This is a genomic window from Agriterribacter sp. (assembly GCF_035445465.1).
GTDB lineage: Bacteria > Bacteroidota > Bacteroidia > Chitinophagales > Chitinophagaceae > Agriterribacter.
Genome location: NZ_DAOMQT010000022.1, coordinates 1 through 47,898 on the forward strand (window position 1 = coordinate 1; position 47,898 = coordinate 47,898).

Sequence of the window (47,898 nt, forward strand, 5' to 3'; positions counted from 1 at the left end):
AAATAAAAAATTATAAATCAAAATTATATAAATTTTATCCATAATTGTATAACAGCCCTGGCCAATAGATGAACTAATTTTGCAGTAAACAATAAAACAAATAGTATGAAAACAATACAATTAAAGACGAATATCAATTGCGGCGGATGTGTGGCAAAAGTTACCCCATCATTGAATGAAACGGTAGGTGCCGCCGGCTGGGAAGTGGATACGCAGAACCCAAAGAAAATACTAACTGTTACCACGGATAATCTGGATGAAAAGGAAGTAATTAAAGCGGTGGAAAAGGCCGGATTCAAGGCAGAAGCGCTTTCTTAAAAAACAAGGATGAACCGGGCAAGGTTTTTGCCCGGTTTATTATACAAATAGAAATAGGGAATTGTTTTAAATAGACTAATTTCATCATGTGTTTATAAAGAAATTTTCCATACAGCTAAAAGCCGCATTTCTTTTAATGATATTCGCATTGAATACCATTGTAGGTTTTGCTTGTGCTATTGGAGCAGATATGGGTTTTAATTCAAAACATCACAACGATGAAGAAGCCACAGTGTCAGTAGTTCACATTCATGGAGATGGTAAAAAACATATTCACAAGGAGAAAACCAACAGTCATAATCACGGTAATTCCCATCACCACGATAAAGCAGACAAGCATAAAACCGATAACAACGAAAAGGAGAACTGCTGCAACGACGAGGTGATCAAATTTGAACAACTTGATAAATCGCTTACCCCTTCGGTAAATGCAGTCTTCAATCCAGTATTTTTTACTGCGTTCCTTGCTTCATTTTATAATACTAATATTTTATTTTCCTCTCAGGATGTTCCCAATACCAGGTATTTTGTCCGTGGCCATCATCCCCCTATACCGGACATTCGCATAGCTATTCAGTCGTTCCAGATATGATTTGATGTAATGTTATTTCAGTGGGCATGATATTGTCATGTCCTGTAATTATTTCTATTACATTAAATCAAATTCAAAATGAAAAAGCTAATTTTCATAGTTGCGATTTTTGCAATTGCCCTTACACAAATAAGTTTTGCCCAGGATAGCACAAATCAAACACAAACTAAACTTTCCCAACTACTCAATTCCTATTATAATATCAAAGATGCTTTGGTAGCAGGCGATGCCAGCATGGCTTCAGCCAGTGCTGAAGTCTTTGTAAAAACAGCTAATGGCATTGATTACAAAGTGATTTCTGAAGGTAATATCCATGCATTACTAAAAGATGCGGGTTCTGTTTCAGAAACAAAAGACCTCAAAAAGCAACGGGAAAAATTTGCTACGCTTTCTGCCAACATGATTACACTGGCGAAGTCTATAAAGCTGGGAACAAAACCTGCTTACGAAACTTATTGCCCCATGAAAAAAAGCTCCTGGCTCAGTGATAGTAAAACAATCAAAAATCCCTACTACGGCAATGCTATGCTGAGTTGCGGTAATGTGGTGGAAACCATTAATCAATAATCCTTTCTTACAGCTAATTGGGATGCACTGGGTGTCCTGTCTTTAGCTATTCCTTAAAAATAAAAATTAATAAAGATGAAAACGCTAATTATGATCGCAGTTGCGGCCATTTCCTTTTCAGCCTGTAACAACAACGATAATCAACCGAACGAAACAACAGCTACATCAGGTGATACCGCCAAAACGGGGATGCAGTCCGCTACTACAGTAACAAATAGCAACATGGCAATAAACAATATGGTTAAAGCTTATTTGGAACTCAAAAACGCATTAGCAAACGATAACAGTAAAGATGCTGCTACAGCAGGAAGTGAGATGCAAAAAGCTGTTGAAAATGCAGACCCGGCTACCTTTTCTGCAGATCAAAAAAAGATATTTGCCGATGTAAAAGATGATGCAATAGAACATGCAGAACATATAGCAGCGAACGCAAGTAATATAGCGCATCAACGGGAACATTTTGAAACGCTTAGTAAGGACCTGTATGATATGGTAAAGGTTTTTGGAACGGGTCAAACCCTGTATCAAACTCATTGCCCGATGTATAATAATAACAAAGGCGCCAATTGGTTGAGCGAAACCAAAGACATTAAAAATCCCTATCTCGGAGCTAAAATGTCCACCTGCGGCGAAGTGAAAGAAGAACTTAAACAAAGACCATGAGCCGGATGAAAAAAATAGGGTTGGGTGTTTTGATTGTTTTAACAGGCATTCAGTTTATAAAACCTGCCAGTAATGAAAACGGGCAGGCATTGCCATCAGACATTTCCACGACAATTTCCATTCCCTCAAATGTCCAGTTGATTTTGCAAACAGCCTGTTACGATTGCCATAGTAACAATACCAACTATCCCTGGTATGCCAGCATTCAACCGATGGGTTGGCTGTTAAACAATCACATAAAGGATGGCAAAAAGGAACTCAACTTTAGTGAATTTGGCTCTTATTCGCTCAGGCGGCAATTGAGCAAACTAAAATCCATTGCAAGCCAGGTGAAAGATGATGAAATGCCCCTGGCTTCTTATACGATGCTGCACAGAAAGGCAAGACTTACTAAAGAGCAAAAAGCATTGATCACAGATTGGGCGCAGAATACAAAAGACAACCTTGAGCAAATTAAACCATAATGAAAAAAGTAAAGAAACTGATAGGTATAATTTTTAAAGCAATCTTCCTACGCAAGAAAAAATGTTGTCAATAGACATAAACTAAAATGAAATGAAAAAGATACTATTCCTCACCATGCAATTGATTTTGCTTGTTTTTTTTGCACCCGGTATTCAGGCACAAAAAAAACAAACACAAGTTATCTATACTTGTCCGATGCATCCTGAAGTGAAGATGGACAAGCCAGGTAACTGCCCCAAATGCGGAATGACATTGGTCAAAAAGACAATAAAAACAGCACAACCGAAAACGGTTCCAAATAACGAGCAGCCTGCAAAGCCAAAAGATACTGTGCCCGTTAAAAAAGAAATGAAAGACATGCAAGAAATGCGTGACATGAAGGAGATGGATATGAAGGCAGATACGAACATGCACATGCATGATAAACTGAACATGGATCATTCGGACACGGATGCAGCTAACCAGATTGGCGGAAAGGTGATCATTAATGGCGGCAAAACCGTTCGTTACGATTTATATGTTACCGATACCATGGTAAACTATACCGGCAAACACAGACATGGACTTGCGGTGAATGGTTCCATTCCGGCACCGCCACTCATTTTTACAGAAGGCGACACGGCTGAAATCTATTTGCACAATATGCTGAAAACGGAAACCTCATTCCATTGGCATGGCATCATACTTCCCAACGAGCAGGATGGTGTTCCTTTTTTAACCACTTCTGTAATTCCCGGTGGCACTACGCATTTGTACAAGTTTAAAATTGTACAAAATGGAACCTATTGGTATCATTCGCACACGGGCTTGCAGCAGCAGGTGGGCACTTACGGCGCTTTGATTTTTAAAAGCAGGGAAGACAGTGCAATGAATGGAAATGGAATGATGAAGATGAACAAACCCTACACGGCTGAACTGCCATTGGTGTTAAGCGACTGGACGGATGAACATCCTCACCAGGTTCAACGAAGATTAAGGTCCGCCAACGACTGGTATGCTATTAAAAAAGGAAGTGTGCAAAGCTATGCCGAAGCCATAGGTAAAGGATATTTTTCAACCAAAGTAACGAATGAGTGGAAACGGATGAACGCCATGGATGTGAGTGATGTTTATTATGAAAAATTTTTATCTAACGGCAAACCGGAAGCCGAAGCGCCGCAGTTTAAAGCTGGCGATAAAGTTCGGTTGAGGGTAGTGAATGGCGGCTCTTCTTCTTATTTCTGGTTGCAATATGCCGGCGGGAAAATAACAGTAATTGCTAATGATGGCAATGATGTTGTGCCGGTAGAAGTAGACCGGTTAATTATTGGCGTTGCAGAAACATATGATGTAATTGTTACCATCCCAGATAACATGAGTTATGAATTCCGCTCCACACCCGAAGACCGGAGTAGCTATACATCACTATGGCTGGGAAGCGGCATGAAAATGCCCGCACCAACCCTGCCTAAGCTGAAATATTTTGAGGGCATGAAGATGATGAATGGCATGATGAAAATGAATGGTGATATGAAGCCGATGCCAGGCATGCAAATGAGCCTGCAATCAATGGATATGAACACGGTGATGTATCCGGAAATTACCGGCAGTGAAGAAGAAAAAAGCAGTAATGGAATGCATGATATGCCAGGCATGAACATGGATGGTATGAAGGATAAGAAAGCTGATACCGCTAAAGCCGGAGAGATGCATGACATGAAGGCTATGGACAATGCAAAAATGGATACTTCGAACAGCATGAAAGGGCATGATATGCAAGGGATGGATATGGGCAGCAGTACGGACATCGTAACCCTTAATTACGCCATGCTTCGCTCCCCGGTTAAAACAACACTGCCGGATGTACCAACCAAAGTACTGCACTTTACACTGGAAGGAAACATGAACCGTTATGTATGGTCCATCAATAATAAAACCCTGGGTGAATGGGATAAAATTTTAATTAAACAGGGAGAAAAGGTGCGCATTATTCTTACCAATAATTCTATGATGCGCCACCCGATGCACCTGCATGGGCACGACTTTCGGGTGTTGGGTGCACAAGGCGAATATGCACCTTTTAAAAATACGATAGACATCATGCCGATGGAAACGGATACCCTCGAATTTGCGGCTAACAAAGATGGCGACTGGTTTTTCCATTGCCATATTTTGTACCACATGATGGCAGGTATGGGCAATGTGTTAAGCTATCAAAACTCGCCACCCAATCCGCAACTGCCCGATAAAGCAAAAGCATGGAAGCAGTTTAAGCGTAGCGAACAAATGATACATCCTTCGGCTACTATAGGACTGGAAAGCAATGGCAGTGATGCAACCTTTATGCTATCGGGCAACCGGTACGAATTACAGGGTTTATGGCACCTGGGTTTAACACCCGAACACGGACGGGAAGTAGAAGTAAATTTTGGACGCTACCTGGGAAAGATGCAGTGGTTGTTTCCGTATGTTGGCTTCGACTATCATTATGCAAAAGTGGGTGATGAAATAGAAAAAAATGCATTCGGCCAGGTGAGCAATAAAAGCGACCGCAAAACATTTGTGGTTGGTTTACAATATACCTTACCCATGCTGGTAGTGGCGGATGCCAGAGTGGATGGTGATGGTAAATTCCGTTTCCAGTTAGGCAGGGAAGATATACCACTTACCAATCGTTTAAGGTTAAACATGATGTGGAATACCGACAAAGAATATGCCGCAGGCTTGCGATATATAGTAAAAAAATGGTTTGCGCTTTCTACACACTATGATAGTGATATGGGCTTAGGTGCAGGTGTTACATTGATATATTAAGCATTACAAGTATTATATTGATAAAGTATAAATGAATAATGGCAATGAAATTTATAATTTTAGTTGCCTTACGCTAGCCAGTAATAAAATTAGCCAAACCAAAACTTAATGTAAATCAAATAATATTATGGACCATACACACCACCACACAGATCCACAACAATCATACACCTGTCCCATGCATCCTGAAGTGATCAAACCTGGGCCGGGTAAATGTCCTATATGCGGAATGGATCTTGTTCCTGTTGAACCACCTAACAATAAAGATCAGTCAGACCATCAGCATGAACATCAGCACCATCAAGCTGCAGTAAAGAATGCACACCCGGGGCATGAAGAGCATATAGCCCACGATAAACATGCCGGACACCATACCCATGATTTTTTGAAACGGTTTTGGATTTGCCTGGTGATTACTGTTCCGATATTATTATTGTCGCACATGATTCAGCAATGGCTGGGTTTTGAAATAAGATTTCCCGGCGACAAGTATGTGTTGTTAGTCCTGAGTACTTTCATTTATATCTATGGTGGTATGCCTTTCCTGAAAGGGATGGTTAGTGAAATTAAAGACAAAGCTATTGGGATGATGACCCTGGTGGCCATTGCTATCAGCGTGGCATTTATCTACAGTGTAGCTGTTGTGTTCGGTTTGAAAGGAATGGATTTTTTCTGGGAGTTGGCAACGCTGATAGATATTATGTTGCTCGGTCATTGGCTTGAAATGCGTTCGCAAATGGCTGCTTCCAAGGCATTGGAAAGCTTGGTGGCTTTATTGCCTTCAACAGTTCATGTAGAAAGAAACGGGGAAGTAGTTGACATCAATTTGAAAGACCTGCGAAGTGGAGATAAAGTATTAGTGAAGCCAGGAGAAAAAATTCCCGCTGATGGATTGGTGATGGATGGAAATTCTTACGTTAATGAAAGTATGCTTACCGGTGAAAGTGTACCGGTGAAAAAAGAAAAAGATCAGAAAGTTATCGGTGGCTCTATCAACGGAGACGGTGCGTTGAAACTGCAAATTACAGCAACAGGTAATGATAGTTATCTTAACAAGGTAATTACTTTGGTTTCATCTGCACAGGCTTCCAAATCTAAGACACAAAACCTTGCTGATAAAGTAGCCAAATGGTTAACGATTATATCTATTACAGTAGGCGTTATCACTTTTATTTTTTGGTTCAACAAAGAAAATGATCTCGCCTTTGCATTGGAAAGAATGGTGACGGTGATGGTTACGGCTTGTCCTCATGCGCTGGGTGTTGCTATTCCGTTAGTGGTTGCCATATCTACCAGTTTATCCGCCACACATGGCTTATTGATCCGCAACCGCACTGCTTTTGAGTCAGCCAGGAATATTACTACTCTCATCTTCGATAAAACCGGAACGCTTACCAAAGGCTCCCACGAGGTAGAAAAAATAATTTCGTTGGATAACAACATTCCCGAAGATCAGCTTTTACAATATGCCGCTTCGGTGCAGCAAAACTCTGAACATCATATCGCTCATGGGTTGACCCGGAAAGCCAAAGAAAAATCTTTACAACTATGGCCGGTGGAAAACTTCAGCTATATACAGGGTGTTGGTGTAAAAGGTACGGTTAATGGAAAGTTGGTTATTTCCGCCGGACCTAATTATTTCAAACAAAACAATCAACCTGTTCCTGCTACGCCTTCTTCTGTTGACCTGAGTGTTGAAACGATTAATTACCTGCTTATTGATAATAAACCTACGGGAATATTTACGCTGGCCGATTCTATACGGGAATCTTCAGCAGAAGCGATTGCTGATTTAAAGCAAATGAATATCAAATCGTATTTGTTGACCGGCGATAATGAAGACATTGCTAAGTCTGTAGCAGGTAAGTTGAAGATGGATGGTTATTTCGCCAATGTATTGCCACACGAAAAGCAGGAAAAGCTAAAAGAGTTTCAAGCCAAAGGAGAGTTGGTAGCCATGACCGGCGATGGTGTAAATGATGCACCTGCCCTGGCTCAGGCTGATGTGGGCATTGCTGTTGGTTCAGGCACCGATGTAGCTGCGGAAACCGCCGATGTTATTTTAGTAAACAGCGATCCCAAAGATGTGGTAGGAATGATCGCTTTTGCCAAAGCTACTTACAGCAAGATGATCCAGAATCTTATCTGGGCCGTAGGATACAATCTTATTGCTATCCCGCTGGCGGCTGGTATTCTTTATCCCAAATTTATACTCAGTCCGGCGATGGGTGCAGTGCTGATGAGTTTAAGTACCATCATCGTTGCTTTGAATGCTCAATTATTACGCAAACAGTTCAAATGAATTAAATAAAATTAATATCTTCCAAAATGGTGGAAACAAAGCCAGACTTTATAGCTGTTTCTATTAAATAGGCTTCTTCATCAAACTCATCGGAAATTTCATTTGCCAAAGCTTCATCAATTAACTCAAGTTCATCAAGCTCTTTAACGACTTTCATTAACCCATCCCAAACCAGTTGATTTCTCGGTCTTTTGTATGAAATTTCCAAGTCAAATCTTGCACTATAAATCTTTCTTATCTCCTCTTCTGATACAGAATTGCACCAGCTTGGAAAATCCAAATCCTTTCCTAATGCCATAACCCTATATGCAATATTAATTACGTCAATACCTGTTTCTTCAGACAGCATTTTAATTTGAGTCAGATATAGTTTTACAAAAATCAAAGGATCATCAGTTTCCTTTAGAAACCCTTTTTTGTTGATATGCTCTAAATCTAAATCCTTCATACTAAGTATGGAAGGCTTATACTCAAATTCCATATTGTAAACAAGAGGGACTTCTGTGATTTCTGTGATAGGTACGTCTTTGGGATCAACATCTAACTCAATTAATAATCGAGATGAAATTCTAAAGATGTCATAGCGCCTATGGCTAAGTAGTTTAATTATGTTTTCCTTGTGTTCAACCAGAGTGTCCTTATACTTTGCACTGATAATTGCCAACAATTTAACATACTTCAAAGAATATCCTTCCGAGTATAACCTTTGAAGAATTTGATCAACAATTGATTTGCTTCGTGGATATCCTTCAAGAAATATTTCATACAAAGAATAATTGAAATCACTTGGCATTGTAAGTATAAAGAATATGGCCTCAGCTAATAATGTCTCGTCACCTGTGCTTCCATTTACTTTTGGAGCATTATTATCTACAGGATGTGTTTTTAGCAATTCATTTCTAAACACAATAATTTCTTCATACAATATCTTTGAATCAACATTGTCTGAAAACAATTTCCAAATCTTCGGAGCATCTTTTACGAGAACTTCAAGTGCTTGGACATCGAGAGAAGTTATACTGTTGCTAAAATCATTTAATATCTTATTTTGGAATATAGCTTTTTCTTCAATTGTACTTAATAACTCAAAAGGTGCAATCTTACTACCCCCGTCGTAGAATGTAACCCATCCATATTTTTCTCCATTATTAATGGTTTTATACAAAATTTCTTTGACAATTTCTATTCTGCCCTTTTCTATTAGTCCCTTTGCTATTGAGACTACCTCTCTGGGATCATGCCTGCCATTTGCAAGTATCTCAAGAATCTCGATGTCAGAAAATTCCTTTAGTATTTGGGTATATAATCCTGCCCAATTAAAATTACGATCACCTTCTGCCTTTTTTTCTATTTTATTTAATTGTTTCCTTGTCTTTATTTCACTGGCTAAGGCTTGCATGGACAAAATTGTGCCATCATCCAGTTGCAATTCATCCGTTTTTGTTTCAGTATATCTGTCTTTTGTCTTAATCTTTCTATCAAGGCCTATGTCGCTTAAATTAATATTCCTCTTGATAGTATAATCTTGAATTTCAAGTAAGTAATCATTTCTATGCTCAGTTATTGAATAAATATTGACTTCGCTAATTAATTCATTCAATTCATCAATTGAAAGTGTCTCAGGATTATTAAATAGATTATACAAAAAGCTATTTCGTGCATAATGAACATTATCATATGCAAGAACAATCCTTGTAAAAAGTTTGACCACTATTTTCTTATACTGAGGAAGTGAGTTGGTAAGATAGCTTAAAAGAGTTTCCATGCAGTCTCCGAAATCAACCAAGCCTTCAAATAGAAAATATTGTAAAATATCAAAGCCGTTCCCGTATTTTAAAGATAGCGTGAGAATTTCTTTCGCAGGTGTATGTGATCGTGAGTTTACTTTTTCTCTGAGATGGTTGACTTTATTTAAGTAAAAGTCAATTTCTTTTGACATATCACTGTTAAACTGGTTTATCCATTCGGCAATGTAATCTAACTGATTATCATTCTCACCCCTTACATCAAGAGAAATATTCATAATGTGATTTAAAATGGCTTCCCCTTTGTCTTTCAAACCTAAATTGCACCATAATCGAATCTGTGCTATGCCTCTGTCTATCCTCTCATCAAGGTAGCCTTTCTCAAAAGCGTATGAATCAATTCTTTCCAACTGGGTTACACACCACGTTTTATTTAATCCTGATTTAGCGACCCAATCAATTATCTCTTGTATGTGTTTGGTATTCCAATATGTTTTGTTCTTTTCCCATTCGGTGCTCAGTGTATTTAGTATTTCGCTGAAAATAAGAGCTGATATTTTAGAAGTAATCTTTAAGATTAAATTAATTAATAATGACTTATTCTCGGAAACCGAATAGTCATAGCCATAATCAGAATGCCCATAGTGAAATAGTTTAAGAAAATTCTCAAAACTTGAATAATAGCCTACCGCAGCATCTCTATAACTATGATATATGTAAGCATAGGATTTTCCTAATTCTGCAAAGGCATAATAAAATGCAGTTTTTGTATGCTTTCCTGTGTTAGGCAAAAAAAGCGTGGGAGAAGTTGCAAATTCTCTTGTCGTTATATAAAAAAATCTTGAGTAATCAAATATATAGTTCAATAAGTCAGCTTCATCCAACGAATAATCAGATTTTTCGACCTTATTTGGTGCCAAAAGATTTGTGAAAATTTGCTTCGCTACATCTATATTTCGGCTACTAATAAGATTGACAATAAGCAGTCTTCTATTAATCGGATTATTCTCACCTATCTCCCAGTTTTGTAAGGAGTGAAGACAATGGCCGTAAAAGTCATTTTCGTTTGTAAGTTTACTTACTATATCAAAGTAGAAATAAAATAAGTCATACTTATCTTTTTCGTTAAGAATAATTTTTTCAAGAAGTCTTAAGTTTTCCCAGTTTCTTTTCCGAATACTAATACTCAGTATTGCTGACAAACACTCAGAGTATAAATCTCTTTTTTCTTCAGGCTGTACGTTTTCAATAGAGATTTCTTTTATTGTCAGAAGAATTTTATCAATAGGAGTAAACAGGCAAGCCGCCTTAGTCCATTTCTTAATCAAATCAATTTCATCTATTTCTCGAAAAGTATCACTATCATACCTTCTTGAATTTACAGACTTGGATTGATTCAAAATATAAGAGGGAGTGGCTCTTAGAAAAATATCATGTGCCAACTCTTCAAGTCCCTGGTCATGCAGAGTTACACAATAACTTAGAGCTTCCTTTTGTGAAACCAAAAGCTCTACATTATCGTAAACAAAAGAATTTGCCAAAGAAATTTTACCAAGTTGATGAAATGTTTCAAAGTATCCGCTTGGATTAAAATTTATATATCGTTGCTTTAGCTCAAATATTGAAATAAAACATCGAAACAAACAATAAATATCTTTGGCTTTGGAAGATGCATTAATTGAAAGTTGTATATCCTCTTTGATTAATTTATAGCTTCGATATTCAAACCATTGTTGTCGAAAATAGTCCTGAGATACATCCTGGCAGATTAGGGGAAATTCTTCAGCTTTAAAAAAATGATATATAACATTCCATTTGTATTCACTGTCAATTTGTTTAATTGATTCAGCTATTTTTAAATGAAAGGCTTTGTCAATCGATTTATCAAACAAACCTGTTAAAATATTCTTGGCTGTCTCATTTGTGAGAAATTCTTTGAAACTATTGTGAAAGAACTGCCATGTAGTACCAATCTTGTAAAAATAGTTTTCCGATAGCCTATTAATTTTATATTGACTTTCCCTTGTAAGCTTCGGGAATGAATTTAGTATATCAATATTAAAGAAAGAATGTCTAAGTCGAGAAAGTATTCCAAGTATTTCAATAAAATCTTCGTTTGTTTTATATGTATCCCAAAAGACCTTATACTCTTTGTAAATATCTCCGCTGAATATTCTCTGAGTTACAATTTCTTTCAGTGAGCCTTGACCTTTACTTCTTATTTCCTCAATAGTATAGCGAAGAAAAAGTGGATGTCCTTTTGTGTTTACATATAATTTTTCAAATAAGTCTTCTGATAAAGTTATATTATAAGAATGGAGAAGGGACTGAGTTTGAAGTTTAGATAAGGCCTTTATATTGATAATACGACTTTCTTTCTCAAGGCTATCCTTGATTCTAACATTGAGTTTTTCCAAGTTTTCAATTGTTCGTGAACCTAAGAGGAAATACACATTCTCTGGCACACTATCAGGTAAAGGAAGTATTCCGATCAAACTTTTTGAAACATCTTGTTCTCTTTCAATATGATCCAGACCATCAACTATAATTATGACCTTTTCTTCTTCCCTTGATAGCTTATTAAGTTCATTATTGAAATGTTTCTGTAAATCTTCAAAATCATCAGTAGGAAGCCTATCTTGAATAGAATATTTGGCCTGCCTAATTTGAATCAAGATGTCATGTAAAAAAGTCTTGGCCTCACCTCTAAAACCAAACTCATAGCTCATGTCTGTATTCACATAAGCATAATATTTAAATATTCGATAGTTGCAATTTTGTAGCCATTTTGTCAATAAAGTGGATTTTCCTGAGCCTGCATTGCCTATCAATGAAATATATCCCTTTGAATAGCTTTTAAGGAGTGCCTCTAATCGATTAACTGTTTCATTAATGGACTGATAGTGATTTTCATCTACAAAAAATGAATGGGTATAGTAACTCTCATACCTATTTGAAAGCCCAAAATGATTTAAAAAATCTTTTTTGCTAAACTTAACATTTCCCTTCTGTGCTATTGTTTGGAAAATTTTTTTAGTGATATCTTGAATGTCAATTCTTCGTTGTCTTTCAATATAAGAGTCAAACAGTTTGGGGACCTGATAATTAAAGACAAATGTCGTGCATTTAATAAACTCAATAAACTCGGAAGATGAGGATTTTGTTACCTCAATCATTTCTTGAAATACCGGCTTCCATTTGGCAGGCAGATTCTCGAAACTATATTTCCCATTTTTTATAGGAATCCAAAGGTTGTTCACAAATTCCTTAAATGAAGGCTTAGGTGTGCCAGCACAAGATTTAATTTTATCATTTTCTGAAGGGCTTTGCGTTGTGATAAACCTAATATCAATAAGCTTATTAACATTTGATGTTTTAATCCTTTTCCATCCAATAAACATACCTTCCAGTATGCTTTGTGTTTCAGAGGTAGTTAAAGTGTTATAGCTAAAAGAAGCCGAGTCAATGTTCTTAGTCTGAAATGCAAGAACAGATTTTTCTAAACCTATCAGGACATCATCAACTTTTCCAGCATTGTTACTTGCAAATTCAATCCACTCAATTTGGTTGCTATCATTTAATAGCGAATTATATATTTCTGTAGCAAATATGGAATACTGGAATTCATATCCCATTATTGCAGCAACTTCACCTGAACTCTTATTTAAATGAATCACAGCTACGTTTTAATTCTTTTCGTTAAGGGATTAATTTATACTTTTTAGTGAAACATCGCTTTCATCTAAACCGAACATCTTCCATATACCACCAAAGGGACATAAAGGTGTTTCTTTAGCTTTTAACCAAGGGGAATCAATACACTTTTCGTCTATTGGCATTTTTCTTTGAGAAACCTTACAATTGTCAATCATACCACAAGCCTTTTTCCCTGAAAGTAATACTTCCTTCAAATGAAAAAATATTTCCAAAAAAGCTGGTTGTAAATTTTCCTCATCCTCCTTCATTATTCTTGGTGCAGAGAACCATCTTTTTTTATCGAGATTATACAAATTAGGAGTACCTAATTTATCCTTTATTAGTCCATATTCCATAGATAAAGCCCTATCTGCCCTGTATATTTCAAGAGGGAAGCATATATTTTGGCTTCTCAAATCATACCCCTGCTCTATTGTAGTAATGAGCCATTTTCTCTCATTTTTAAAGACTTCATGGCCAAAGAGAATTGAAATTATTTTTATCAAATTGTCTTTTGCTTCGGCATAATTTTTTACAATGTCATAATTCACACCTTGTAGAAATTTCATTCCAAATTCATATATATCTTCTGCTCTCAAGGGCCTAAAAGATTCTTCTTTCATTTGTACAAGAAGGTCATAAAAAAGATGACCCGGATAGTGATACATTAATGAGAAGTCACACAAAGCATACACATATTCTTCGTTGCTACCAATCTCATCATAGATAAACTTTGAAACTTCCACCGCAATCATATAAGGGAAGATGTCATTGGGCTGCTCTTTATAATGCTTCTTCTGTGCAAGAAAAGCCATTGTTTCAACAATTCCCGCTGCACCAAATGTATATTCCGCATTTAATCCTTTCGGTGTTGTTAAGTCGAGAAAAATAAAAAGTAGTTTACTTCCGGGAAAAATTTTCTCTATCTGCTGTGAAACTTCTCTTCGTATTCCCTTAATAGTAAGATAACTTTGCTTTACAGCTTCTTTACTTCTTGGCATAAAATCTCCAAAAAGATAATTATACAAAATACCATTATCTAAAATAAATTGAGCACCTGATCCTTCTATTGGTAGACTGATTACTCCTTTTTTTAATTGCAGATTAGATATTGCTTGCCTTATTTGATCAAACTGATTCCAGGCTGAATTAATACCAAAAACAGTAGTTATATCTTGAATAAAATGCAAGTATTCGTGAAAAAATAGCTTCTGCTTGTTTTCCGGGAGCTTTTGAATGGAATCAAGATCATCAAGTATGTGCAGGGTAATGCTAAAAAAAGAAATTTCGTATTGGCCTCTCACATAATTGTATCTCATAGTAGGTTAAATATAATCTCCGCAGAAAATAATTTATCTGCTAAAATACTTAGTTTTTCTCAATAATAGATAATTTCAAAGCTATCCATGTATCTAAAAGTCAACCGATTAAGCTATTTTACGCTTTTATTCTCATTCTCTCATTCACCGAATAATCCTTTGAAACTCTTTTTTGGTGCTCCACAATTCCCTCAAATCCGGGAAAAAGTTTCATTTCATTTATTCCTAAATTATCTAAAGCATTCAATGTTAGGTAGCAGTCGGTGTGTGGTATTAGAAGCTTGAGTATTAAATTCCCAGCCGGAAAACTCTTAGAATTGTTTTGCAAGTACTCGTCTAACGGTATTTGGTCATCTTCAGGTGAAACGAGTTTCCTCACTGAAAATAAACCCTCTTGAGCTCTCAGGTTTTCATTCCCAGAATAAATAGGCCTTATTAATTCAAGATTCTTGTCAAGATACCCTTGCCCAGCAGAAACACAAGTATGATTTAAAAAGTAGACTGTAAAGTGATCCTTTTCAGAATAATTGTTTAATGCTCCTATAGCAGCAAAAAAAAGTGCTGTGTATATATTATAGCTCCAGTCTAATAATCTGGTTGGTAATCCATAGTGTTGTGCTAATGCTGCTACTTCATATAGCTCTGGAATCATCCAAGGTTTATCGTTATATTCAATCTCCCAATGAACAGGGTCTGAATGTCTGCTGACAATTCCATCTCTCCAAATTGCTATATCAGGAATTTTCAACCCTTGAATGTCCGAATTAATATAAAATTCTCTCAATACCCTGAGTTCCCTTGTATAAGTTACGTGCCTATCTATTTTATAGTTTGGATTTACAATCCTATAACCTGAAATATCTTCAAGAACCTTTCTGTTATTTTCTCTACAACCAGATGGTATTAGTTTATATTTAAGACTTCCTTCACCTCTAAAAATATAATCATTCAAGTCAATACCCTTCTGAGCCAACTTAATAGGATTTGTAAGTCAAATAGTTCTTCGACAGAGGCTAAAGGAACTTCTTTATACGCATCAAACATATCAACAGTTTTGGGCAAAAATATTGGTATAGTTTGCCGATATCAATATTTTCTTGTCAGAAGCGTATAATCTGGGTTAGTCCAAAAAGCTAAAATGAGTAAATTATAGTTTACACTATCGGTGGAATGCGAAATGCTATAAAGTTCAACCGCAAAGAATTTCATTCTAAGCTTTAATATTGTTCAATAACCTTTTGTTAATTAAACAGTTGTATATCAAAACATTGAACTTCCATTTTCTGATATCAACCTCCTCAAATCCTTCAGAAAATAGTTCGAAAATTGTCCCGACAGGACGACCTTTTCGAGGTCAAATCAAATCAATCCCTGTAAGTCTTAATTGATTTACAGGGATTTGTATTTTTTCACCTGTCAAATCATTTCAAAAAAAGCAATACCTGGATGAGTAAACAGGTGAGTGTTTTTCAGGCACAAACTTTGTACTCACCAAACCTCTCGCAATTCATTGTGATCCATTCTGTTATGTCAATTTTTATGACATTTTTTGACTGGATTTGAGATGGATTCGAACCTGCGTCCTCAGAGGATTCGAAGCTGCGGACACCATGGTTCCGAAGTGCGGACTGACAAAAGTGAAGAGTGAAAAATCATTTCAAAACCATTCAAAACAGATTGCATGAAAACACAATCATTCGGTGTTTGCTTCCTTATCAGAAAATGTAAGGCCGACAAAAAAAAAGCAGACATTTATGTACGCATTACAGTAGACGGAGAAGAAAAAGAATGCTCAACCAAAGAACAAATTGATGCATCCAGTTGGAACAGTCAAAAAGGGATTGAAAAAGGCAATAGCATCGCTGTTAAGTCCATCAACGATCACCTGGAAAACATCAGGCTCACCATTAAAGACAAGTACCGCAAACTGCAGGATGCCGCTGAACTTGTCAGCGCACAATCCGTCAAAGATGCTTACCTGGGGATACAGAGCAGTCTAAAGGGCCATAAGTTGAAAGAACTCATGACATACTACAAGAAAATCTGGGAACACAAATTGAAAAACGGCGGGTTCAAAAATTACAAAACCACCATTAAATATGTTGAATTATTTCTCTACAGTAAATATCCTTCAGGTGATGTTTATCTCTCGCAGGTAAACGGCCGGTTCGCCACCGACTTCGAACATTTCATACGCACTACGCCTATCAAAGAGTATAATCCCTGCAAGGGCAATGGAGTGGGAAAACACATCTAGCGATTTAAGCGGATATTGAACTGGGCAACCGATGTTTTGAAATGGATGAAGGAAAACCAGTGTGAAAAATATAGCTGTCCGCTGAAAAAAAGCAAACGAAAGAAACTCGATATCCAGGAACTCGTCGCACTGGAAACCAAACATCTTACCAGTGTATCCCTGAATACTATAAGGGAGATATTTCTTTATAGCTGCTATACGGGGCTTGCATTTGTAGATGCGATGGTCCTGGCAGAAGGCGATTTTGAATGGGACATTAATGGGACGGTATGGTGCAAAATATACCGTACTAAGTCCGACGAACTGTGTGCTGTTCCCATTCTGAAATCCGCCGCTGCGATCCTACAAAAATATCGAAACGATGCAAAAGAAAAAGGACGCACCACTATTTTTCCTAAGTTCACCAATCAATACGTCAACGAATCACTGAAAATAATTCAGCAGGCATGTGAAATTAATACCTACCTCACATTTCACGTTGCCCGGCATACCTTCGGTAAAACGGTACCTTTGAAAAACGGTATTCCATTGGAAACCGTTCAAATGATGATGGGGCATACAAAGATTTCGACAACACAAATTTATGCGGACGTGGATGAAGAAAAGATTATGGAGGATCTGATCCATAAAACATGGATTTTAAAACTTGATCCGTTTTATCATATAGAGTAGCTACGTACATTCAGATTGTATTACTCCCGGTGTTATGCTCAACTTCGATGCTCCCTGGGTCGAAGATCAGGAAATTTGGGAAGGTTAAAACCGAAATCGCATCAATATTCGTTTTATGGGGATTAAAAACGAGGGTTTTCATCTAATTCATCCAGGTGGTCTTCAAGACGTTTCTTTAGCTGATCTATAAAATTGGTTCTGCTCTTTTTGCGTATTCGTATTTCCTGGATAGCCCTGTACATATTTCCTGCATCCACATTCAGCCAGTTTGCAAAAAAACGAGCTATTCCCTTTAGTTGTGTACGAAAATCGGGGTACCCTCTTGTTATTTTTTCTAAAAATGAATAATTTTGGTGCTTTCATAAACTTCTTCTTTTATTGAGATGCAATGGAAAGAAACAATGATGATTTTGCGGCGTTTATCTCCATATTCAGACATGCTCTAAAAAGGGTATTCCACGAACAAAACGACATCAATGAATTAAGCCTTGAACGAGGACTTCCCCCGCACATCTGGTCAGGTATTATGGACGCTGCGCCGCTTTCAGTGGCCATCCCCAGGGAATATGGAGGAAGAGGCTGCATTGTAAAGGAATGTCTCAGTCTTCTGTCTGCGGCATCTTATGAATCATTGCCTTTGTCGCTCACTTTCGGCATCAACATTGCCTTATTCCTGGAACCTCTGGCAAAGTATGGGCATACATCGCTAAAGCAGGGGATTTTACCCCAATTCGTCAGGGAACAGCGTATGGGCGGGCTGATGATCACCGAACCTGAATTCGGGAGTGATGCATTAAACATGAAAACATTCTACAGAATTACCGGCGATGGCTATGCGATAAAAGGACACAAACATTGGCAGGGATTGACCGGGCAGGCTGATTATTGGCTGGTGACAGCAAGGAAAGACCTCGGCAATGGTGAGTTGGCCAGGGATGTGGACTTTTTCTTAACCGACAATGCGGTGGCGCAACAGCATATCAGGGTAGAAGCATTATACAACAATCTTGGCCTTTACATGATTCCCTACGGCCTTAACAATATTGATATTAGCGTACCGGAAAACCACAGGCTCCGGCCCGAAAGTACCGGTATCAAGATGATGCTCGACATTCTCCACCGAAGCAGGATGCAATTTCCGGGAATGGGAATGGGGTTTATACAACGTATGCTTGATGAGGCGTTGTGGCACTGCACAAACCGGGTAGTAGGTGCGGGAAATTTGTTGACGCTGGATTCTGTACAGTTCCAGCTATCGAGGATACAAACAGCCTTTACACTCTGTTCGGGAATGTGTGCAAGAAGCAGTGAGATCAGCGGTATTGAACATAACCTTGCCCAGGAAGGGTTGGAGGCCAACAGTATGAAAGCGCTTGTAACCGATTTGATGCAGGAATCGGCCCAGCTCTGCCTCCAGGTATCCGGCGCCAACGGATATCGTATCAGCCATATAGCGGGCAGGGGAATCGTGGACAGTAGGCCATTCCAGATATTTGAAGGTTCTAATGAAATGCTCTACACACAGATAGCAGAAATGTTACTGAAGAGAATGAAAAAACAAAAAGAAGCAAACCTTTATACTTTCCTTTCCGGATTTGAGCTGACAAGCCGCTCCGCTCTCCATTTCAGCCACCATCTGCGGTTAGAACTCAACGCGAATATTTCGCAAAGGAGATTAGTGGATCTGGGTAAAATCATTGCACGGCTTATCTGCGTACAATATGTGCTGGCGCTTCAGGAAAAAGGATTTCGGAAAGAACTTGCCGAAGGCTGCCTCTTGAATATCCGGATGGATATTGCTCATTTAGCCTCGAACTTTTCAATTAACGACCATGCCGTTTTGATCACGGAGTACGAGGCTGATAGTAACTGGGTGGATTTTACAGAGACACACAATACGAATACCAGGTGAAGTAGCTACTTTCGTTTCTGTTCATTCATTATGCGTGTAATGCCTTCCTGGTAAATTGTACATTTAAAATCAGGAAATCTCTTTTTAAATTTTTCGGAGATAAAGATGTTGTCATATTTATAGCGTGGCAGCAGTTCCTGCAATTCCTTAGCCTGCCTGCTGAATAAACTCCCAAGTTTAAACATCCATATCTTTAAAACAGTGTAATCGAACTGTTGCTGATAAACTTCTGAAGCGAGGTTTATCAGTGCTTTGTAAGTTAGCCTGTTGTCATCGCAGGGCAAATGCCAGGTTTGATTATACGCATCCGGGGTATTGCCGATCAATGCCATGGCACGACTTGCATCGGGTGTCCAGATCAGCGTTCGTAAAGTATTATCTTTTAAAGGAACTTTCAGCTTTTTGTGCTGCCTGATGTTATCAAAAATTAAAGAATTGGTAATACTTTTCGTTTTACCCGGCCCATAAAATTCCGGCGCTCTGCAAATAACAGCTTCAATGGTTTTGTTATTCATCTCGGCTAACAACATTGCTGTCATTTCAGCTCTTACTGTTGATTTTTGTCCAACAGGAACAAACGGGCTTTCCTCGGTTTGCGGCTCATCTGTTTTGGCATACATATACGTGTTATCGAAAAATACCAGCTTACATTGATGTTTTTTACAGGCATCTATTACATGCCGCATGATAACAGGAAACTGTTCTGCCCACATTTGGGCGTTCATAGGCAACCCTACGGTCAAATAAGCAATATCGCTTCCTGCTACAGCTTTGCATGCTGCACCGGCATCTAAGAGGTTTGCAGCAAACAGTTCATCTGTGGCATTTACTTTTTTAGGGGTTCTGCTTACCAATCTGATGTCAGTGGTATAATTGCTGTGTAATTCTCTTGCCAATTCCTCAGCTATCTGGCCGTTTGCTCCCAGTATTGTTTGCATATCGTTTATTTACTCAAAGCAAATTATCCAATAATTATATCCGCATTTTCCGTGTCCAACAAATTGAATTCTTCCGTTGGTGGCAGTATTTTGTGTAATTAAGCTGTCTTATTGATTTTGCAACAGGTTCTTATACAGCTTCCCGCTTTTTATAATCACCAGGAATTTTTTTTCCGGGTCTGCAACTATTGACAGATCCCGCAGGGGATCACCGTCCACCAGTAACAGATCAGCAAGCGCTCCTTTTTCAATTACGCCTAATTTACCCCGATAAGGACTTCTCAAACCGGAGAGTTGCAAAAGTTGCGCATTGTCGTGGGTGACCATTTTAAGAATTTCAGCATTGGTAAACCATTTCTGCAAACGGAGAATATAAGCGTTTTGCTGATCATTTAAATCCGGCTCAAAAAGAAAATCGGTACCCCAGGCTAATTTCACTTTATAGCGTTTCGCCAAAGACCATACCTTTTCCTGCCCTTCCAGTACAATTTTACGTTTTTGCTTCCTGAGCTCCGCCATATCCGGTGTACTATCCCTCAGGTACTGAAGACTTAACCATATCTTTTTTTGAACCATTAACTGCAAAGTTTTTTCATCCAGGAGCTGACCATGTTCTATGCATTTTACTCCTGCTTCAATGGCACGTTGAACGGCTCTGGGCGTGTAGGCATGTACGGCTACATAAGTACCCCAATCTTCCGCAGCTTCTACTGCCGCTTTCATCTCATCTAATGTATATTGTGTAACGTCTACAGGATCAAATGCAGATGATGTGCCGCCACCGGCCATCAGCTTTATCTGGCTTGCCCCGAACCGCAGGTTTTCCCGAACAGCCGTTAACACTTCATCGCGGCCATCAGCTATAAAAGTGGCATTAAGCTTCTCAGCCCTGGAAGGTTCTCCGAAAAATCGCCGCGACCGCTCATCAGGCGTCCTGAAATCTCCGTGCCCGGAGGTCTGGCTAATAGTGGCCCCGGAAGGCCATATCCTGGGGCCTTTTATCTTTTCAGCGTCAATAGCCGCCTTTAGCGGAAAGACCGGCCCTCCTGCATCTCTCACACTGGTGAAGCCCCTCATCAGCATTTTTTCTGCTGAAACACTCACCTTTTCCATTAATGTTTTTTCTGAAAAACCGGGAGACATCATCTCCTGCATGGTAAGCGCACCGAAAGTCATATGTACATGCACATCAATCAGCCCGGGCATAAGGGTCTTTCCTTCACCATTTATTTTTAGCACATGCTGCTCCACAGCAATAGGAGCAGCGCTGATTTTTTGGATGGTATCTTTTGAAATCAATACATTAACACGCGGTGTAAGTACCTGTGATTTCCCATCAAATACTCTGACGTCCTCCAGCAATATCTGCCCCTGGTTAACTTGCTGGGCCCGTGCCGGGAGCACAGCCCCCGTAAAAAGTAGCAGCGTTAAAAAAATCGATGCCTGCATTGGAATAAAATTTATTTATATAAATGATAAAACGCTTTAACTACTTTGCTCAGTTTATCAGGGTAAAGAATTAATCATAGCCTTACATACAGATGATAATAGTTTTTGAGAAATGAAGCTAAGATCTACTGGCCATAAGTTAGCAATTTTAGCTGACAACAGGCAACTTACAAATGAATAATATGCCAAAAGTAAAAGCAATGGGGAGCTGGATTTTTTAATTATCTTGGTCTCAATCATAAAAAAAGATAGCAGCAATAGTTTGTTATGTCGTTAATTCGAACAATTTTTAAGTAAAGAGCCCTCTGATGGAAAAAGATCCGCTTTTTAAATTCAGGCAGCCACTGGTAACAGCCGCAGGCATTATATTGGGATTCGTTTTAAATTTCGCCACTGAATTAGTTAAACGCGACAGCAAAAATGACAGAATGGTGCTGCTGATCATATTTTCTACCCTGGTAGGTATCGTATTGCTGATTACCGCCCTATACCGGATATTAAACAACAGGTACAATAATGATAAGGCAGACACCTATTATAGAAAGACCCTGAATATTTTTCTTACCGGGGTAATTTTCTCTTTTTTGGGCGGATTACTAAAAATGGTTCACACGCTATTTCTTGCACAATAGCAAATTTACTAGTTTCAATCGTGTATCGAAAAAGTAAAGGGATAACAGCAGCCGTCCCATCACACCACATCAAAGAGATGCGTAGCGTAATGCAGGCTGTATAAATATCCCTGCTTTTTTACTTTGATCAGAAAATCTCCCTTTTCCTCATGGGTAACGAGCTCTTTTGGCCCGTGGATATCCCTTTCGCAGTAAGGCGCATGTTCGAGCAACTGCCCGTAGAGACTCAGGTAACGTTTGGGAAAACGGATGGGACTGAAAGACTCCATGATCAGCAAACGGTTACGGATATCCGAAAATTCAACCTGGTATATCACTCCTCTGGGTATGATGATATAATCGCCATAGCCGAAAGAAAGATCACCATACATCGTATGCAGGATACCGCTGCCTTCATGCGGCATAAGCCAAAGATTGAAAACCAAAAGCTGTTTTATAATAATACGCCGCCTGTTTGGCGTTGCCAGTATACAGTTCGATATGGTCTGTACCGGACAGGATGATTTCCTCCGGCACTGCAGGAGTTGCCTCCATAGCAAAACGGTTCATATAACAAGTAAATGAGCGTGAAAAAAAATGATAAGGAAATGCAAAGCAGAAATCCCGGCAGTTATACAACCACCGGGACTAAAATAAAGTTACTTGCTATACGGTAACACCGCCAACTAAGTGAGGCTCATGCCCGTTCTGCTGAATCATTTGCTCTTCCCTGTAAGGCTGCACCATAAGTTCCGCAACAGGCTGTGGTTTTTTTCCTTTGGTAACCCTTCTTATTATACCATCAAAGGCAGCGTACATTACAGGCACAATTATAAGCGTTAAGAAAAGAGAGCTCAGCAACCCGCCTATGATCACCCATGCCAGGCCATTCTTCCATTCTGCACCTGCGCCACTGGCCAGCGCTATCGGCAGCATTCCTATTACCATTGCTATGGTGGTCATTAAAATAGGACGTAACCTGGCATGATTGGCATCTATCAATGCATGATAGGTACTTTGACCTTCTGCCTTACGCTGGTTGGTAAAGTCAACCAGTATAATAGCATTTTTAGCCACCAAACCAATCAGCATGATCAACCCTAAAATGGTAAACAGGTTTAAAGAATTATTGGTAAGCGCCAGCGCCAGCAGGGCGCCGATAATAGCCAGTGGAATGGAAAACAATACCACTAACGGGTAAACGAAACTGTTGTATAAAACCACCATAATAAAATATACTAAAAATATGGCTGCTACCAGGGCAATTCCCATCGAGCCAAAACCTTCGCTCTGGTTCTCCATATCCCCGCTCCATACATAACTCACCCCTGCAGGCCGCTCAAGTTTATCTAATGCAGCCTGCCACTCAGCGGCAACAGTACCGGTTGGCCTGCCCACCGTTTGCGCTTCCACGGTTACCGAAGTGCTCTTGTCCCTTCTTTCCAACTGGCTGGGACCCGAACCCTCCTTTACACTGGCAAATTGCTCTAAGCGTACCTGGTTTCCTTTATCATTAATAAAAAGCAAATGCTTAACATCCTGAATATTTTTACGGTCAAAGCTCCCGTAACGGATATTAATATCATACTCGTATTCTCCCTGCCTGAACTTACTATCAGTATTGCCGCTAAAAGCTGTTTGCATGGTAGCGCCCACCGTAGAAAGGGTAAGCCCCAACGCAGCCATTTTATCACGGTCTACCTGCACTTCAATTTCAGGATTGCCCGCTTCTACAGATAATTTCATTTCCGTAGCACCCTTAATCATTTTCAGTTCATCCATTGCCTGGTTGGCATATACCATGATATTGCTAAGCTCCGGCCCGGTAACCACCAATGCCAGTGGCGCCCGTTCCGCCGACCCCAGTATGCTTACAGGCACTGTTTTTACTTTGGCCCCAACAAGTACCGGCTCCAGTTCCATTTTCATTTTTGCAGCATATATATTGGCATCGTCTGCCCGCTCATTTTTGGGTACTAACTGCACAGCGATCTCCGACTTATAAGGAGTGGCCTGTGTGCCGCCCATACCATCGCTGGATTGTCCCACTGTTGTAATCAACCGTATGATCTCCTTTCTACCGCTCAGGTAATTCTCTGCCTTTTGCGTTAACGCATTGGTTTGTTCAATGGAAGCATCTTTCGGTAATTCTATCTGTACCAAAAATTCACCCCTGTCGCTCTTGGCAAAAAATTCTGCCCCAATAAATCCGCCACCCACCAGGCCAAAGGAAGCGATCAGCAAACCAAACACCAGTGCAAGCGTGGTTTTTTTATGCGCAAGACTCCATTTTAATATGCCTGTTACCCAGTGGGTAAACTTTTCTAACCCGCTTTCAAACGCGAGTATAATTCTCCCAAAGAAGTTTTTACCGGTAATTTTTTCCAGCTTTCCAAAACGGGATGACAACCAGGGAACAATGGTAAAAGATGTGGCCAGAGAAAGCAGGGTGGCAATAGCTACGGTTACACAAAATTCTTTTAATATATCCGCCGCCAGCCCCGAGCTGAGCGCTATAGGTAAAAACACCACCACAATTACCAGCGTAATGGCAGTAACGGTAAAGCCTATCTCCTTTGTGGCATCATACGCTGCCCTTACCCTGTTCTTACCCATTTCCATGTGGCGGTATATATTTTCCAGCACCACAATAGCGTCATCCACCAATATACCTACCACCAGCGAAAGCGCCAGCAACGACATCAGGTTGAGCGAATAACCCAGCAGGTACATGCCAATAAACGTTGCGATCAGTGATACAGGAATCGCTACCATCACGATCAGCGCGTTTCTTACACTATGCAAAAAGAATAACATTACAAAAGCTACCAGTATAATAGCCAATACCAGGTCGAATATTACCGCATTGGCCGATTCCAGGGTATAATCAGAACTATCGTTGGCAACCGACATCGTTAGCCCCGACTGCTGATAATCGCTCTGCAGTTTTGTAATACTTTCTTTAATTAATTTGCTCACGGCTACAGCATTGGCATCCGACTGTTTGATTACCTGCAGGGCAATAGCGCTCTGCTGGTTTACACGGGCAATTTTTTCAATATCCTTTTGCGCGTCCTGCACATCTGCCACCTGGCTTAAACGGATCTGCGCTCCCTGTTTACCGGTGGCCACCACAAGGTTCCTTAATTCATCAACCGACTGGTATTTACCGGATAAGCGGATCAGTATATCGCTCTCCCTCGTTTGTACGCTACCGGTAGGGAAGTCGAGGTTGGCGGAAAGCACCGCGTTCTGCACCTGCAATAACGATAACCCATACCCCTCTAATTTGGCGGCATCTACGCTTACCTGTATCTCCCTTTCCTGTCCGCCAATTAAATTAATCCTGGCAACACCGGGCACCCTCGACAAAACCGGGGCAATCCGCTTATCCATCAGATCAAAAAAATCGGTTTCATTCAGGCCGGAAGAAGCGGAAAGGGTCATCACCGGTAAATCATCAAGCGAAAACTTATTCAGGGAAGGAGGATCTACGTTATCCGGCAAATCCTTTAAAATACTGTTTACTTTTCGTTGCGCGTCATTTAACGCATAGTCCACATCGGCCCCGCTGTTTAATGTAATGATGATAATGGACAGGCTTTCGAATGATTTCGCTTCCAGCTTCTTAATATTCTCCATGGAGGATACCGCATCTTCAATTTTCTTAGACACAGTATTCTCTACTTCTGCCGGCGATGCGCCCGGGTATATGGTAGTAACCGATACTACGGCCGGCGAAAACTTGGGCAACAGCTCATAGTTCAATGACTGGTAAGAGAGTAACCCACCCAGTGTTAGTACGAGTATCAGCACTATAACCAGCGAAGGGCGCTTTATTGATATTTCTGCAATTTTCATCCTGTTATTTTTATAATGTTTCCATTGCCTGTTCACGTTTATCCGCTCACTTTTCACAATAACCTACAGACACAATTTTCTTAACTTAGCACTATTGTATTACAGCGGCTTTAGCACCATCGCTCAGGTTCACCTGTCCGCTGGTTATTACCTTATCTCCTTCACGCAGTCCGCTGAGTATCTCCACTTCGTCTCCCGTAATTCTGCCGGCAACCACCTGCTGTAAACGGGCTGTACCATCACCGGTTAGCACAAAAACCTGGTTGCTGCTCACGCTGCCCGTAAACGCGGTTCTTGGTATAACCAGCGATGGCGGCGGGGCAGGAAAATGAAACATGGCTGTAGCAAACATCCCTGCCTTTACCCCCGCGCCTGCGGTATTGGCCATTTCAATTTCCACGGGAAAGTTTAACGCATCATCCGATTTGGCTGCTATAAAACTGATCACGCCTTCAAAAATCCTGTCGGGAAAAACACTCACTTTTACCTGAACCTTATCTCCCGTTTTCAATTGCGCAACCTGCGCTTCATTAACCTGAACCTTTAATTTAAGCTTCGAAACATCCACCAGTTCAAACAATTGGGTGCCGGGGTTCAACACAGCGCCGGGTTCAATAAACCGTTTATTGATTGTTCCGTTAATAGAGGCCCGTATATTGGCATCTGTAATTTTAATTTTAGCCTGCTCTACCCGGAACGCCGCATTTTTCAATGATAGTTCAGCCTGATCTAATTGCTGCTGCGTTACACCGCCTGTTTTAAAAGCATTTTCAAACCTGTTTTTATCCTGCAGGGCATTTTGATAATTGTCTGCTGCACTTTGTAAATCCACATGCAGTCCATCGGTTTTAATTACTGCCAGTGTTTGCCCTTTCCTTACTTTGTCGCCCTCTTTTACCAGCACGCTGATCACCCTGCCGGCAGTTTCTGAAGCAAAGTTCAATTGCTGAAACGGCGTAAAATTTCCGTTGGCTGTAAAATCTGTATTTACAGCCTTTTGCGCAACAGTAGCTGTCTTAACAGCAACCTCCGTATTGCGCCGGGCTACGATATCCGTTTTTTCTTCGTTTTTCTTTTTATTATTAGCAAGCACCCAGCTTATTCCGGCCAATGCCGCCGCAATAATAATAAGCGTAGTAAGCGCACGTGTAATTTTTTTGCTGCTCATAAAGAATAGTATTGATTTAGTTGAGTAATGTTTGAAGTTTTCCCTGCGCTTTTATTAATTGTATTTCGGCCAGCTTATAATCCAGCAAAGCGGCAGAGTAGTTGTTCTGTGCTTCTGTAACCGCATTTTCCGACTGAAGCAGATCGGTGAGATAGGCTAAGCCCTGGTTGTAATTATTTTGTGTATTATGATATACTTTCTGTGCCAGCTCAACATTTTTTTTCTGGTTATTTAAAATGATGATGCTGTTATTGATCTGAATTTTTGCATTTTCAAAAGACAGGTTTAAGGCCAAACCGGTTTGCGCCATATCTTCCTTTAGCTTCCTTAAACTTACATCTGCCTGCCTGATGCGGGAACGCGTGGCGCCGCCATTAAAAAGGGGTATCTTAAGCGACGCGCCTACGCTACTGTAATCAAACCAGCTTACGCCCTGGTTCGTTCCTTTAAACACCGGGAAAGCGTTGCCCATACCCTGGTAGTTGTAATTACCCGATAAAGAAAGCGAGGGGTAATATTCTGCTTTGTAGGCCTGTTTCTGGTATTGCAGCAATTCTTCCTGCTTTTTGAGCGTTTGAAATTCAGTACGGGTGTTTATATCGAGCGCTGACTGCAATTCCAGCGCTTCCGGCTGCACCTGGGATAATGCAACGTCAGACAGTACAATGGGTTGTTTGATATCCATCCCTGCCACATACTTCAGTTGGTTCTCCATTATAATAACGGCATTGTGTAACTGCAGCTTCTGACTTTCCAGGTTAGCGATGTTTACAGCAATTCTGTCTACATCAATTTGTTTACCCAGCCCGCTTTCGTACAATCCTTTAATGATAGCCTCTGATTTTCTGATATTGCTGATGGTGCTGTCTATTACTCCAATTTTCTGGCGCTGCACCAGCACATTGTAGTATGCTGTTGCCACCAGCTCAATGACCTGCTCTTCGGCCAATTCGCCATTCAGTTCATAGTATTCCCGTGCGCCTTTAGCAGCTTTTAAGCCGGTAAATAAAGACTGATCGAACAGGCTTTGGGTTAAGCTGATACCTGCGGTGGATATCCATTTCTGTCCAAAACTCACCAGCAGCGTTTTACCCGGTTGCCCCACCAGGTCGCCCGGCAGTGCGCTTTGCTGCAGGAGGGGGTTATAGGTAATATTACCGCTGCCATTAATCTGGGGCAAGCCCCTCGATCGTACTTCATCAACCTGGTATATGCTGTTTTCAATATCCAGCTTTGCCTTGCGGGCTGTTTGATTGGCGTGCAGGGCCATTTGCAGCGCCTCTTTCAGGCTCAGCTCTTTAACCGCTTTCTGCGCTTTTGCGCCTTTAAAAAAACAGAACATTAACAGCATCAGCCATAAGCCTGCTTTTACAGGTGTGCTTCCCCGGTTGCCCGGAAAGGCTACGCTAGCATAGCCTGTTACCGGAATGTGTGCGGTACGTTTACCTCGTTTCATTTTTTTGATTTAAACATTGTTTATTTTGTTATTCGCATATCCTTTATTGCTGCATGTGCACGATTTAAGCCCCGCTACATAAATAACAATCAGTTCTTTTTGCTTTCTAAAACCTTCAGCTATGGCTGTATGATCGGGAATTACAGTACGGCAGCGTACCACCTCCTGCATAGCTGCCAGGGTATCTAACAGGAGAGCCGCCACGCGGGGAACGTTGATCGCTTTAATTTCATTTGTGTATATAGCTGCTTCCAGCTCTTTTTCCACCAGTTCCTGTTGTCTTTTTCCCAGGTCTTCCATCAATGCCGTCAGCTCCCGATGGTTATAAAAAGCCTCCTGCGAATGATCGGCCGAAAGCATGTAGTACTTTTCAAAAAAAAACTCTTTGGCCTCTACCAGTCCTGTCATTTTTTCAGCCAGTGTTTTTTTCCGGGAAAAGATATGTGTCAGCCGGTCTATATATTCCGTTATCACGCTATTCAGCACTGCAGCAACCAACGCTTTTTTATCGGGGAAATAATAATACAGGTTTTGCTGGGAAACGCCCAAGTCGCGGGCGATATCTGCAAAAGTGGTTTTATTAAACCCAAAATGAATAAACCGCTTTAAAGCCGCCTCAATAATGCTCTCCTGTTTTATGGATGTTCCTGCTTTCACTTAAAACTGACTATTTTACTATTTGACTATTTTGATTTAAAAGTCAAAATTAAGAATAAAAGCGAAACCCTGCTGCTTTTTTTAAAAAATAAATGTTAAGCTGTTGCGGTAAGGCATCGGGGGGTGTGCCCATCTTTTTAAGGTTCCCGGTTATTTTACGGCAACCCCATGATAATCAGTTGTGCAGGCATGTTGTTTATCTAAGCCGTTAAACCTTTGAGGAAAATAGTTGCGAGTTCTTTTTCTTTGGTAAAAATCAGTTCAAATGCTTCTTTTCCGGGGAAAATGGTTCCACCGTTTTGCTGGAGTAATATATGCCTGAGGCCTTCTAAGCAGTTCAGAAAGAGCTCGGTAGTAGCCGTTACGTCCTTCATTTTAAGCGCGCCACTCTTTTTCCCCTTATTAAAAATTATTTTCACCCGCTTAAACTCGGATATCCGCGCAGCATTAAAGATAGGTTTCAGCTCATCAGGCGATTTTTCGATGGCCGTTTTAACAAACTCAATAATATTATAATATTGAAAAATAAAGTCTTTCCTTTTTTTGAGATAAACGATGATGTTTTTCAGCGGGTCTTCATCAGGCGTAAATCCGTCAGCATCTAATTGCTGCCTGCTGATAATGTTATCAATAACCGCGGCGTACAGGTTCAGTTTGTCGGGGAAATAATAATACAGCAACGGCTTGGAAATACCCAGGTCACGGGCTATTTCAGCCATAGTGGTTTTGCTTACGGTAAAATGGGCAAATCTTTTTTCGGCTGCCAGGATAATCGCTTCTCTTTTTTGATCGTGATTCATAGCTCAGCTTCAAAGTAAGTTTATTTTACCGGAGGTTCAAATTATATTGTGTTGTTACCTGATCCCCGGTCAGCTCCCACCCCAACTATTTTTGAAAAATTAAGTAACATATTGAAAAAATACAATACCTTGAAGGCAGGCTTTTCCCTTAGAGGGGATTACGTACTAATTGTTACATTAAATTCTATAACCCGTTTATGTCCGCAGTAATTCATTCAAAACGCTATATTAATGTTCTTTGGGCATGCCTTCTGATGGTGGCTGTACTTAATTTCGGTGTAATAACGTTGTATCATAACGGACTTTTAGGTACTGGTATTGGCCGCAAGTTGTATAACCTGTTATATGTAGACCGGGAATCGAACCTTCCCAGCTTTTTTAATACCGTATTATTGTTAATTGCTGCCGCATTGTTATTTATTACCTTTCTGCTGCATAAGCAGCGGGGAAATGTTAAAATTAAAAACTACTGGTTGCTGCTTTCGCTTATATTTTTGTTCTTATCTGCTGATGAAAGCATTTCCATACATGAATACCTTACCGTGATTTTGCCTCAATTAGGGATAGGGGGAAGTGGTTTCCTTACATTTGCGTGGATACTCCCCTATGCACTCGTTACCTTACTGGTTGGTTTGTACTTTATGCGCTTTTTGCTATCATTGCAAAAACCGGTTCGCACAGGTTTTATTTTATCCGGCATAGTGTATTTATGCGGTGTTATTGGATTTGAAATGATTGGGGGTAGCATTGCAGAAAAACAGGGATTAAACAATATTACCTTTGCGCTTGTTGCAAGTTGTGAAGAGATATTTGAAATGGCAGGGATAATCCTGTTTATTCATTATATCATGAAATATATCCGGCTCGAATTTGAACAGGCTTCCATTACCATAGCCCCCTAAGTCACCACCTAAAGTTATGCTTGCCCGTCTTCCACAACGGTTCCTTCCAGGTCATAATCGTAGGCACTGGTAATTTTCACATTCACAAATTCCCCCGGGGTTAATTTGCGGCTGGTAGTAATGATCACCTCATTGTCTACTTCAACCGAATCAAATTCGGTACGGCCCAAATAACGGCCGGCTTCTTTTTTATCTACGAGCACTTTAAATATCTTATCTACTTTTTCCTGGTTTTTTTCGTAGCTGATCTCCTGCTGCACCTCCATTACTTCCTGCGCCCGGCGTTCTTTTTCTTCATATGGAATATTATCTTCCAGGGCATAGGCGGAAGTACCTTCTTCATGCGAATAGGTAAAAATGCCTACCCTGTCGAAACGGTGCTGCTGCAAAAAGCCTTTCATATCCTCCACATCTTCTGCTGTTTCTCCGGGGAAACCGGCGATAAGCGTGGTACGCAAACAAATGCCTGGTATGCGGTTCCTGATCTCCCCTATCAAATCATCCATTTCTGCTTTGGTGATCTGGCGCCGCATGGCTTTCAGCATTTTGTCGCTGCTGTGCTGCAGCGGCATATCTAAGTAATTGCAGATATTGGGGCGCTCCTTAATAGCATCAATGATCTCTAAGGGAAATTTAGAAGGATAAGCATAGTGCAAACGGATCCATTCCAGCCCCTTTACATCTGCGAGGGCATGCAGCAACCTGGGAAGCTCGCGTTTTTTGTAAATATCCAGCCCGTAATAAGTAAGCTCCTGCGCAATAAGCATGATCTCTTTCACGCCCCTGCGCACCAGCCCTTCCGCCTCCGCCACCAATTGCTCTACCGGCTTACTTACGTGCTGTCCCCTCATTAAGGGAATAGCGCAAAAAGAGCAGGTGCGGTTGCAGCCCTCTGATATTTTCATGTAAGCGTAATGACCCGGGGTGCTCAGTAACCTTTCACCCACCAATTCTGCCTTATAATCCGCTTCAAATCTTTTTAAGATCAATGGCAGTTCCATGGTCCCGAACCAGGCGTCTACTTCAGGTATCTCTTCTTCCAGGTTTTGCCTGTAGCGTTCGGTTAAGCAACCGGTAACGTATACCTTATCTAACCGTCCCTTCTTTTTGAGTTCCACATGATCAAGAATAGTATTAATAGATTCTTCTTTGGCCTTATCTATAAACCCGCAGGTATTGATCACCACAATATTGTGGTCGCTTTTTTTGCTTTCATGCACCACATTAATATCATTAGCCTTCAGTTGGCCGCTTAATACCTCGCTGTCTACCACATTTTTACTGCAGCCTAAGGTAATGATGTTCACCTTGTCTTTCCGGAGCGTTCTTGTTTTCATACGAGCGGCGAAATTACATATAAAATCCGGTTCTGTTCTCTGCGAAGTACCTCACCGTACGAAGCCCTGCCAGATTGAACAATGTTATTTTGACAGAGAAAATATTAACGAATCTCTCACCGGCCGGAAATACGAATTCATGCTTTATCCTGTAAGCTTTGAAGAAATGAACGGGTGAAATCTGGAATTTGATTTATTATCCGAACTTAACCTAATTCGGATACTGCACCAGTCTGAAACCGCCGCTATCGTCTTTGTAATCCTGCTTTACACTGTTACGCGTAGAGGTTTTACAGTTGATGGCCTGTGTAAACCACGATCCCCCGCGCCGCACGCGGGCGGCTCCGGAAGCGGGGCCGGTTGGATTATTGCTCTCCCGTAACTCATAATAGTTTTTATTATACCAATCCTGGCACCACTCCCACATATTCCCGGTCATATCGTATAAGCCCAGCTCATTCGGCGCCTTTTCACCTACCGGATGCGGATGCCTGCCGCTGTTGCCTGTATGCCAGGCTACCGCGTCAATATTGTCGCTGCCGCTATACCGGTAGCCCTGGGTTTTTAGCCCACCCTTGGCGGCATATTCCCATTCGGCTTCGGTAGGCAAAGCATATTTCTTACCGGTGAGCTTGTTTAATATCTCAATAAATTGCTGTGCTTCATCCCAGCTTACCCTGTCTACAGGGCATTGGTCGCAGCCCACGAATTCGCTGGGGTTGCTGCCCATGATCGCCGTCCATTGCCGCTGGGTTACCGGGTATTTGCTGATAGAGTACCCGTCAACAATCACTTCATATTCCGGCCGCTCATCCGCTTCTCCCGAACGGTTACCCATGATAAACCTGCCACCTGTTACCCATACCATATTGCCGGATATGCTGTCTAACAGTTGCTGGCTTACCGATGGCAGCTCGGTTTCAGCTTTTTTGTCCTTCTTCCGCTTCTTTTTTCCAGTGGCTTCCTGTGCCATTAACACATTTACAAAAACAAAACTCACTGCTATTATTAAAGCATATCTTATCATTAATTTCATACAAAAGGGTTATGACTTCAAATATAGGGAAAAAAAATCCCGCCTCTTTGCAGAAGCGGGACCTGTTATTATTTCCCTTAAGAAAAAGGAGCTTTGTATTAATAGCCCATTCCACCCATATCAGGTGCACCATGGCTATGTCCTGCTGCTTCTTCTTTCTTAGGTTTGTCGGCGATCACACATTCCGTAGTGAGCAACATACCTGCAATAGAAGCCGCGTTTTCCAATGCAATGCGGGTAACTTTGGTAGGATCAATTACACCGGCTTTGAACAGGTTTTCATATATTTCTGTTCTTGCATTAAAGCCGTAATCACCCTTACCTTCTTTTACTTTTTGCACTACAATGCTGCCTTCAATACCGCTGTTGATAACGATCTGGCGAAGCGGTTCTTCAATAGCTCTTTTCACAATAGCAATTCCGGTCAGCTCATCTTCATTCAGTCCCCTGAATTTTTCTAAAGATTCAATAGCGCGGATATACGCTACGCCACCGCCGGGAACGATACCTTCTTCAACCGCAGCACGGGTTGCATGTAAAGCATCATCCACACGGTCTTTCTTTTCCTTCATTTCCATTTCGGTAGCGGCGCCAACCTGTAATACAGCCACACCACCGCTTAATTTAGCCAGGCGTTCCTGTAATTTTTCTTTATCATAGTCGGAGGTAGTTACTTCAATCTGTGCTTTGATCTGGCTAACACGTCCGGCGATATCTGCTTTTTTACCTTTACCACCAACAATGGTAGTATTGTCTTTGTCAATAACCACTCTTTCAGCCCTTCCCAAGGAAGAAAGATCAGCAGCTTCTAATTTATGGCCCATTTCTTCGCTTATTACAGTACCGGCGGTAAGAATACCAATATCCGTAAGCATTTCTTTTCTCCTGTCGCCAAAACCGGGCGCTTTAACGGCTGCCACTTTAAGCGTACCGCGTAATTTATTTACCACCAGGGTTGCCAGCGCTTCGCCTTCCAAATCTTCGGAAATGATCAGCAAAGGAGCGCCCTGCTGTGCTACTTTTTCCAGCACCTGGAGAATATCCTTCATGGTGCTGATCTTTTTATCATAGATCAGGATATAAGGCTTTTCCAGCTCAGCCTGCATTTTTTCGCTGTTGGTAACGAAATAAGGAGAAACATAACCCCGATCGAACTGCATACCTTCTACCACTTCTACAGTTGTTTCTGTACCGCGGGCTTCTTCAACGGTAATTACACCGTCTTTACCCACTTTACCGAAAGCTTCTGCAATCAGCTTACCAATGTTTTCATCATTATTGGCAGAGATAGAAGCTACCTGCTGGATTTTTTTACTGTCGGAACCTACAACCTGCGATTGTCCGCGCAGGTGTTCCACTACTTTTTCAACCGCTTTGGTAATACCGCGCTTTAAATCCATGGGATTAGCACCGGCGGCTACGTTCTTTAAACCCTCACTGATGATAGACTGTGCCAGAACGGTGGCAGTTGTAGTACCGTCACCTGCAATATCGGCAGTTTTGCTGGCTACTTCTTTTACCATCTGGGCGCCCATATTTTCAATAGGGTCTTCCAGTTCAATTTCTTTAGCAACGGTAACACCGTCTTTAGTTACTGCAGGAGCGCCAAATTTCTTTTCCAATACCACGTTACGTCCTTTAGGCCCGAGGGTAACCTTTACCGCGTTGGCAAGGATATCAACCCCTCTTTTCATTTTATTGCGGGCTTCTACTTCGAAGAATAATTGCTTTGCCATAATTATAACAATTTGAAAATTTGTGAATTGAAAATTTGAAAATGAAAATTGCCTCCCGTTCAGAAGACAACCTGATGCTGTGTTTTAAACGATCGCTAAAATGTCGGATTCTCTCATGATAAGATAATCAGCACCTTCAATCGTAATTTCAGTACCGGCATACTTGCCATATAAAACGGTATCGCCCGATTTTACGCTTACCGGCTCATCTTTTTTGCCGGGTCCTGCTGCAACAACAGTTCCACGCTGAGGTTTTTCCTTAGCAGTATCAGGAATAATAATGCCGCCGGCAGTTTTTTCTTCGGCAGCAGCGGGTTTCACAATCACCCTGTCATGAAGCGGAGTTACATTGAACTTTTTAGACATAGTTTAATAATTTTTTGTGTTGGTTAAAGATTGGTTTTATTAAATCTTTAAGGCTGCCAAAGGTAAACGAATAACATGCCAAAGCGTCAAGCCCGGAAAAAATTTCAGGTTTTGGTGCTAATTGCGGGTTAAATGAAAAAGTTGGCAGCGTTTGGTGCAGAGCGGCATGCCAAATTTGCGCAACAAACCTGTTAGCTCTGCCGGAAGACCTAACAGGTTTATAAATTCCTTATCTTCGCCGCCGCATAATAAGCTCTTTAAGATGATTAGCAGAAGAAATATCCGGGTTAAAGTAATGCAAACGCTGTATACCATTGACGCAGCAGAAGATCAGAAAGATAAGGCAAAAAAGCTATTGGATAAGCACCTGGAGCAGTCGCGGCAATTATTCGTATATCTGCTACATTTTATAACCCGGGTAGCGCGTTATGCCGAACAGGATTCCCATAACAGATTGTCTAAACACCTGCCCACCCAACAGGATCTGAATGTAAATATTAAAATAGCGGGCAATGAGCTGATGTGGAAAATATTGGAAGATCCTTCCTTCCAGAAAGCCTGCAGCGATATTAAGCCCCAGCAGTGGGACAATAGCAGCCTTATCCGGAAAACATACCTGCAACTGGCCGAAGCGCCTGTTTACAAGGAATATATCGCACTTCAGGAACGTAATAAAAAGTCGGAAAAAAACATCCTGGAATATATTTTTACCGATCTTATGCTTGCCAGCGATGACTTCACATCGGAAATAGAGGATATTTTTATTCATTGGGATGATGATGCGGAAATGATGAGCCAGTTGGTACTGAACTTCCTGCAAAAACCTGCTCAGTGTAATTTCCAGGATATGATCGGTGCGGAAAAAAGAAAGTTCGCCAATGACCTGTTAGACGCCGTAATCAATAAGGAAGCCTACTGCATGGAACTCATTAAACCCAAATTAAAAAACTGGGATGCCGAAAGAATAGCCGTACTGGATATGATCCTGATGCGGATGGGCGTATGCGAATTCCTGTATTTTGAAACCATTCCCACCAAGGTTACCATTAACGAGTACATTGATCTGGCCAAAGCATACAGTACACCCCAAAGCGGACACTTTGTGAACGGCATACTGGATAACATTCATAAAGATTTGCTGGCGCAGGATAAATTACACAAAACATCTTATAAAAAACCCTGAAATTAGTGCCGGGTATGCTGCCATGATATACCTTCAAATACCTACATTTGCAGCTTCAAAGTATTTGCAATGACGATAAAAAAATCTTTTCTGCTCCTGGCTGTTTTGGGTCTTGGGTTTGCAGCCTGCCAGTCTCCGGAAAACAAGCCGGCGGAAAGCCCTGTTGCTGCCCCGGCAAATGAGCCGGCGCCCGTTACCACTATTCAATGGATAGATTCTGCCTTTAATAAAGGAACCATTACTGAAGGTGAAAAAATAGAGATCGTTTACCGTTTTAAAAACACCGGCGAAAAACCGCTGATCATAAAAGATGTACGCCCTTCCTGCGGCTGTACAGTAGCCGAAAAGCCCCTGGAGCCTATTGCGCCGGGCAAAGAAGGAAGCATCAAAGCGGTATTCGACAGCCAAAATAAACCCGGCCCAACTCACAAAACCATAACCGTAGTATCCAATACCGAGCCGGAGAGCTATGCATTAACCTTTAATGTTATTGTAAATAAAAAAAGTTAGTCATTACTATTTAAATCATACACATGAACAATTATTTCGTTTTATTGCAAAGTGGCGGAGGCAATGCACAAATGATGCAGATGATAATGCTTGTTGGTATTATTGCTGTGTTTTATTTTTTTATGATCCGTCCCCAAACTAAAAAAGCAAAAGAAGCCAAAAATTTTCAAAGCAGCCTGCAAAAAGGCGATAAGATCGTAACCATTGCCGGCATACACGGCAAAATTGATAAAGTAGAAGATAATACCATTCAATTAGAAGTAAGCCCGGGAAGCTACCTGCGTATTGAAAAAAGCGCGGTGAGCATGGAATGGAGCAAACAACTGAACAGCGGAGCCACAGCCGACAAAAAATAAGCTGCCGCAAATTCTTATTTTTAATATCCGGGATCCAATGCAGAAGGGATCCCGGATTTTTATTGCATACTCACTTCAACCAATATTTGTGCTGAAAGCAGGATTAACAGGCGGCATCGGATCGGGCAAAAGCACTGTTGCCCGTGTTTTTGAATTATTGGGCATACCCGTATACGATGCGGATACTGCCGCCAAAACCATCATGAATGAAGATGAAAACCTTAAGGCATTAATCATTGAGCATTTTGGTGAAGAGGCTTATGCAAACGGCACACTTAACCGGGCATATATTTCATCTGTTGTTTTTGAAAACACAGAAAAATTAGCCTTATTAAATTCATTAGTACACCCGGCTACCATACAGGCAGCCGAACGGTGGATGCAACAACAAAATACCCCCTATGTAATGAAAGAAGCCGCATTGATCTTTGAAAGCGGCTCACAGGAAGGACTCGACGTAGTAATAGGTGTTTACGCTCCTGTACACCTTCGTATACACAGAACCATGCAGCGCGATAATATAAGCCGCGAAGCCGTGCTGAAACGCATAAGCCACCAGATAAATGAAGAGCTGAAAATGAAGCTCTGCGATTTTGTATTATATAATGATGAACAACAACTGTTAATACCGCAGGTTATCGCACTGCATGAAAAATTGTTACGTTTAAGCAACAAAGGGTAATATAACATAACGGACCCGGGTGGCGAGTGGTGTCTTGTGGGTAAATAATATGCGTTTTTAGTTACGCTGAAAATAACAGGGATACAACTGATTGATAAATACAACGTGAGAAGTGAAAGGTGAAACTGATTGCCGACGGCTAATGGCTGACAGCTCCGGACGAGAGTTGAATAGCGAGCCCTGTGCCTTAGCTATCAAATAAGTTCCTTTAACTTTTCAACTACAAGATCCACTTCTTCTTTGGTGTTGTGCCTGCAAAATGAAAAGCGAACGGCTACCCTGTTGGGATTGTTATTCATTGCCCGTATAACATGCGATCCCTGTTCGGCGCCACTGGTGCAGGCGCTGCCACCGGATGCGCAGATATTGTTTATATCAAGATTAAATAATAGCATTTCAGATTTTTCCGTTTCGGGAAGACTCACATTGAGCACAGTATATAAGCTTTGCCCTGCATAATCGCCGTTAAATTCAACGTCTTTAATGTGCTTTTTTAGCTGTGCTGCCATATACAGCTTAACAGATTTTATATACCTGCTTTCCGTTTCGTAATTTGCCGTAGCCAGCTCCAGTGCTTTTGCAAAACCTACTATACCATACAGGTTCTCTGTTCCTGCGCGCATATTCCGCTCCTGGCTCCCACCGTGTATATAAGGCTCTATGCTTACGTTTTCATTAATATACAATAAGCCGCTACCCTTGGGTCCATGAAATTTATGTGCGGAGGCCGTTATAAAATGAACCGGCGTTTGTCGCAAATCAATAGGATAATGACCCACGGTTTGTACCGTATCGGAATGAAAAAAAGCGCCGTGCAGCCTGCACATTTCACCCACGGCATGCAGATCGAGCAAATTGCCGATTTCATTATTGGCATGCATAAGGGTAACTAAGGTCTTTTCTTCACTGCCGGCAAGTAACTGCTCCAGGTTTTCAAGGTCTATATGCCCGTCCGGCAATAACTTCACAAAAAGAAGCTGTGCCTCGCCCCTGTTGCGCAGGTATTCTACCGTATGCAAAACGGCATGATGTTCTATAGCAGATGAAATAATACGTTTGCATCCCAAATCCCTTACGGAAGCAGTAATGGCTGCATTGGAACTTTCTGTTCCCCCGCTGGTAAAGAAAATTTCAGCGGGATGGGCGTTGAGTATTTTAGCAACAGCCTTCCTGGCATTTTCAATGGCAAGCCTGCTTTCCCGGCCATAAGAATAAATGGAGGAAGGGTTACCAAATTTTTCCGTCATATAGGGCAACATCGTTTCCAGCACTTCCGGAGCCAGGGCTGTTGTAGCGGCATTATCAAAATATATTCTTCTTTGCACGAAATGGTACTTTACGCTCACGCTTAAAAACTACAGTCATCAAAAATCAGCTATGTTATTTTAATTCCCTGATATCCTGCATCAGGCGCAATGCTATATTATTGGCAGTAGATTCAAAATTACTTTCGGCATATATCCGGATGATCGGTTCCGTATTGCTGGTACGCAGGTGTACCCAGTCGTTATCAAACTCTATTTTTAAACCGTCTTCGGTATTCACCGGGTGGCTTTTATACTTGGTTTTTATTTTTTCAAACACTGCTTTCACATCCACGCCCTGCTCCAGCTCCAGCTTATTTTTACTGATAAAATAATCAGGATAAGTTCTTCTTAGCTGTTTAATGCTTTTTTGTGTTTTTGCCAGTTGGGTTAAAAATAAAGCGATGCCCACCAGCGCATCGCGCCCGTAATGCAGCGCAGGTAATATAATACCGCCGTTACCTTCGCCGCCAATTACCGCGTTCACTTCTTTCATACGGGTTACCACGTTTACCTCGCCTACCGCGCTGGGAAAGTATTGTCCGCCATGCTTCAGCGTAATGTCTTTCAGGGCGCGGGTAGAAGACATGTTGCTTACCGTATTACCGGGTTGGCTGCTTAATACGTAATCGGCAACGGCAACAAGCGTATATTCCTCGCCAAACATGCTGCCATCTTCACACACAAAGCAAAGCCTGTCAACATCCGGGTCAACAGCAATACCCATATCTGCCCCGCTCTTGCGCACCATATTGCTTAACTCTCCCAAATTTTCGGGAAGCGGTTCGGGGTTATGGGCAAACTTTCCGTTAACCTCCCCGTTTATAACGGTAATATCCTCGGGCTGCACTCCCAAAGCACGCAACAGTTCCGGAACAAATATAGCGCCCGTGCTGTTTACAGCGTCTACGATAATTTTAAAGTTCCTGGCTTTGATGGCTTCAATATCAACCAGGCCAAGCGAAGTAATAGCTGTTATATGTTTTTGAAGATAAGCATCTTCTTCCCTTACCGTACCCAGCTTATCAACAGGAGCAAAGCTGAAATTTTCTGCCGCAGCTATCTCTAATACTGCTTTACCATCCGGCCCCGAAATGAATTCTCCGCTACTGTTCAGCAGCTTCAGGGCATTCCATTCCTTGGGGTTATGGCTGGCGGTTAAAATAATTCCTCCGCCTGCTTTTTCCATTACAACCGCCACTTCAACCGTGGGTGTAGTGCTTAATCCCAGGTCAATTACATCTATCCCCAAAGCATTTAAGGTGCTTACTACAATATTTTGTATTAAGGGTCCGCTTATTCTCCCGTCTCTTCCAATAACTACTTTCTTATTACCGGTTTTTTCAATCAGCCAGCTTCCGTAAGCGGCTGTAAATTTTACCACATCTAAAGGTGAAAGTGTTTCCCCAGGTTTTCCTCCTATAGTGCCCCGGATCCCGGATATGCTCTTAATCAATGCCACGGTACTAATTATTTTGTGGATGCAAACTTAGTTTAATTTTTTAAAACCGGAGGAATTGAGCCGGGTTGTAAAACTATAATTACATTTGCCTAAACAATCCATTCCATTCATGGCGGGTAACCGTAGGTTCTTCACAATTCATTATTCTTCCAATCATCCGGCAATGCCCCCCTGGTGGCTACGGCAGCTCTGGTTTATATTAAAAATCCAATAGCATGAACAACCTGATCCGGTATGATATTGAATTGTTTTTCAAAATAAACAGGCAATGGCATAATTCCTTTCTCGACTGGCTTTTACCCTTGCTCAGGAACCAGTACTTCTGGTCGCCGCTGTATCTTTTTACCCTTGTTTTTATACTGCTGAATTTTAAGAAGAAAGGTTTGGTATGGATCGCTTTCTTTTTGATAACCTTCGCCTTAACCGATATGGTAAGCAGTTCCCTGATCAAACCCTGGGTTGAACGTTTGCGGCCATGCGCCGACCCCTATCTTGCAGACTCAGTACGGCAGGTTGTGGGCTGCGGAGGACCATACAGCTTTACGTCTTCTCATGCCACCAATCATTTTGGGATGGCCATGTTCGCTTTTAAAACATTATTGTTTATTCCACTGTCATGGAGATGGGTATTATTTGCCTGGGCCTTTGCCATATCATACGCCCAGGTATATGTTGGCGTGCATTTCCCCTTAGACATTGCCTGTGGAGGGCTGCTGGGTTGTACTATTGGCATGGGTACGGCATGGGTGTTCCATAAGAACGCCGGTTTACCCACTTTAGCTTAACTTCATATATCATGATCGAAATTTTGATTATACTGGGATTAATTTTACTGAACGGTATTTTTTCAATGGCAGAAATGGCGCTGGTATCTTCCCGCAGAACACGGTTAGAAACACAGGCTGCAAAGGGCGACAAAAGAGCAAGTGAAGCATTAAAGCTCATTGAAAAGCCTGACGCTTTTTTTTCAACCGTTCAAATTGGCATTACCCTTATCGGCATTTTAACGGGTATCTTTTCGGGTGAAGCGTTAAAAACAGACCTCATAATCTATCTTAACAGGTTTGACTGGATACGTCCTTATGCCAATGGAGCCGCTACTGCCATTATTGTAATCATCCTTACTTATTTTACACTGATATTAGGTGAGCTGGTTCCCAAACGCATAGGACTTTCACGTCCGGAAAGTATAGCCAAGCTGGTTGCCGCTCCCATGCGCATGCTGAGCAAAATAGCCCATCCATTTGTGTGGCTGCTGAGCAAATCAACGTTTTATACTGTCAGACTATTGAAGATCCAGGGAAAAGACAACCAGGTAACGGAAGAAGAAATAAAGGCTATCATTAGTGAAGGAACGGAGCAGGGAACGATTGAAGAGGCGGAACAGGAGATCATTGAACGCGTTTTTCATTTGGGCGACCGCAACATTACATCGCTAATGACACACCGTAATGATATTGTATGGTTCAGCATCCATAAAGATGAAGATAAAATAAAAGAAAAGATCATTGCGGAGCCTCACTCTGTATACCCCGTTTGTGAAAATGATATTGACGATATTAAGGGTGTAGTGTCTATTAAAGATCTGTACATACATGAGAAAAGCACAACGCTCCTTAGTGAGATCATGCAGCCCACCCTGTTTGTGCCTGAAAATAATACCGCCTATCAGGTACTGGAGCGGTTTAAAGAAACAAAAATACATTGCTGTTTTGTTGTAGACGAATATGGAAGCCTGCTGGGCATGATTACCCTTAATGATATTCTGGAAGCTATTGTGGGAGATATTCCACAACCGGATGAAGAAGACTACGAGATCATTAAACGGGATGACGGAACCTATTTTGTAGACGGGCAGATACCTTTTTATGATTTTTTAAGGGCGTTTGAAAAAACGGAATGGATGAATGAAGGCGAGCACGATTTTGATACGCTTGCAGGATTTATCTTACATCAATTAGAACGCATTCCGTATACCGGCGACAAGCTGGAGTGGCGTGGATTTACTTTTGAAATAGCCGATATGGACGGACACCGCATTGATAAAGTGCTGGTAATCATTTCCGAAACGATCAAAAGGGAAATGGAAGAATAAATTTTCACATTTATCAACTACTCCCGGCATCAGATTTGAATAAAGAGCGGCAACAACCCGTTTATTTCTAAAATCTGATACCAATGAAACCTGCAATTGTAAAATTGTTATGTATTCTTTTGCTCCATAGTATTTTCATTTCCTGCAAAAAAGAAAACACCGGTTTAGATGCCGGCAGCGCAACCAAACCCGATATGGATGTTATTGAAACCCTTCCGCCGGTTCAGGTAGCCGTTTCATATGATCTTACCCCTAACTGCGCGGGATTTTACAGGGCCCTGCCGGCACGTTACGATTCAACAGCTAAAAATTACCCCTTGCTCGTTTTTCTGCATGGCTCAGGTGAAATGGGCAATGGCACAACAGACCTGCCCAAAGTGTTAAAGAATGCTGTTCCCAACCTCATTAACAAAAAGAAATTCCCCCCCAACTTTACATCCGGTGGCAAAAATTTTTCCTTTATCGTGCTTTCACCACAGGTTAAAAGCTGGACAACACCCGAAGATGTACGCGCCATGATACAATATGCCATAGCGAAACTAAGGGTAGATACAACAAGAATATATGTGACGGGGTTGAGCCTGGGAGGTAACACCACATGGAATTTCGCCTCTAAATATGGTCAAATGGTAACAGCTATAGTTCCTGTTTGTGCTTCCAATACGGCAACCGCGGCAAACACAAAAGCGATAGCTTCAAAAAACATTCCGGTATGGACATTTCACAATGAAGACGACCCTGCGGCGCCTGTGCAAAAAACAAAAGATTTTGTTGCAATGATCAACAGCTATAACCCCAACCCCAAAGCCAGGCTAACCCTGTGGCCTACCGGCGGGCATGATGCCTGGACAAAAGCTACCGATCCTTTGTACAAAGAAAATAAGATGAATATATATGAATGGATGCTGCAGTATCATAAGTAGCGGTGAATGGTGAATAGCGTGTGGTTAGCCTCACGTGAGTAGTTACTCACCTGTGTCATGATACCTCATACCTCACACCTGAAAACCTGCACCCTGAAACATGAAACCTCCCTCTACCATTCTCCCAGCTCCTGCACACCGTGGGCGTATTTTGCTTCATGATCCAGCAGCCATTTTTTCCGCCACAGATCACCGCCATAGCCAACCAAACTACCATTGGCGCCAATAACCCGGTGGCAGGGCACTACGATGCATAATTGATTTTTTCCATTGGTGGTTCCCACCGCACGAATGGCTTTTACATTGCCGGTTCTTTTAGACAATTCCAGGTAGGAAATGGTTTTCCCGAAAGGGATACCCGGCAAAGCATTCCATATTTTTTGCTGAAAAGGAGTTCCCTCCTGGCTGAAGGGGAAATCAAATACTCTCCGCCGTCCTGCAAAATACTCATCCAGCTGGGTAGTGCAGGTATGCACAACAGCGCTGCCTGCATCATGCTTTATTTCAGCTTCATTTAACTTTGGTCCTTTCCACGCGTTTACAAACAATATGGCATGAATTGCTTCAGCGGAGCTTTTAATTTCCAGCGTACCAACAGGGGAATCATAATATGTTACACACAAACCGGTTGCTACCATTTTGTATATCCCTTTAATCAATGCACGCAAAATTAGCGCAATTCTTATCCTATCCTGCTACCGTTGATAACTTTTTGCTGCGGTTGCAGCAACACCACGGTATTGCTGTCTGTATATACGCCCAGCACCAGGCATTCGCTGAAGAAGCTGGCGATTTGTTTAACCGGGAAGTTCACCACAGCGATCACCTGTTTGTCAATAAGCTCATCCGTGGTATACAACGTGGTAATCTGCGCGGATGATCTTTTTATGCCCAGTTCGCCAAAATCAATCGTTAGCTGGTAGGCGGGCTTTTTAGCTTTGGGAAATGGTACGGCTGCTGTGATGGTTCCCACCCGGATATCAATTTTTTCAAAATCGTTCCATGAAATATCCATAGCATAAAAATTGCCGGCAAAGCTAAAAAGAGTAATTGATATGGCTCTACCTGTTAATGGTTATTTGCTACAGGATTAATGCCGTTGCGAACATCCACAGGAAAACGAAGAGCAATTTGGGGCTGTGAACCAAGGTGCAAAGCCCTACAGCCGTCCCGGCTATGCACTGTACCCCGATGCATATCGGGGTGCCGTTTCTATCCGGCAGCCTTTCGGCTACAGAACAAGAAAGGCGCTGACGATTATACCGGCGCCGGAAGCAATTTAAAAATCTGTATTCGCTCCGAATATATAGTCTTTACCGTGGTTAAGTTGAATAAAGCGGGGGTATGCTATTTTTTTGAGCTATGGAATTCATCAACATACGCAGCCAGGTGTAAAAGAGGAAGCAGGTCTTCTAATTCTTCTTTTGTTGAGGGCATATCGTGAAAGTCATAACTGCGCACTTTTGTTACGCAATCGTATTCACCAAGTATATTATCAAGTAAAAGCAGCGCGCCATAAGCTACCTGGTTATAGTTTTCTTCAGTTATGCCCTTTGCATAAATGATCACATCGAGCGTATCGCCGGTAACGATGGGAAAGAATTTCATTTGCTCCGGATCTAATTCATGATCCTGTGCTTTTAATTTCATTCCCTTCAGTTGTTCAGGGTGCATCCTTTGCCGGAAAGCAATAAATTGCCATCCTTTAATTGCAGGCGCTTTGGCAATAATATTTTTAACAAGGCCAAATAAATCTTCATTCCCATCGGCAGAAACCGTCATCCGGATTATACCATTTTGCGGTGGTTCCAGTTCAATAGCAAGTCCCGGCTGAATTTTTTTTGCCTGTACCAGCATTTCGGTTAAATAGCTGTCGGGGTTTTCCTCAAAATTACTGAGCCGTTTCTGGTTTGCTTTGAACCATTTCCAAAAATTTTCGATGGGATCTTTTTTAACAAAATTCCCTGACACCGGATTTTTCTTTTCCTCTTTGTTGCCGGCTGTACAAATTGTTAGTCCAAGAAAAATTGCCGGGATAAGTATTAAAAATTGCTTCATAGTGCTGCATCAAAGTTAAAAAAATATTCTTCTTCCTGCTCTCCGGTTAACTGCAAACCCAAAATCATAAACCAACAAACTACTCATAAACTTCCCAACTTCTTCCTACCTTAACATAAAATTTTTAGCTATGCCTGCCTATAAAAAAAATAATTCACGCAGAAAGTTTATCCGTAATACCGCGCTTGCCGCTTCCGGCTTTTTTATTGTACCCCGTTATGTGTTAGGAAAGGGTTATACCGCTCCCAGCGATAAGCTGAATATTGCCGGTATAGGTGTAGGCGGAAAAGCAGAAGTAAACCTGCCTTATGCTTTTAATAAAGGATCAGATAATATTGTTGCGCTCTGCGACGTAGACGACCGTCAGGCGGTAAACGGCCGCAAGCGATGGCCCAAAGCGCCCTACTATAAAGATTTCCGGCAAATGCTGGAAAAAGAGAATAAAAATATAGATGCAGTGATTATTACCACACCCGATCACATGCATTTTGTGCAGGCCATGACCGCTATGCAGTTGGGCAAGCACGTGTATTGCGAAAAACCGCTTACCCACGATATTTATGAAGCCCGTATGCTTACCCGCGCCGCGGCAAAATACAAAGTAGTTACGCAAATGGGCAACCAGGGCAGCAGCGGCGATGATACGCGGCTTATTGAAACCTGGGTACAGGACGGGCTTATAGGTGATGTGCATACCGTACACGTATGGACGAACCGTCCTACCTGGCCGCAGGGCATTCCTACACCTAAAGGAAAATTTGCGATACCGAAAGAGGTAGACTGGGAACTATGGCTTGGCACTGCTCCCTACAGGGGATTTAACCCTACCTACCTGCCGGCCATATGGCGGGGCTGGGTTGATTTTGGAACAGGCTCGCTCGGTGATATGGGCTGTCATTTTATTGACGTGCCCTACCGTGCATTGAAGCTAGGCTATCCTGTTGCGGTGGAAACCAGCGTGGGATCCGTATATACCGGTTTCTTCCAGGAAGCTATTTACCCCGACAGCTATCCCCCATCTGCTAAAACGCATATCCGGTTCCCTGCAAGGGAAAACATGCCGGCGGTTGAAATGGTGTGGTACGATGGCGGCATCCGTCCTAAACGACCTGTTGAACTATTGCCTGATGAGGAAATGGGAGAATACGACGGCGGAATTATTTTTGAAGGAACGAAAGGCAAGATCATGGCCGGGCTTTTCGGCCGCAACCCAACGTTGCTGCCTACACGAAAAATGAAGGAAACGGAACTGCCCAAATCGAAATTCGGTTTCGTGGAAGGTGGTACCGAAGGGCACCAGCAGCAATGGGTAAAGGCGTGCAAACAGGGATATGGCGCCTATACCAGCTCTTCGTTCGATAAATCGGGACCTCTAACGGAAACCGTACTCATGGGCAACCTGGCCGTGCACAGCTATAATCATTTTGAAACCGATGCCAAAGGCAACCGCAAGTTCAATGGCAGAAAACAACTGCTCTGGGATGGCGAAAACATGCGCATTACCAATTTTGAACCGGCTAACCAGTTTGTGAGAAGAAAGTACAGGGGAAACTGGAACGGGAGTAGTGAGTAGTAAGTGATAAGTGGGCAGTAGTGGTAAGCTGATACTTCAAACCTTATACCCTATACCTTATACCCTATACCCTATACCTTATACCCTATACCTTATACCCTATACCTTATACCCTATACCTTATACCCTATACC

At 41.5% G+C, this 47,898-nt stretch carries 41 protein-coding genes and 1 pseudogene; 21 read left to right on the forward strand and 21 right to left on the reverse strand.

What is annotated here, in order from left to right:
* Positions 1 to 105: 105 nt before the first annotated feature.
* From PLE34_RS12150 to PLE34_RS12180, 7 genes are all read left to right on the forward strand, one after another.
* A complete protein-coding gene (locus PLE34_RS12150; protein WP_324557319.1) occupies positions 106 to 318 on the forward strand; it encodes a heavy-metal-associated domain-containing protein in 213 nt (70 codons plus the stop codon).
* An 88-nt stretch (positions 319 to 406) separates the two neighbouring features.
* Positions 407 to 910, forward strand: coding sequence for a hypothetical protein (locus PLE34_RS12155; RefSeq protein WP_324557322.1), 504 nt, complete (start codon positions 407 to 409; stop codon positions 908 to 910).
* Between the two features lie 78 nt (positions 911 to 988).
* A complete protein-coding gene (locus tag PLE34_RS12160; RefSeq protein ID WP_324557325.1) occupies positions 989 to 1,477 on the forward strand; it encodes a DUF3347 domain-containing protein in 489 nt (162 codons plus the stop codon).
* Positions 1,478 to 1,552: 75 nt separating this feature from the next.
* Complete coding sequence (locus PLE34_RS12165; RefSeq protein ID WP_324557327.1) at positions 1,553 to 2,140, forward strand: DUF3347 domain-containing protein; 588 nt, start codon at positions 1,553 to 1,555, stop codon at positions 2,138 to 2,140.
* A complete protein-coding gene (locus PLE34_RS12170) occupies positions 2,137 to 2,604 on the forward strand; it encodes a heme-binding domain-containing protein (RefSeq protein WP_324557329.1) in 468 nt (155 codons plus the stop codon). The genes PLE34_RS12165 and PLE34_RS12170 overlap by 4 nt, the downstream gene beginning before the upstream one ends.
* A 91-nt stretch (positions 2,605 to 2,695) precedes the next feature.
* A complete protein-coding gene (locus PLE34_RS12175) occupies positions 2,696 to 5,398 on the forward strand; it encodes a multicopper oxidase domain-containing protein (protein ID WP_324557331.1) in 2,703 nt (900 codons plus the stop codon).
* Between the two features lie 127 nt (positions 5,399 to 5,525).
* Positions 5,526 to 7,700 carry a copper-translocating P-type ATPase gene (locus PLE34_RS12180; RefSeq protein ID WP_324557333.1) on the forward strand — a complete coding sequence of 725 codons (2,175 nt, stop codon included), beginning with the start codon at positions 5,526 to 5,528 and terminating at the stop codon, positions 7,698 to 7,700.
* Between the two features lies 1 nt (position 7,701).
* Here the strand turns inward: PLE34_RS12180 and PLE34_RS12185 are convergent, their stop codons facing one another.
* From PLE34_RS12185 to PLE34_RS12195, 3 genes are all read right to left on the reverse strand, one after another.
* Complete coding sequence (locus tag PLE34_RS12185; protein ID WP_324557336.1) at positions 7,702 to 13,122, reverse strand: AAA family ATPase; 5,421 nt, start codon at positions 13,120 to 13,122, stop codon at positions 7,702 to 7,704.
* Positions 13,123 to 13,152: 30 nt separating this feature from the next.
* The gene (locus PLE34_RS12190) at positions 13,153 to 14,460 is read right to left on the reverse strand and encodes a hypothetical protein (RefSeq protein ID WP_324557338.1); all 1,308 of its coding nucleotides are present in this window, start codon (positions 14,458 to 14,460) and stop codon (positions 13,153 to 13,155) included.
* A gap of 118 nt (positions 14,461 to 14,578) precedes the next feature.
* Positions 14,579 to 15,433, reverse strand: coding sequence for an FRG domain-containing protein (locus PLE34_RS12195; protein WP_324557341.1), 855 nt, complete (start codon positions 15,431 to 15,433; stop codon positions 14,579 to 14,581).
* Positions 15,434 to 16,141: 708 nt separating this feature from the next.
* Between PLE34_RS12195 and PLE34_RS12200 the strand changes: the two genes are divergently transcribed.
* Entirely contained in the window at positions 16,142 to 16,717 is a 576-nt protein-coding gene (locus tag PLE34_RS12200) for a phage integrase SAM-like domain-containing protein (protein WP_324557343.1), read from the forward strand.
* A gap of 15 nt (positions 16,718 to 16,732) precedes the next feature.
* Positions 16,733 to 17,389, forward strand: coding sequence for a site-specific integrase (locus tag PLE34_RS12205; protein WP_324557345.1), 657 nt, complete (start codon positions 16,733 to 16,735; stop codon positions 17,387 to 17,389).
* 122 nt (positions 17,390 to 17,511) lie between these two features.
* On the opposite strand, the gene PLE34_RS12210 is transcribed toward PLE34_RS12205, so the two are convergent.
* Positions 17,512 to 17,718, reverse strand: a complete 207-nt coding sequence (locus tag PLE34_RS12210; protein WP_324557463.1) for an RteC domain-containing protein — start codon at positions 17,716 to 17,718, stop codon at positions 17,512 to 17,514.
* A gap of 59 nt (positions 17,719 to 17,777) precedes the next feature.
* Here PLE34_RS12210 and PLE34_RS12215 point away from each other — a divergent pair, with 59 nt between their 5' ends.
* The gene (locus PLE34_RS12215) at positions 17,778 to 19,301 is read left to right on the forward strand and encodes an acyl-CoA dehydrogenase family protein (protein WP_324557348.1); all 1,524 of its coding nucleotides are present in this window, start codon (positions 17,778 to 17,780) and stop codon (positions 19,299 to 19,301) included.
* 5 nt (positions 19,302 to 19,306) lie between these two features.
* On the opposite strand, the gene PLE34_RS12220 is transcribed toward PLE34_RS12215, so the two are convergent.
* A complete protein-coding gene (locus PLE34_RS12220; RefSeq protein ID WP_324557350.1) occupies positions 19,307 to 20,239 on the reverse strand; it encodes an NAD-dependent epimerase/dehydratase family protein in 933 nt (310 codons plus the stop codon).
* Between the two features lie 108 nt (positions 20,240 to 20,347).
* Positions 20,348 to 21,688, reverse strand: coding sequence for a metal-dependent hydrolase family protein (locus PLE34_RS12225; protein WP_324557353.1), 1,341 nt, complete (start codon positions 21,686 to 21,688; stop codon positions 20,348 to 20,350).
* 308 nt (positions 21,689 to 21,996) lie between these two features.
* Here PLE34_RS12225 and PLE34_RS12230 point away from each other — a divergent pair, with 308 nt between their 5' ends.
* Positions 21,997 to 22,320, forward strand: a complete 324-nt coding sequence (locus tag PLE34_RS12230; RefSeq protein ID WP_324557355.1) for a hypothetical protein — start codon at positions 21,997 to 21,999, stop codon at positions 22,318 to 22,320.
* A 62-nt stretch (positions 22,321 to 22,382) separates the two neighbouring features.
* On the opposite strand, the pseudogene PLE34_RS12235 reads toward PLE34_RS12230, so the two are convergent.
* From PLE34_RS12235 to PLE34_RS12265, 6 genes and pseudogenes are all read right to left on the reverse strand, one after another.
* A pseudogene (locus PLE34_RS12235) lies at positions 22,383 to 22,869 on the reverse strand (homogentisate 1,2-dioxygenase); the annotation flags it as partial.
* Between the two features lie 96 nt (positions 22,870 to 22,965).
* On the reverse strand, positions 22,966 to 26,160 hold the full coding sequence (locus tag PLE34_RS12245) for an efflux RND transporter permease subunit (protein WP_324557364.1): 3,195 nt from the start codon (positions 26,158 to 26,160) through the stop codon (positions 22,966 to 22,968).
* Between the two features lie 91 nt (positions 26,161 to 26,251).
* Positions 26,252 to 27,328: an efflux RND transporter periplasmic adaptor subunit gene (locus PLE34_RS12250; protein WP_324557367.1), complete on the reverse strand. Its 1,077-nt coding sequence runs from the start codon at positions 27,326 to 27,328 to the stop codon at positions 26,252 to 26,254.
* Positions 27,329 to 27,344: 16 nt separating this feature from the next.
* Entirely contained in the window at positions 27,345 to 28,784 is a 1,440-nt protein-coding gene (locus PLE34_RS12255; RefSeq protein WP_324557369.1) for a TolC family protein, read from the reverse strand.
* Between the two features lie 9 nt (positions 28,785 to 28,793).
* Complete coding sequence (locus PLE34_RS12260; protein ID WP_324557371.1) at positions 28,794 to 29,441, reverse strand: TetR/AcrR family transcriptional regulator; 648 nt, start codon at positions 29,439 to 29,441, stop codon at positions 28,794 to 28,796.
* Between the two features lie 200 nt (positions 29,442 to 29,641).
* Complete coding sequence (locus PLE34_RS12265) at positions 29,642 to 30,241, reverse strand: TetR/AcrR family transcriptional regulator (RefSeq protein ID WP_324557372.1); 600 nt, start codon at positions 30,239 to 30,241, stop codon at positions 29,642 to 29,644.
* Between the two features lie 197 nt (positions 30,242 to 30,438).
* Between PLE34_RS12265 and PLE34_RS12270 the strand changes: the two genes are divergently transcribed.
* The gene (locus tag PLE34_RS12270) at positions 30,439 to 31,143 is read left to right on the forward strand and encodes a DUF8692 domain-containing protein (RefSeq protein ID WP_324557374.1); all 705 of its coding nucleotides are present in this window, start codon (positions 30,439 to 30,441) and stop codon (positions 31,141 to 31,143) included.
* A 14-nt stretch (positions 31,144 to 31,157) separates the two neighbouring features.
* Here the strand turns inward: PLE34_RS12270 and rimO are convergent, their stop codons facing one another.
* The 4 genes from rimO to PLE34_RS12290 form a co-directional block, all read right to left on the reverse strand.
* Positions 31,158 to 32,480 (reverse strand): 30S ribosomal protein S12 methylthiotransferase RimO, encoded by a 1,323-nt coding sequence (rimO, locus tag PLE34_RS12275; RefSeq protein WP_324557377.1) that lies wholly within the window; start codon positions 32,478 to 32,480, stop codon positions 31,158 to 31,160.
* Between the two features lie 211 nt (positions 32,481 to 32,691).
* Positions 32,692 to 33,516, reverse strand: a complete 825-nt coding sequence (locus tag PLE34_RS12280) for a formylglycine-generating enzyme family protein (protein WP_324557380.1) — start codon at positions 33,514 to 33,516, stop codon at positions 32,692 to 32,694.
* Positions 33,517 to 33,614: 98 nt separating this feature from the next.
* Positions 33,615 to 35,252, reverse strand: coding sequence for a chaperonin GroEL (gene groL / locus PLE34_RS12285; RefSeq protein WP_324557382.1), 1,638 nt, complete (start codon positions 35,250 to 35,252; stop codon positions 33,615 to 33,617).
* Positions 35,253 to 35,336: 84 nt separating this feature from the next.
* Positions 35,337 to 35,618: a co-chaperone GroES gene (locus tag PLE34_RS12290; RefSeq protein WP_152266749.1), complete on the reverse strand. Its 282-nt coding sequence runs from the start codon at positions 35,616 to 35,618 to the stop codon at positions 35,337 to 35,339.
* A gap of 262 nt (positions 35,619 to 35,880) precedes the next feature.
* Between PLE34_RS12290 and nusB the strand changes: the two genes are divergently transcribed.
* From nusB to coaE, 4 genes are all read left to right on the forward strand, one after another.
* Positions 35,881 to 36,801: a transcription antitermination factor NusB gene (gene nusB / locus PLE34_RS12295; RefSeq protein ID WP_324557386.1), complete on the forward strand. Its 921-nt coding sequence runs from the start codon at positions 35,881 to 35,883 to the stop codon at positions 36,799 to 36,801.
* A gap of 69 nt (positions 36,802 to 36,870) precedes the next feature.
* Positions 36,871 to 37,311 carry a DUF1573 domain-containing protein gene (locus tag PLE34_RS12300; protein ID WP_324557389.1) on the forward strand — a complete coding sequence of 147 codons (441 nt, stop codon included), beginning with the start codon at positions 36,871 to 36,873 and terminating at the stop codon, positions 37,309 to 37,311.
* A gap of 23 nt (positions 37,312 to 37,334) precedes the next feature.
* A complete protein-coding gene (gene yajC / locus PLE34_RS12305) occupies positions 37,335 to 37,667 on the forward strand; it encodes a preprotein translocase subunit YajC (protein ID WP_324557392.1) in 333 nt (110 codons plus the stop codon).
* A gap of 37 nt (positions 37,668 to 37,704) precedes the next feature.
* Positions 37,705 to 38,349 (forward strand): dephospho-CoA kinase, encoded by a 645-nt coding sequence (gene coaE, locus PLE34_RS12310; RefSeq protein ID WP_324557395.1) that lies wholly within the window; start codon positions 37,705 to 37,707, stop codon positions 38,347 to 38,349.
* Positions 38,350 to 38,543: 194 nt separating this feature from the next.
* Here the strand turns inward: coaE and PLE34_RS12315 are convergent, their stop codons facing one another.
* Both PLE34_RS12315 and glmM read right to left on the reverse strand, forming a co-directional pair.
* On the reverse strand, positions 38,544 to 39,674 hold the full coding sequence (locus PLE34_RS12315; protein WP_324557398.1) for a cysteine desulfurase family protein: 1,131 nt from the start codon (positions 39,672 to 39,674) through the stop codon (positions 38,544 to 38,546).
* Between the two features lie 55 nt (positions 39,675 to 39,729).
* Complete coding sequence (gene glmM, locus PLE34_RS12320) at positions 39,730 to 41,115, reverse strand: phosphoglucosamine mutase (RefSeq protein WP_324557401.1); 1,386 nt, start codon at positions 41,113 to 41,115, stop codon at positions 39,730 to 39,732.
* 215 nt (positions 41,116 to 41,330) lie between these two features.
* On the opposite strand from glmM, the gene PLE34_RS12325 reads away from it, so the two are divergent.
* The 3 genes from PLE34_RS12325 (at position 41,331) to PLE34_RS12335 (ending at position 44,133) form a co-directional block, all read left to right on the forward strand.
* Positions 41,331 to 41,900 (forward strand): phosphatase PAP2 family protein, encoded by a 570-nt coding sequence (locus tag PLE34_RS12325; RefSeq protein WP_324557403.1) that lies wholly within the window; start codon positions 41,331 to 41,333, stop codon positions 41,898 to 41,900.
* Positions 41,901 to 41,911: 11 nt separating this feature from the next.
* On the forward strand, positions 41,912 to 43,210 hold the full coding sequence (locus PLE34_RS12330; RefSeq protein WP_324557405.1) for a hemolysin family protein: 1,299 nt from the start codon (positions 41,912 to 41,914) through the stop codon (positions 43,208 to 43,210).
* An 83-nt stretch (positions 43,211 to 43,293) separates the two neighbouring features.
* A complete protein-coding gene (locus PLE34_RS12335; RefSeq protein ID WP_324557408.1) occupies positions 43,294 to 44,133 on the forward strand; it encodes a carboxylesterase family protein in 840 nt (279 codons plus the stop codon).
* Positions 44,134 to 44,246: 113 nt separating this feature from the next.
* Here the strand turns inward: PLE34_RS12335 and PLE34_RS12340 are convergent, their stop codons facing one another.
* Both PLE34_RS12340 and PLE34_RS12345 read right to left on the reverse strand, forming a co-directional pair.
* Entirely contained in the window at positions 44,247 to 44,801 is a 555-nt protein-coding gene (locus tag PLE34_RS12340) for a methylated-DNA--[protein]-cysteine S-methyltransferase (RefSeq protein ID WP_324557410.1), read from the reverse strand.
* Positions 44,802 to 44,815: 14 nt separating this feature from the next.
* Complete coding sequence (locus tag PLE34_RS12345) at positions 44,816 to 45,148, reverse strand: tRNA-binding protein (RefSeq protein WP_324557413.1); 333 nt, start codon at positions 45,146 to 45,148, stop codon at positions 44,816 to 44,818.
* Positions 45,149 to 45,272: 124 nt separating this feature from the next.
* Between PLE34_RS12345 and PLE34_RS12350 the strand changes: the two genes are divergently transcribed.
* Positions 45,273 to 45,416 (forward strand): hypothetical protein, encoded by a 144-nt coding sequence (locus PLE34_RS12350; protein WP_324557415.1) that lies wholly within the window; start codon positions 45,273 to 45,275, stop codon positions 45,414 to 45,416.
* A gap of 64 nt (positions 45,417 to 45,480) precedes the next feature.
* Here PLE34_RS12350 and PLE34_RS12355 read toward each other — a convergent pair whose 3' ends face one another.
* On the reverse strand, positions 45,481 to 46,191 hold the full coding sequence (locus PLE34_RS12355) for a hypothetical protein (RefSeq protein ID WP_324557417.1): 711 nt from the start codon (positions 46,189 to 46,191) through the stop codon (positions 45,481 to 45,483).
* Positions 46,192 to 46,321: 130 nt separating this feature from the next.
* On the opposite strand from PLE34_RS12355, the gene PLE34_RS12360 reads away from it, so the two are divergent.
* Positions 46,322 to 47,764, forward strand: coding sequence for a Gfo/Idh/MocA family protein (locus PLE34_RS12360; RefSeq protein WP_324557419.1), 1,443 nt, complete (start codon positions 46,322 to 46,324; stop codon positions 47,762 to 47,764).
* Positions 47,765 to 47,898: the final 134 nt, after the last annotated feature.

Bases quoted from the DNA above. Each gene is read 5' to 3' on its own strand.
- PLE34_RS12215 (WP_324557348.1), top strand. From the start codon at position 17,778: ATGGAAAGAAACAATGATGATTTTGCGGCGTTTATCTCCATATTCAGA.
- coaE (WP_324557395.1), top strand. From the start codon at position 37,705: ATGCAGAAGGGATCCCGGATTTTTATTGCATACTCACTTCAACCAATA.
- PLE34_RS12245 (WP_324557364.1), bottom strand. From the start codon at position 26,160: ATGAAAATTGCAGAAATATCAATAAAGCGCCCTTCGCTGGTTATAGTG.
- PLE34_RS12270 (WP_324557374.1), top strand. From the start codon at position 30,439: ATGTCCGCAGTAATTCATTCAAAACGCTATATTAATGTTCTTTGGGCA.
- groL (WP_324557382.1), bottom strand. From the start codon at position 35,252: ATGGCAAAGCAATTATTCTTCGAAGTAGAAGCCCGCAATAAAATGAAA.
- PLE34_RS12325 (WP_324557403.1), top strand. From the start codon at position 41,331: ATGAACAACCTGATCCGGTATGATATTGAATTGTTTTTCAAAATAAAC.
- PLE34_RS12175 (WP_324557331.1), top strand. From the start codon at position 2,696: ATGAAAAAGATACTATTCCTCACCATGCAATTGATTTTGCTTGTTTTT.
- PLE34_RS12345 (WP_324557413.1), bottom strand. From the start codon at position 45,148: ATGGATATTTCATGGAACGATTTTGAAAAAATTGATATCCGGGTGGGA.
- PLE34_RS12250 (WP_324557367.1), bottom strand. From the start codon at position 27,328: ATGAGCAGCAAAAAAATTACACGTGCGCTTACTACGCTTATTATTATT.
- PLE34_RS12330 (WP_324557405.1), top strand. From the start codon at position 41,912: ATGATCGAAATTTTGATTATACTGGGATTAATTTTACTGAACGGTATT.
- PLE34_RS12355 (WP_324557417.1), bottom strand. From the start codon at position 46,191: ATGAAGCAATTTTTAATACTTATCCCGGCAATTTTTCTTGGACTAACA.
- PLE34_RS12220 (WP_324557350.1), bottom strand. From the start codon at position 20,239: ATGCAAACAATACTGGGAGCAAACGGCCAGATAGCTGAGGAATTGGCA.
- PLE34_RS12255 (WP_324557369.1), bottom strand. From the start codon at position 28,784: ATGAAACGAGGTAAACGTACCGCACACATTCCGGTAACAGGCTATGCT.
- PLE34_RS12160 (WP_324557325.1), top strand. From the start codon at position 989: ATGAAAAAGCTAATTTTCATAGTTGCGATTTTTGCAATTGCCCTTACA.
- PLE34_RS12165 (WP_324557327.1), top strand. From the start codon at position 1,553: ATGAAAACGCTAATTATGATCGCAGTTGCGGCCATTTCCTTTTCAGCC.
- PLE34_RS12300 (WP_324557389.1), top strand. From the start codon at position 36,871: ATGACGATAAAAAAATCTTTTCTGCTCCTGGCTGTTTTGGGTCTTGGG.
- PLE34_RS12230 (WP_324557355.1), top strand. From the start codon at position 21,997: ATGGAAAAAGATCCGCTTTTTAAATTCAGGCAGCCACTGGTAACAGCC.
- PLE34_RS12225 (WP_324557353.1), bottom strand. From the start codon at position 21,688: ATGCAGGCATCGATTTTTTTAACGCTGCTACTTTTTACGGGGGCTGTG.
- yajC (WP_324557392.1), top strand. From the start codon at position 37,335: ATGAACAATTATTTCGTTTTATTGCAAAGTGGCGGAGGCAATGCACAA.
- PLE34_RS12180 (WP_324557333.1), top strand. From the start codon at position 5,526: ATGGACCATACACACCACCACACAGATCCACAACAATCATACACCTGT.
- PLE34_RS12265 (WP_324557372.1), bottom strand. From the start codon at position 30,241: ATGAATCACGATCAAAAAAGAGAAGCGATTATCCTGGCAGCCGAAAAA.
- PLE34_RS12335 (WP_324557408.1), top strand. From the start codon at position 43,294: ATGAAACCTGCAATTGTAAAATTGTTATGTATTCTTTTGCTCCATAGT.
- PLE34_RS12290 (WP_152266749.1), bottom strand. From the start codon at position 35,618: ATGTCTAAAAAGTTCAATGTAACTCCGCTTCATGACAGGGTGATTGTG.
- PLE34_RS12190 (WP_324557338.1), bottom strand. From the start codon at position 14,460: ATGAGATACAATTATGTGAGAGGCCAATACGAAATTTCTTTTTTTAGC.
- PLE34_RS12170 (WP_324557329.1), top strand. From the start codon at position 2,137: ATGAGCCGGATGAAAAAAATAGGGTTGGGTGTTTTGATTGTTTTAACA.
- rimO (WP_324557377.1), bottom strand. From the start codon at position 32,480: ATGAAAACAAGAACGCTCCGGAAAGACAAGGTGAACATCATTACCTTA.
- PLE34_RS12200 (WP_324557343.1), top strand. From the start codon at position 16,142: ATGAAAACACAATCATTCGGTGTTTGCTTCCTTATCAGAAAATGTAAG.
- PLE34_RS12280 (WP_324557380.1), bottom strand. From the start codon at position 33,516: ATGAAATTAATGATAAGATATGCTTTAATAATAGCAGTGAGTTTTGTT.
- PLE34_RS12150 (WP_324557319.1), top strand. From the start codon at position 106: ATGAAAACAATACAATTAAAGACGAATATCAATTGCGGCGGATGTGTG.
- PLE34_RS12360 (WP_324557419.1), top strand. From the start codon at position 46,322: ATGCCTGCCTATAAAAAAAATAATTCACGCAGAAAGTTTATCCGTAAT.
- nusB (WP_324557386.1), top strand. From the start codon at position 35,881: ATGATTAGCAGAAGAAATATCCGGGTTAAAGTAATGCAAACGCTGTAT.